Consider the following 55,617-nt stretch of genomic DNA (forward strand, 5'->3'; position numbering starts at 1 on the left):
GGTGTCGCGAAATGAGGGCAAAGCCCTCACAGCTACCCAGGACCGTCCCCCTCAACCAACCACCCTGCGCAACTGCCGCCGCACCCAAGGTTCAGCGCTGACCAAAACCACCCCGAGCAAAACCAGCACCGCCCCAAGCACAAAATTAACGCTCAGCGGCTCGCCCAACAGCACCACCCCAAAAGTGACCCCAAACAGCGGAGTTATAAAGGAAAACACCGCCAGATTCGAAGCCAGGTACTTACGCAACAACCAGAACCAAGTCAGGTAACTGACAAACGACACCACCACCCCTTGGAAAAGCACGCTGCCCATCGCCAAGGGGGTCAGCGTGACCATGCCAATCTGCCCGCTGAGCAGAGCAATCAGCAACAACCCGACAAAGCCGACCATCAACTGATAGAACAAGGTCAGGGTCGCCGGTGCCTCAGATAGCCGCGAGCCGCGCACCACCACCGTCGTAGCCCCCCAGGCCAGACCGGCGAGCACACCGAAGGCATCACCCAGCAGCGTTCGCCCATCAATCTGATCCAGCTGCACGCCTCCCGCAAACGCCAACGCGATACCCGCGAACGACAGCAGAATACCCAGCCACTGCAGCAACCTGAGGCGCTCGCTGGGCAGCATGAAGTGCAAACCCAAGGCGGTAAAAATCGGCGCGGTATAGAGGAACACCGACATATGCGCCGCCGAGGTCAGCTTGAGCCCCTCGGCAATGAACATGAATTCCAGGCCAAATAAAGCGCCCGCCAGCAATCCCGCCCGCCAGGTGCTACCCACCTGCCCCCAGCCGCCCCGCCAGCAGATCAGCAGGCCGACCAGCAGCGCAGCGATGCCAGAGCGAAACGCCGCCTGCATCACCGGCGCGATATCCGCAGCGGCCCATTTGATCATCACCTGCTGGCTGCCCCAGATCAGGCACAAACCGAGCATCAATTGCAGGGCAAAGGCATCAGGGTTCTTGCGGGCCGCGCTCATAGGCGGGCCTCGGTGTGATTCGCAGGCATGGGCAAGGCTCGGCAGATATGTTGATCAGATTGCGATTATCGGACGCCGAAGCCCGGCCCGGCCAGCCTAAATTGCACCGCCAGCGATTTGCGCCTTTGACGACACGTGATCGAAGGTCGGCTGATCCAGCGCATCGGCTTGCTCATCCAGCACCTGACGCGGATGCTCGAAGCCGGGGATGCTGCTGTCAATCATGCTCAGCAGGCGCGAACCACGCTCGGTGAGCACAAAGTTCTCGCCGTTACCGCCCTCTTCTTCCGGGCGACTTGCAATGTAGCCGCGATCGAGCAACAGCTTTTCGTATTCGCAGGCGCGGGTTTTCAGCTGGTCCAGGTCACCCACCGGCTGGCCTTTGGCAGCCAGCGCGGCGGCGTGCTGTTCGGCGTAAGGGCGAGGCGTGAAGCTTTGTTCAGCGCCGTTTTGCACTTCGTGCAACAGGCGTTCGATCAGATCCCAGTCGTAGTGGCTCATGGCGATGGCTCCCTGCTGTGGACGGAAAGAGGTACACAGGGTGGGACAGGCGGGAGTCGGTAGGCGTTCCAAAGCTGAGGACTACAGACAGGCTTGAATGAATTGTCTGACAACCCGGGGAGCTGATTCAGACACATCATGGCGAACAGCTTGCGTTCAAACATCGTAGTTTTTAAACTACGTTATCTCGATGAAAAAGATCGAGTCCCGTACATTCAAGAATTGGCTAACCAGCCTGCGTGATACAGCCGGCCGTGCACGCATTATTTCCAGGATCAATCGCCTGACTGAAGGGCTTTCAGGGGACGTGGCACCGGTTGGGGGAGGCATAAGCGAGCTTCGAATACATCACGGGCCGGGTTACCGGGTGTATTTTCATCAGGCCGGCAACCAGTGGCTGATCCTGCTTTGCGCTGGTGACAAAAGTAGCCAGAGCCGCGATATCAAGGCTGCCGAACAAATACTGAAGGCATGGAGAATGCAAAATGACTGAGGTCTTCACCGAATTCGACCCAGCTGAATATCTGACTACGCCTGAGGCAATCGCGGAATTCATGTCCGATGCGCTGGAAACCGGCGATGCGGGTTACGTCGCGAAAGCTGTCGGAGTAGTCGCCAGGGCGAAGGGCATGTCAGAGCTGGCGCGGGAAACTGGCCTGTCTCGCGAACAGCTGTATCGCTCTTTCAGTGCCAGCGGCAACCCGACTCTCAAAACCTTCCTGACCGTAATGCGGGCTTTGGGCATGGATATGACTGCTCGAGCTCATCCTGGTGTCTGACAGCGGCTTTGGAGCAAGGCTACAGCGAGCGCCGTATCGGCTTACCCGCAAAGGCCTGACCACATGAACTTTCCAGCCGCTGGCCCCTCAACCGGATAACGCCAACAAGGAGGTCAACCCGTGAAAATTCTAAGCAGCTGTGCCATCGCTGTCGGTCTGTGCATCGCCATGCCAAGCTGGGCCTGCACGCCCGAAGAAGCCACCGCCAAACGCGAAGAGCTGGCCAAGATGGTCAGCCAACTGACTGAGCAAAACCCGCAAAAGGCCAAGGAAATCAACGACGAGTTGCAGGGCATGGACCTGGCGACTGAAAGCAAGGATGTGCCGGACAAGTGCCAGCTGATCGAGCACCGTCTGCAGGAGCTGAAAACTGCGGAGAAGAAAGCGGAGTGATCAGTCGCAACGCCTGCGGCTAGAACAACTGCAGCCCGCCGCTTGAAGGGCGGGCGTAGATCAGGGGCCGCGAACGCGACCCCGGAGAGACTTACTCTGGCTTGGGCGCACGCTTTTTCAGCGGAGCCATGCCATCGACACTGGCCAATGGCGCGTTAGGACGCGGCTTGGCAGTTGGCTTGCGCTTGGCAGCAGCCTTCTTCTCGCCGGTCTTCTTGTCGACTTTCTTCTTCTTGACGCCGACGGCCTTGCCGGACGCCTTGACCTTCTTCGGCCCGTTGTAGGTGCCTTTGACTTCCTTGATCAGTCGGCGCTGGAACTGCTGCTTGAGGTAGCGCTCGATACTCGACATCAAGTTCCAGTCGTTGTGGGTGATCAGCGAGATCGCCAGACCTTCCCCACCCGCACGGCCTGTACGGCCGATACGGTGTACGTACTCGTCACCGCTGCGTGGCATGTCGAAGTTGATCACCAGGTCGAGGCCGTCGATGTCCAGGCCACGGGCCGCTACGTCGGTTGCTACCAGCACCTTGGAGCCGCCTTGCTTGAAGCGCTCGATGGCCAGTTTGCGATCTTTCTGGTCCTTGTCGCCGTGCAACACGAACGCTTTGATGTCCTTGGCCACCAGGTGACCATAGACGCGGTCGGCAGCTACGCGCGTGTTGGTGAAGATGATCGCCTTCTGGAAGGTTTCGTTGTCCAGCAGCCAGTGGATGATCTTCTCTTTGTGCTGGTCATGGTCAGCCATGATGATCTGCTGACGGGTGCCTTCAGCCAGCTGCGAGACGCTGTTGAGCATCAGGTGCTCTGGATCCTTGAGGATCTTGCCGATGATATCGCGCAGTGCGGCGCCGCCGGTGGTGGCAGAGAACAGCAGAGTCTGCTCGCGGTTCTCGCACTCTTTGCACAGGCGCTCCATGTCTTCGGCAAAACCCATGTCGAGCATACGGTCGGCTTCGTCCAGCACCAGTACCTGCACATGCGACAGGTCGAGGTTGCCGGCATTGAGCTGCTCAAGCAGGCGCCCTGGGGTGCCGATCAGCACGTCCGGCACCTTGCGCAGCATGGCCGCTTGTTCCTTGAAGTCTTCACCGCCGGTGACCAGCCCCGACTTGATGTAGGTGAACTGCGAGAACAGCTCGACCTGCTTCAGGGTCTGCTGAGCCAGCTCACGGGTCGGCAGCAGGATCAGCGCACGGATCTCTACCCGCGGGCCGCCCAGGTCAGCCAGGCGGTTAAGCATCGGCAGGACGAACGCGGCGGTCTTGCCGCTGCCGGTTTGTGCCGTTACCCGCAGGTCTCGCCCTTGCAACGCCAAGGGGATGGCCGCCGCCTGTACCGGAGTCGGCTCGACAAATTTCAGCTCGGCCACGGCTTTAAGGATGCGTTCATGCAGGGCGAATTGGGAAAACACGGGGGTAACCTCGGGCAAGTGCGTAAATTCAAGTTGCATAGGGTACCGTTTTCCGCCGCCAGAACCGAATTTCTTTTGGCAACTTTGCCCCGATCCGCGCTCTAATTAGCCCTCGTTCCGCAATACAGACCGCTTTTTTAGCCTATGGACATTCAACGACTCTGGTTCAACGCCCTTGATCTCTGGGGCACTCTTGACCAACACCCGACCCTGCACGCCGCCATTGGCCTGGGTGTGCTGCTGCTGGTATCGCTGATTCTCGGCCGCCTGGCGCGGTTTCTGGTGCTGCATGCCAGCCGCCTGCTGGCCCGCCAACAAGCCCTCAAGTGGTTCGACGACCTGCGCCATAACAAGGTATTTCATCGCCTCGCGCAAACCACGCCGTCGCTGATCATTCAGTTCGGCCTGAAGCTGGTGCCGGAGCTCGGCGCCACCGCCCAGCACTTCCTGGGCAACGTCGCGCTGGCCTTTACCCTGCTGTTCATGACCCTGGCGCTGGCATGCCTGCTCGATGCCCTGCTCGACATCTATGCGCGCACCGAACACGCCCGCACCCGCTCGATCAAAGGCTACGTGCAGCTGGCCAAGATGGTGCTGTGGGTATTCAGTATCATCGTCATCATCGCCACCCTCATCGACCGCTCGCCATTGCTGCTGCTGTCGGGTCTGGGCGCTATGTCGGCGGTGCTGCTGTTGGTCTATAAAGACACCCTGCTGTCGTTCGTCGCCAGCGTGCAGCTGACCAGCAACGACATGCTGCATGTCGGCGACTGGATCGAAATGCCCCAGGTTGGCGCCGACGGCGACGTGGTCGACATCACCCTGCACACGGTCAAGGTGCAGAACTTCGACAAGACCATCGTCTCCATCCCCACCTGGCGCCTGATGAGCGAGTCGTTCCGCAACTACCGCGGCATGCAGCAATCCGGCGGGCGCCGGATCAAACGCAGCGTGTTCATCGACGCCGCCGGCGTACGCTTCCTCACCCTCGAAGAAGAGCAGCGCCTGGCCGGCGTACGCCTGCTGGGCGACTACCTGGCAAGCAAGCGCAAAGAGCTGCAGGACTGGAACGAAGCCCAGGGCGTGGTCGCCGACCTCTCGGCCAACCGGCGCAAGCTGACCAACATCGGCACCTTCCGCGCGTTTGCCCTGGCCTACCTGAAAGCCCACCCCGACGTGCACCCGAACATGACCTGCATGGTCCGCCAGATGCAGCCCACCGCCGAAGGCGTGCCGCTGGAAATCTACTGCTTTACCCGCACCACCGCGTGGGCCGAGTACGAGCGGATTCAGGGGGATGTGTTCGACTATCTGCTGGCAGTGCTGCCGGAGTTTGGCCTGAGCGTTTATCAGCAGCCGAGTGGCAATGACATGCGGATTGGCCTGGCCGGGCGTGTGGCGCCTGAGCCGACGCCGCGGCGGTTGGAAGAGATGAGTGAGGCGTAAGGCGCGCTGGTTCGCACTACATCGCAGGTCTCACGCTCCGTTGACCTGCCTTTCACTTAGTTTTCACGAGCGGCTTGGCAATCTATAGCCATCCCTACGTGATAGACCTTGGCCCGCCTAGCAGCGGGCTTTCTTTTGCCTGCGATTTTTGGTCAGGGCGTTCGCATTGCCCCCTTGCTAATCTGGCGCAGAACGGCAGGCCCCCTGATAGATAGCGGCGAGAATTTACGCTGCCCGGTACTCAACGGTGAGGTGAGTAACCTCGTGTACTGGCTTGAGTGCGGCCCGCACGTCATCAGCGGAAAGCTCCGATGATCCATGGACACTCACGATGGCCGCTCGCGCTTCCGGCCCGACTCGCCATACGTGCAGGTCTGTGATCTGAAGCTTGCCGGACTGATCCAGCAATTCGCGTATTTCCTCGGCGACATGTTTATCGGTCTTGTCCAGCAGTACCGATGCAGTATCACGCATCAGCGACCACGCCCAACGCGCAATGACGACGGCACCAACGATACCCATCACTGGATCGAGCCATACCCATCCGAGATACTTGCCCGCCAACAACGCCACAATGGCCAAGACGGATGTCACCGCGTCTGCGAGCACATGCACATAGGCAGAGCGCAGGTTGTTGTCCTCGCCGTGCGAGTGCCCGTGGTGATCGTGAGAGTGACCGTGTCCGTGAGCATGTCCGCCGCCCGCGAGAAGCAGCGCACTGACGATGTTAACGATCAGACCAATCACCGCGATCAGTATCGCCATCCCGAACTGCACCTGCGTCGGTTCGAAAAAGCGGATCACCGATTCGACACCAATGCCCAACGAGATCAGGCCGAGGATCAACGCAGAAGCAAAGCCACCTAGATCGCCCACCTTGCCCGTTCCGAAGCTGTAAGCGGAGTTTTCCGCATGCTTGCGGGCAAAAGCATATGCTGCCGCTGCAATTCCCAATGCGCCTGCATGGGTTGCCATGTGGAAACCATCGGCCAGCAGGGCCATTGATCCAGTGATGTATCCGGCAGAAATCTCACCCACCATCATCACGATGGTCAGGGCCACAACCCACAAGGTTCGCTTGGCATTGTCATCGTGCCCTGCACCCAGGAAGCTGTGGCTGTGAATGTGATCCGTAGTGCTCATTTCTCTCTCACTTGGAGTATCGGCGAATAGCTTCCAGGAGTTCTTCTACCCCCTGCGCCCGTTCATGATCGGTCAGACCCGGTTTGGCAACGTGCTCGCGAGCATGGTCTTCAATGATCTCGTCGAGCAGCCCATTGATTGCCCCACGGGTCGCAGCCACCAAGTGCAAAGTCTTTGCACAATCGGCTTCGCCCTCCAAGGCACGTTCGATTGCCTGGACTTGGCCAGCAATGCGTTTCACACGCTTAAGCAACTCGTCCTTTCCCGCTTGCGTATGCGCCATAGCATACCCCCCTACCCTATACGTGTTGAAATGATGCGCCTGATTCCCTGGTTGAGCAAGTGGAGAACTGAGTCGGAGTGGGGTTTTCTCCCGACAAACTTTCCTTTGTTCCATGGCTGACGGCTGCTGGTAGCAATGATGTGCATGCCAGGTCCTCCACGTGCGGAAGGACAAGGATTGCTAATCCGAGCAGCGGTCACTAACCGACCCGTAGCTGACGTTTACGGGGCCTGTCTCAGCCGTGCCCCACAGCGCTCCCTGATAGCCCTTAAACATTTTCTCGGCATCAGGTGGTTCAAGCTTTTCCTGTCACAAGACCCAATTCATGGGCTTTTTAGGCTAGCGGACCTAGTCAAGAACATTATGTAGTACCTCATAGATGACACCTGAAGTAATGGCCACAAGCAGCAAATCAGTTCCAGCTTGCTGCCACTCATAACCATCGTAATGAGGAAGTCGTCCGATCAGTCGGCTATCCAGCTTCTTCGCGATCCCTGGCGGGAGAGGCTTGCCGCGCGCCAGATTCTTCTGGATACCTGGCGGTAAGGAAGAGCCTGGATTCCAGTAATTGCGATTGTCATTGAGGATGACTCGCACCCCTCCCAAATCGACGGAAGGCCCTTCGTGCCAGTCATTGCTGTTGCCCTGATGACCTTGGCTTGCGTGTTGTCCTCCCTTGTCGTGGCTTTTCCCTTTCCCGGGGTCTGCCAGCGAGATCGGGCTTACAACCAGAGCTAGGGAGAATACTGCGGCAATACTCAATTTCCTTCTCATGGCAAGCATTCCTTGGGACTTTATCCAACCACAGAGTAGCTAATCTATTGGCAGAGGCAATGCCAGTGCGGGTGCGAGCACTCCGTCGGGACTCAAGAATTTCAGCGTCTATATCGGCCTGATGGACACCTCTAGAGCTCTACCATACGCCCAAGCCGAGTAGACACGCTGGGCAGTCACTCAGGACTGCTCACGTAGCGCAACCACCCTGCAACTTGCGAGCCGCCACCTGCGCGATCTTTAGGATGAATCCGGCCTTCACTGACAATTACTTCGGGAAAATCAAATGGGCTCATACCTTCAATACAAGCCACATTCACCCCGTACTGATCAGGCGCAGAACGGCGCTGATGGAAGGTGTAAATACCACATTTGGAGCAGAAGTAGTGCTTGGCTTCACGCGTGTGAAACTGATAGAGGGTGAGCGCCTCTTGCCCTTGCGTGACGCTGATATCGTCCAGGTTGGCTGATACCGCAACGGCACCGCGCATACGGCAGAGCGAGCAGTTGCACCTGCGCGCGGTACGCACACCATCGGTCAAGCGCACGGAAAACTGCACGGTCCCGCAATGGCAGGCGGCCTGGTATACGGGACGATCATCATTACTTGCATCAGCCATAGCGATTCTCCAGGTGTATCCGAGAAAAAGAGGGGCGCAGATCTGACACCCCGTTGACCAACCTTTCACTTAGTTTTCACGAGCGCCAAGGCAGTCTATATCCATCCCTACGTGATAGACCTTGGCCCGCCTAGCAGCGGGCTTTCTTTTGCCTGCGATTATCGTCAGGCCAGGCGCCGTCAGCTCACCCACCTTAGTTCTCAGGGAGCCGCTGGTATGTCACGCCAAGCACAGGCAATCACCGCTCAGAGAATGAAGTGCTCTGCGCCAAGTACTTAAACTGATCTGACAGTAGCATTGCAAACTCACGTTGATGAGCCGCTGGGTATTGGCTTTGCTCGCCCAGAGTTGGGCTTCCAGGAAGAATCACAGGGCTGATGCCTGGCAGCTGAGCCGCCAGGCGTCATCCCAACCCGATCAAACCGCCGCGTGTGGCTGAGCGGTCCTGACCCGGCGGTACAACACCAACGTGGCGTACAACGCGCAGCCGGCAGCGAAAGTTACCCAGTACGCCGGTGCAGCCTTGTCACCGGTGAGGTGGATCAGCCAGGTCGACATGGCTGGGGTGAAGCCACCAAACAGCGCCGTGGCCAGGCTGTAAGCCAGCGAGAACCCGGCCACTTTCACCTCGACCGGCATGATCTCGGTCAGCGCCGGGATCATTGCGCCGTTGTAGAGCGCATAGAGGAACGAGAACCACAGCAGCACTTCAAGCATGTGCGAGAAGCTCGCTGCCTGAGCCAGGTACGACAGCGCCGGGTAAGCGGTGAAAAGCGTCAGCACGGTCATCGCTATCATCATCGGCTTGCGTCCGAAGCGATCGCTGAGCATGCCGCCGATGGGCAACCAGAAGAAGTTCGATACGCCGACCAGCAGCGTCACCAGCAAGGCGTCGGTGGTGGTCAGGTTGAGTACGGTCTTGCCGAAGGTCGGTGCATATACGGTGATCAGGTAGAAGGCGCTGGTGGTCATTGCCACCATCAGCATGCCGCCGATGACAACCCCCCAGTTACTGGCCAGTGTTGCCACCACCTGCTTCATGGTCGGACGATGGGTGCGATTGGCGAACTCTTCGGTTTCCTGCAGGCTGCGCCGCAGCAGGAAGATGAACGGGATGATCATGCAACCCACGGCAAATGGTACGCGCCAGCCCCATTCGCTGATCTGCTCAGGCGCCAACCACTGGTTCAAGCCGTAGCCCAGTGCTGCGGCAACGATGATCGCCACTTGCTGGCTGCCGGACTGCCAGCTGGTGTAGAAGCCCTTGCGCCCAGGCGTGGCCATTTCCGACAGGTATACCGACACCCCGCCCAATTCGGCGCCAGCCGAGAAGCCCTGCAGCAGCCGTCCGAGCAAGACCAGGGCCGGTGCCCACAGGCCAATGCTGGCGTATCCGGGCACCAGCACGATCAACAGCGTACCGCTGGCCATGATCGACAGGGTCACGATCAAACCTTTGCGCCGGCCCACGTCATCGATGTAGGCACCGAGCACAATCGCGCCCAGCGGGCGCATGAGGAAGCCTGCGCCGAACACCGCAAAGGTCATCATCAGGGAAGCGAATTCACTCGCCGCAGGAAAGAATGCGGTGGCAATCTGAGTGGCGTAGAAGCCGAACAGGAAGAAGTCGAACTGCTCGAGAAAATTACCCGAGGTGACGCGGAACACGGCTGCGGCGCGGGAACGGGCAGTGCCCGCAGCGGGGGATGAAGCATGCATGACGGATCTCCAGCGATATTCTTAAAATGCTTGTTACGCTCTAAACTAGAGTATGCGGGACACATTTTGAAACAGTTAGTGTTTAATTTTCATGGATTGATGCATATTTGTTATCAATCGCTAGATCATAGCCCAGTTGCGGGGCCCAAACTGCGTCCATCTAAACGCTACAGGCGGGATCGAATTCGGTGGGTGAAATCTGACGGCGTGTTGACTCTGCTTTCACCTAATTTTCACGGCAAGGGGCGCAATCTATAGCCATCCCTACGTGTGATCGAACTTGCCCGCCTAGCAGCGGGCTTTCTTTTGCCCGCGATTTATCACCCTGCAAGCCAGTGCCCGATGCCGCAGCTTCTGCCCTGCTGTACCGACATAGGCAATAGTCGTTCACGCCGCTTGCTCAGATCATGAAACATCCTTCACGGCCCGTTAACTGAGCCGGGGGCTGCGGCTCAGTAATCTGGATTCTTTTGATCCGGAGAACATTCCCATGCTTCGAACGATGTCCTGCGCGGCACTGTTGCTGGCCACCTTCGCGTGCTCGGCAGCTGAAGCCGTACCTGGCGACGCGAATACCCTGACCGTGCTCAGCTCGGGCGGCATCATGGGTGCGATTCGCGAAGTGGCGCCGGCTTACCAGAAAAAGTTCGGGGTCAAACTGAATGTTCTGGCGGCGCCGTCGATGGGCGACACCCCGCAGGCGATCCCCAACAGGCTGGCCAAGGGTGAGGATGCTGACGTGGTCCTGATGGTCGGCTCGGCGCTGGACACGCTGGTCGCTGACGGCCAAGCAGAAAAGGCCAGCCGCGTCGACCTGGGCAAGTCCTTCATCGCCATGGCCGTGCGCCAGGGCGAGCCGAAGCCGGACATCAGCACGATGCAGAACCTGCGCAAGGTGCTGGTGGAGAGCAAATCGGTGGCCTATTCGGACAGCGCCAGCGGGGTTTATCTGTCCAAGACGTTGTTCCCACGTATGCAGCTGGGGTCGGCGTTCGATGCCAAAGCCCACATGATCCCGGCCGAACCAGTGGGTGCAGTGGTCGCTCGCGGTCAGGCGCAGATCGGCTTTCAGCAGCTCAGCGAACTCAAGCCGGTACCGGGCATCAGCATCGTTGGCTTGATCCCGGCCGAGGCACAGAAGATGACCATGTACTCCGGCGCCATGGTCAGCAAGAGCCAGCATCAGGCCGCGGCCAAGGCACTGCTTGAATACCTGGCTTCGCCTCAGGCAGATGCGGCGATCAAGACCAGTGGCTTGTCACCGCTGCCGCACCACGCCAGCTGATTGCCGAGAAATTGAACGCAAGGTTTGCGCAGCAGCGCAAACCTTGTTCAGTCGGCAGCCAGCGCATCCAGCAGCTCCGCCCGGCACGCTTGCAGTATTTCGTCTGCCAGCGCTGAGTCATCCGGGCACGCCCGCGACAACATGACGGCACCCACGGCATGAGTGAACAAGCTCACGACCTTCGCGCGCGCCTGCTCGGGCGTCGCCCCTGTCCCCGCCCGGTACTTCTCTTCAAATGCTGCAAGGGTCTTTTCGATGCCGCTGGCGAAGGTCGCCTTGACCTCATCGGACTGGCGAGCAGCATCGCCACCCAAGGCTGCAACGGTGCAGCCTGTGTCTCTGCCATCTCGGTGGGCACGGGAGACGTAGCGATTGACGAACTCCTCCAGGCCAATAGTGCACGCACCGGCGGCAGACCTCTCCAGGCTGAGCGCTGCCGCTTCGGCCATCAGGTCGGCCTTTGAGCCAAAGTGCTTGTAGAACCCCCCTTGAGTGAACCCGGCAGTGGCCATCAGCTCGGCCACACCCACACCGTCGTAGCCGCGTTCACGAAACAGCTGCGAAGCCGTCTCGACGATATGCGCGCGATTGGCGAGTGATTGCGTCTTGGTGATTTTCATAGGGCGCCTCAGGGGACTTCTTGAAGATGGCTCAGCATACTCTGATGTCGACCATAATCAAAACCGTTGACACTTTTGATTATGATCGACATCATAAAAACGCTTCCCCATCAGACTGCCCAACAGCCACTCACCTTGAGTACCCGTCCCATGAACAATGCTGAAACCGTACTGATCACCGGCGCTTCTTCTGGCATCGGCGCAACCTACGCCGAGCGCTTCGCCCAGCGCGGCCATGATCTGGTGCTGGTAGCCCGTGACAAGACCCGCCTGGATGCACTCGCCGCAACGCTTGGCCAGCAATATGCCGTGGCCATCGATGTGATTCAGGCTGACTTGACGCAAAGCAGCGACCTGGCGACCGTCGAAGCCCGCTTGCGCGATGACAGCAGCATCACCCTGCTCGTCAACAACGCCGGCGCCGCGCAGTCCGGCAGCTTTATCGAGCAATCAACCGACAGCGTGGCCAACCTGGTCGCGCTGAACACCACCGCCCTGGTTCGACTGGCCAGCGCGATCGCGCCACGGCTGGCGCAGGCCGGCAGCGGCGCGATCATCAATATCGGTTCTGTGGTGGGCCTGGCGCCGGAATTCGGCATGAGCGTGTACGGCGCGACCAAAGCTTTCGTGTTGTTCCTGTCACAGGGTCTGGGCCTTGAGCTGGCGCCCAAGGGCGTGTATGTCCAGGCCGTGCTGCCTGCGGCAACCCGCACCGAGATCTGGGATCGTGCGGGTATCGATATCAATACCCTGACTGAAGTGATGGCCGTGGGCGAGCTGGTCGATGCTGCGCTGGTCGGTTTCGACCGCCGCGAGCCGGTGACCATCCCGCCCCTGCAGGACGCTGCACGTTGGGATGCGTTGCAGCTTGCCCGGCAAGGCTTGCTGGCAGAGATTCGCCAGTCCGTCGTAGCCGAGCGCTATCAAGCTCAGGCCTGAGCCGCCAGCAGGTGGGCAATCCCACGCTACGCAAGGGCACTGACCGCCCTTCCCCACGAGCGACAAATCATGAAAGCGTTTTCCATCGAGCGATATGGCAAGCACAGTGGCAAGATCACTGACGTGCCTGCTCCTGCAATGGGCACCAATGACGTGCTGGTGCAGATACACGCTGCCAGCGTCAACGTATTGGACCTGAAGCTGCGAGCAGGCGAATTCAAGCCGATCCTTCCCTACCGCTTGCCGCTGATACTGGGCAACGATCTGGCCGGTGTCGTCGTCAGCGTCGGCGCTGATGTAAGCCTGTTCAAACCGGGCGATGAGGTCTATGCCAGGCCACCCCAGGATCGCATCGGCACTTTTGCCGGGCTGATCGCGGTTGACCAGCAAGCACTGGCCCACAGGCCACGCAACATCACCATGGAGCAGGCCGCGTCACTGCCCTTGGTGGCACTGACGGCATGGCAGGTGCTGGTTGAAACGGCCCAGTTGCAACCAGGCCAGAAGGTATTGATCCACGCCGGTTCAGGCGGCGTGGGCAGCGTTGCGATCCAGCTGGCCAAGCACTTGGGCGCGTTCGTCGCGACGACCACCAGCACGGCGAATGTCGAATGGGTGGAGGCACTCGGTGCGGATGTCGTGGTTGATTACACCGCCCAGCAATTCGACGCCGTACTGCGCGACTACGACGTGGTACTGAACAGCCTCGGTGCGGATGTTTTGCAGCAATCGGTCAAGACGCTCAAACCCGGCGGTCAACTCATCTCGATCTCTGGCCCGCCAACGCCTGAGTTCGGCGAGACGCAGGGGCTACCCTGGGCGCTGCGCCAGGTTCTTCGTCTGTTGAGCCTGCGCATTCGCAGGGCCGCACAGGTAGCCGGGGTGAGGTACAAGTTCGTCTTCATGCGCTCCAGCGGCGCTCAGCTCAGCGAGATCACCACCTTGGTGGAGTCAGGTGCCATCAGGCCAATCATCGACAAGGTCTACCCATTTCAATCAACTGCCGACGCCCTGGCGTACGTCGAACAGGGACGCGCCAAGGGCAAGGTCGTGATCAGCCTGCGCTGAAGCGCAGAGCAACCGCAACTATCGCCTGACTCTGCCGAGCATTGGCGCAGCGTGATTGCTGCCCAGTCGGCTGAGCCAGACCGAGGCCAGAATGATCAAGCCACCTATCAGCAAGCGCCCAAGCGGCTCGTGCTGGTTCCAGATCAGCAGGTTGAGCAGCAAGCCCACCGGCACATGCAGGTTGTTCATCACCGCAAGCGTTGCGCCAGAAACCAGGCAGGCGCCCTTGTTCCACCAATACAGCCCCAGCGCAGTCGGCACCAGCCCCAGGAACAACAGCACCAGCCACTGCACATCGGTGCTTGGCAGGCGCTGGGCATTGCCGAACAGCAGAAACGCCGGCAGCACCACCAGCAGCGCGCCGAGGTAGAAGTAGCCGAAGCGTTTGTAGTGAGGTAAGTCGCTAGGGTTGCGGGCGATCAGGTGGCGATACAGCACCTGACCTGCGGCATAGGTGAAGTTGGCCAGTTGCAGCAGCAGGAAGCCGATGAAGAACTCGCCACTGATGCTGTCCATGCGGATCACCGCCGCGCCTGCCACTGCCACCAGTGCAGCCACCAGCGCCCAAGGGTTGAAGCGCCGGTTCAGGGCGTCTTCGATCAAGGTCACGTGCAACGGCGTGAGGATGGTGAACAGCAGCACCTCGGGCACAGTCAGCACGCGGAAGCTCAGGTACAGGCAGACGTAGGTGACGCCGTATTGCAAGGCACCGATCAGCAGCATCGAGCGCAAAAAGCGCGGTTCGACCTGGCGCCAGCGGGTCAGCGGCAGAAACACCAGCCCGGCCAACAGCACCCGCGCCAGTACGGCGAAGTAGCTGTCGACGTTGCCGGCCAGGTACTCGCCGATCAGGCTGAAGGAAAACGCCTGGATCAGCGCGACGATAATCAGGTAGCCCATGGTGCTCTCTCGCAAATCAAGGCGGCGACCTTAGCCGGTTGCGCCACCCTGGGCAACCACTCGGCAGCGGGCAACATCAAGCCTCCGTGGCTCACGCCAGCGCGGCCAGCCTGGCCTTGGCCTGGTTGACGCCCTTCTCGTGAAAATCACCACTCATGTTCAGCCCTTCGGCGTGGATGAACTCCACGTCGTGAATGCCGATGAAGGCCATGGCCTGACGCAGGTACGGTTCCTGATGATCGCTGCCGGCACCGGCATGAATGCCGCCACGGGCAGTCAGAACGATGGCGCGCTTGCCTTGCAGCAAGCCCTGCGGTCCGGTCGGGGTGTACTTGAAAGTGATACCTGCGCGCAGCACATGGTCCAGCCAGGCTTTGAGGGTGCTGGGAATGGTGAAGTTGTACATCGGCGCCGCCATCACCAGCACGTCGGCGGCGAGCAGTTCGTCAGTCAGCTGGTTGGAGCGCTCGAAAGCCTCCTGCTCAGGCATGGACCGTTGCTCCGCAGGCTTCATCCAGCCGCCGAGCAGGTCGGCGTCAAGGTGCGGCAGCGGGTTGGCGGCAACGTCGCGCACATTGATCTGGTCGCCAGGATGCGCCGCTTGCCACTGCTGGATGAAGTCGCGGGTCAGCTGGCGCGACACGGAATCTTGCTGGCGGGCGCTGCTTTCGATGATCAATACGTGGGACATGGTGCCTCCATTGGCATAAACGGGGTGCGATTCAATGGAGGCGAGATTAGAGGTTGACCTATCGATAAAAAAGCGTAAAAAGTGGAGTCAACCTATCGATTTATCCGTTTTATTGCGGCTGACAGCTCAGCGCGATGCGCAACTTGATGATCTGCCGGTTGAACTTGGCGGTCACGTCCACGCTTTTGTTTGCCGGCACCACTACGCGCCGTACGCGAGGCGCTTCCGGGCCGTTGCGAAAGCTGACCTTGCACGCCGCGGCCACTTCGCCGTAGTTGTTCACGGTAATGCTGCCGATGTCCTGATCAGTGTCATAGGCGGTGTAGTCGATCTTCACCCCGCTGATGTCCTTGGTCACATCGATCGGGTAAGCCATTGCGTTCAATGGCAGGCACAGCAAGACAGCCAGACAATATTTCTTCACAGGGCGCTCTCCTTGAAAGAGCGCAGCTTAGGACAACAGGAGCCGAAGATGAAAGCGCCGCGCGTAACCCTTGATCAGTGGCGAACCCTGCAGGCAGTGGTCGACCACGGTGGGTTTGCCCAGGCAGCCGACGCCTTGCACCGTTCGCAATCGTCGGTCAGCTATACCGTGGCGCGCATGCAGGAGCAACTCGGCGTGCCGCTGCTGCGCATCGACGGGCGCAAGGCCGTGCTGACCGAAGCCGGCAACGTGCTGCTGCGCCGCTCGCGGCACCTGGTCAAGCAGGCCAGTCAGCTGGAAGACCTGGCCCACCATATGGAACAAGGCTGGGAAGCCGAGGTGCGCCTGGTGGTCGATGCCGCGTACCCCAGCGCCCGCCTGGTGCGCGCACTGAGCGCGTTCATGCCGCAAAGCCGCGGCTGTCGCGTGCGCCTGCGCGAAGAGGTGTTGTCCGGGGTCGAAGAAGTGCTCCACGAAGGCATCGCCGACCTTGCCATCAGCAGTTTCAGCATTGGCGGTTACCTGGGCACCGAGCTGAGTTCGGTCGAGTTCATCGCCGTCGCCCACCCGGAACACAGCCTGCACCGGCTTGGCCGCGAGATCACCTTCCAGGATCTGGAGAGCCAGTTGCAGGTGGTGATCCGCGACTCCGGCCGCGCTCAACCGAAAGATGTCGGCTGGCTCGGCGCCGAGCAACGCTGGACAGTCGGTAGCCTGGGCACCGCCGCGACCTTTGTCGGCAGCGGTCTGGGCTTTGCCTGGCTGCCGCGGCACATGATCGAGCGCGAGCTGCGCGAGGGGCTGCTCAAGCCATTGCAGCTGGATCAAGGTGGCAGTCGCCACCCACTGTTCTACCTTTACTCGAGCAAAGAGAAAGCCCTCGGCCCGGCCACGCAGATCCTCATCGATCTGCTGCGCAGCTTCGACACCGCGCCGCTGGACGTGCCTTTCGCCGCCCCTCCACAAGCCTGAGAAGCCCGCGCCCATGGCCAATTTCGAACATGAAGGCTGCACCCTGCACTACCAGCAATACGGTCAGGGCGAACCGCTGGTGCTGCTGCATGGCCTCGGTTCGAGCAGCCTCGACTGGGAGCTGCAGGTGCCGCTGCTGAGTCATCACTACCGGGTGATCCTGCTCGACAGCCGCGGCCATGGCCGCTCGGACAAACCCGTCGACGGCTACCAGATTGCAACCTTCAGCGAAGACCTGCTGGCCCTGCTCGAACACCTGCAGACCGGCCCGGTGCACCTGGTTGGCTTGTCGATGGGGGGCATGATCGGCTTTCAGTTCGCCGTCGATCACCCGCGCTGGTTGCGCAGCCTGTGCATCGTCAACAGCGCCCCCGAGGTCAAACGGCGCACTCGCAGCGATTGGGTCTGGTGGGCCAAGCGCTGGGCTCTGGCCCGCGCCTTGAGTGTCGAGACGGTGGGCAAAGGCCTGGCTGCGCGCCTGTTCCCCAAACCCGAGCAGGCTGACCTGCGGGAGAAGATGATCCAGCGCTGGGCGCGCAACGACAAGCGCGCCTACCTGAGGAGCTTCGACGCCATCGTCGACTGGGGCGTGGCGGAACGCATCGACCAGATCCAGTGTCCCACCCTGGTGATCGCCGCCGACCACGATTACACCCCGGTACAACTAAAACAGCGTTACGTCGAGCGGATCCCGCACGCCAGGCTGGCGGTAATCGAAGATTCGCGGCACGCTACGCCGCTTGATCAAGCCGAGGTCTTCAACCAGACCCTGCTGCAGTTCCTCACTAGCGTTTCCACCTCTCAAGGATCTTTGAGCCCATGCTGAAAAAAATTCTGCTCGCTGCCTGTTCGGTTGCTTTTGCCACTAGCGTCCTGGCCTCGGACAAGACCCCGCACGTGCTGCTCGACACCAGCTTCGGCCCGGTCGAAATCGAGTTGAACGCCGAAAAAGCACCGATCAGCACCAAGAACTTCCTGCAGTACGTGGACAGCGGCTTCTATAACAACACCATCTTCCACCGGGTCATTCCGGGCTTCATGGTGCAGGGCGGTGGCTTCACCGAGCAGATGGTGCAGAAAGACACCAAAGACCCGATCAAGAACGAAGCCAGCAATGGCCTGCGCAACACCCGCGGCACTTTGTCGATGGCGCGCACGTCCAACCCGAACTCGGCCACCAGCCAGTTCTTCATCAACGTCAATGACAACGCCTTCCTCGACCCGGGCCGTGACGCTGGCTATGCAGTGTTCGGCAAGGTCACCAAGGGTATGGAAGTGGTCGATCAGATCGTCAATTCGCAGACCACCGTGAAAAAAGGCATGCGTGATGTCCCGGCTGACCCGGTGTTCATCAAATCCGCCAAACGCATCGACTGACCGAAGGTTTCACAGGGATGTGATACTGCCTGCGGTCGGGTAGAACAGGAGTTGCAATGCCCATGCTGTACCGCCGTTTCGAAAAGCTCATCGATATCTTCCGTGACGCCCCGAGCGAGGCCCCACCAAGTACGGTGTGGGCCTTTTACCTGTATTACCTGCGTCAGGTCTGGCCGAGCTTCGTTGCCCTGCTGATCGTCGGCCTGGTTGCAGCGCTGATCGAAGTGGCGATGTTCGGCTACCTGAGCCGGATCATCGACCTCGCCCAGGGCACCCCGGACCCGAACTTCTTCAGCCTGCACGGCGCCGAGCTGCTGTGGATGCTGGTGGTGGTGCTGCTGATCAGGCCGCTGTTTTTCGGCCTGCATGACCTGCTGGTACACCAGACCATCAGTCCGGGCATGACCAGCATGATTCGCTGGCAAAACCACAACTACGTGCTCAAGCAGAGCATGAACTTCTTCCAGAACGACTTCGCCGGGCGCATCGCCCAGCGCATCATGCAGACCGGCAACTCGCTGCGCGACTCGGCGGTGCAGGCGGTGGATGCGCTCTGGCACGTACTGATCTACGCGATCAGTGCGCTGGTGCTGTTCGCCGAAGCCGACTGGCGCCTGATGGTGCCGCTGCTGGTGTGGATCGCCTGCTACATCGGCGCACTTTGCTACTTCGTGCCGCGGGTCAAGGCGCGGGCGGTGGTGTCTTCGGATGCCCGCTCCAAGCTGATGGGTCGGATCGTCGACGGCTACACCAACATCACTACCCTCAAGCTGTTTGCCCATACCGACTACGAACAGCAGTACGCCCGTGAAGCGATCAGCGAGCAGACCGAGAAAACCCAGCTGGCCTCGCGCGTGATCACCAGCATGGATGTGGTCATCACCACGCTCAACGGTTTGCTGGTAGTCACCACCACTGGCCTGGCGCTGTGGCTGTGGAGCAACTCGCTGATTACCGTGGGTGCCATTGCCCTCGCGACCGGCCTGGCGATCCGCATCGTCAACATGTCGGGCTGGATCATGTGGGTGGTCAACGGCATCTTCGAGAATATCGGCATGGTCCAGGACGGCCTGCAGACCATTGCCCAACCGGTCACAGTCACCGACCAGCCGCAGGCACCAGCGCTTAAAGTGACGCGCGGCGCGGTGCGCTTCGACAACGTCGGCTTCAACTATGGCAAGGGTCGCAGGGTCATCGATGGCCTGAACCTGGATATTCGTCCGGGTGAGAAGATCGGTCTGATTGGCCCGTCCGGCGCCGGCAAGTCGACTCTGGTCAACCTGCTGCTGCGTCTGTACGACGTTGAAAGCGGGCGCATCCTGATCGATGGGCAGAACATCGCCGAGGTCAACCAGGCCAGCTTGCGCGCACAGATCGGCATGATCACCCAGGACACCTCCTTGCTGCACCGCTCGATCCGCGACAACCTGCTGTATGGCAGGCCTGACGCGACCGACGAGGAAGTCTGGGCTGCCGTGCGCGGGGCCAGGGCCGATGACTTCATCGGCCAGTTATCCGACTCGCAGGGCCGCACTGGCTTCGATGCGCATGTGGGCGAGCGCGGGGTCAAGCTCTCGGGTGGCCAGCGCCAGCGCATCGCGATTGCCCGGGTACTGCTGAAGAACGCGCCGATCCTGATCATGGACGAAGCCACCTCGGCGCTCGACTCAGAGGTGGAAGCGGCTATTCAGGAGAGCCTGGAGACGCTGATGCAAGGCAAGACGGTGATCGCCATTGCCCACCGACTGTCGACCATCGCACGCATGGATCGACTGGTCGTGCTTGACCAAGGCCATGTGGTCGAGACCGGCACCCACGCCGAACTGCTCGCCCATCAGGGCTTGTATGCACGCTTGTGGCACCACCAGACGGGCGGCTTCGTCGGGGTCGACTGACAGCATTGTCGCGCCGGGCCTGCACAGGCTCGGCGCACACCTTGCTGCCCCTTACTCCTGACGATAAGGCAGCAGGCTCCGCGCCTCTTCAGCGTAGGCTCTGACCCCCTCCCCCTCCTGCTGCAGAAACTCCGCAACCGCCTCCCGCAAGCCTGGATGCAGCAGGTAATGCCACGAGCGAGTGATGACTGGCTCGAAGCCGCGAATCAGCTTGTGCTCGCCCTGCGCGCCAGCATCAAAACGTTGCAGCCCTTCAGCGATAGCGAAGTCCATGCCCTGGTAAAAACAGGTCTCGAAGTGCAGCCGGTCGAACTCATCCAGGCAGCCCCAGTAGCGCCCGAACAGGCTGTCGCCGCCGGCCAGGCTCAAGGCCATGGCCACATCGCGGCCGGCCTGACGCGCAATTACCACGCGGATGGCCTCGGGCATGCGCTCGGCCAGCAGGCTGAAGAACTCACGGGTCAGATACGGCGCCCGCCCGCGGATGGTGTAGGTGTTGGCGTAGCACAGGTAGACAAAGTCCCACTGCAGCTCACTAAGCTGATCACCGCGGTACCACTGGAAGTCGATACCGTGGCCAACCACCTGCTCACGCTCTTTGCGCATCTGCTTGCGTTTGCGTGAGCTGAGGGTGTCGAGAAAGTCCTGGAAATCCCGATAGCCGCGGTTGCGCCAGTGAAACTGACAACCGAGGCGCTCCAGCCATCCCGGCAAGCCGGCGATGGTCTGATCCAGCGCGGTGTCGGTGAAGTTGATGTGTGCGCCGGACAAGCCGCCCTTGTTCAGGTACTCAGGCAACGCCTGCAACAACAGCAAGCCGTCGGCTGCGTCCTGCATCAGCAAGCGTGGGCCACTGACCGGGCTGAACGGCACCGCGCCGAGCAGCTTGGGATAGTAGGCGATACCGGCCCGGGCACAGGCATCCGCCCAGCCGTGATCGAACACATACTCGCCAAACGAATGCCACTTGCGATACGCCGGCAACAGCGCGCGCACCTCGCCGTCGCGCTCCAGCACCAGGTGCTCGGCGGCCCAGCCGGTGGCCCGTACCACACTGCCGCTGTCTTCCATGGCACTGAGAAACGCATGCCGCAAAAACGGCTGGCCGGCGGGCACCAGTGCATCCCAGCTAGCGGCTGGCAGGTCGCGGATGTGGGCAAGGCTGTACAAGCTGATCACGATATAAGCGCTCGTCGAGGTGGCCGCCAGTATCCGGCAAGGATGGCGCCACTGACAAATCCAGGCGGACTGTTTAACCGCAGTGCCACTAAATAGACATTATTCTGTCATTGCCCCCCGCAATACTTGCGCCTGTTTTCGAAACCGCGGCGACCTGTCTATTCAGGCGCTTTGCGCAGAATTGCCAACTCGGGGGTGGGCGTCCAAGCCTCCCCATATTGCTCAACACGGGAGAACTTTATGCGTCTTGTTTCTACACTAACTGGAGTGAGCCTGACCGGTCTGATGCTGGCTCTGAGTACTCCAGCCAGTGCTGCAGTCGACGCCAAGCTGCTCGAGATGCTGCGCGCCAATGGTTCGATCAACCAGGCACAGTACAACGAGCTGCAGGCCGACCTGTCTCAGGAAACCAAGGAAAAAGCCACGCAGAAAGCCCAGGCCGAACGCATGAGCTCCTTCGAACAGAAAGTCGCCTGGGCGGCCAAGACCCAGATCAAAGGCGATGTGCGCCTGCGTTACGAAGACGTCAATGTCGACGACCCGAACGCCTCCAGCGGCAACCAGGACCGTCAGCGCGTGCGTGCTCGCGTCGGCTTCTACAGCGAGATCAACCCACAGGTCGATGCAGGCGTGCGTATTGCCACCGGTAGCAGCGCCGACCGCCGTTCGACCAACCAGAGCCTGGACAACTACTTCGACAAGAAGTCGCTGTGGGTCGACCTGGCTTACCTCGACTGGCACCCGACTGCCCTGCCCGGCCTGCATTTGATCGGCGGCAAGATGGCTCAGCCGTGGGTGAGCATGGGCGACATCATCTGGGACAGCGACATCAACCCGGAAGGCGTGGCGGCTACCTACAAGACCGACCTGGGCGGCGCCGAGGTGTTTGCCAGCGCCGGTCAGTACACTCTCAAGGACAACGTCGACGGCGACGGCGTGCAGTACAAGCATGACGCGCAGGTCTACCACGGCCAGCTGGGTGCACGCTTCGCTCCGGCAGACACGCTCAAGGTCACCGTTGGCGCCAGCATCTACGGTTACGACAATGACAAGGAAGCGACCATCCTGCGCTCGTTCGGCAACACCACCAACGAGTTCAACCTCGTTGAAGGCTTTGGCCAGATCGACCTGACCGGCCTGGCGCTGCCGCTCTCGGCCTATGGTCAGTACGTGAAGAACACCGACAGCACCGATGGCGAAGATCAGGCCTGGTTGGCGGGTCTGAAGACCAAGCTGGGCGCCTGGAGCCTGGATTACAACTACCGCGACGTGCAACGCAACGCTGTGGTCAGCCTGTTTACCGACTCTGACTTCGGCAACGGCTACACCGGTTCGCGTGGGCACAAGCTCAAGGTCGGTTACGAAATCGACAAGAACTTCTCGGTGGGCGCTGCTTACCTGATGGCCAAGACCGACCTGTCGCAACTGCCGAACAGCAATGCCGATGTCGACACACTGCAGGTGGATCTGGAAGCCAAGTTCTAACCGAGTAATCTGGGGCTGCTGCGCAGCCCTTCGCGGGCAAGCCCGCTCCCACAGGGATCTGCAGCGCCGCCGAAACCTGTGGGAGCGGGTTCACCCGCGAAGGGCTGCAAAGCAGCCTCGCTGTTAGATCACAGCTTGCGCAAGATCACGCTGCCAATCGAATACCCCGCCCCAAACGAACTCAGCACACCCAACGCGCCCTTGGGCAGATCATCCTGATACAAATGCAGGGCAATCACCGAGCCCGCCGAGCTGGTATTGGCATACCGATCAAGAATCACCGGCGCATCCTCTTCAGCCACCTCATGGCCGACCAGCTTCTTCACGATCAGATGGTTCATGCTCAGGTTGGCCTGATGCAGCCAGAACCTGCGCACGTCACTGGCCTGCAGATCGTTCTCGGCCAAATGCTGAGCAATCAGCTCGGCCACCATCGGGCACACTTCGCGGAACACCTTGCGGCCTTCCTGCACGAATAGCTTGTCGGCAGCACCTTCGCCGTCTTCGGCAGTGCGGTTGAGGAAGCCAAAGTTGTTGCGGATGTTGTTGGAGAACTGGGTCAGCAACTTGCTGCTGACAATCTCGAACTGGTGCGCCGAGGTCGCCAGGTCGGCACGCTCGATCAGCACTGCCGTGGCGCCGTCACCAAAGATGAAATGGCTGTCGCGATCACGGAAGTTCAGGTGCGCGGTGCACACCTCCGGGTTGACCATCAGCACCGCCCGCGCCTGCCCCAGCTGCACGCTGTTGGCGGCGGTCTGGATGCCGAAAGTCGCCGAGGAGCAGGCCACGTTCATGTCGAAGGCAAAGCCCTGGATGCCCAACGCAGCTTGCACTTCGATGGCGATGGCCGGGTATGGCCGCTGCAGGTTGGAGCAGGCGACGATCACGCCATCGACATCGGCCGCAGTGCGGCCAGCGCGTTGCAATGCCATCAGCGCCGCGCTCACGGCCATCTCGCAGAGGATCGACTGTTCTTCGTTGCTGCGCTCAGGCAGCAGCGGCTTCATCCGCTGCGGGTCGAGGATGCCGGCCTTGTCCATGACGAAGCGGCTCTTGATGCCCGAAGCCTTTTCGATAAAGGCCGCATTGGATTCGGCCTGAGCCTCGACCTCGCCACGCTCGATGGCGTCGGCGTTGTCGGCATTGAACTGCTGCACCCAGGTGTTGAACGACTCCACCAGTTCTTCATTGGAAATGCTCTGGGCCGGAGTAAACAGGCCGGTGCCGCTGATCACGACGTTATGCACGATCGTTCCTCTGGTCGAAGGCCATCACGCTGGGGCGTTGGCCGAAATAGGGTTTGGCTAATGGCACCTTGGTACCAAGTTGAACCTGTAATTGTCTGCCTTGAAACGGCCGAAGGCTGTGCCTTCGAACGTTGCGCCTGGCCACACCTGCATCGGCGCATTGCTGCCGATGCAGGCCTGGCCAGGTCTCGCTGAAACCTGCAGCGAGTTTGCCACAACTTCAGCAATTTAGCCTTCTACCTGGCTCCACTGCTTGCTCAGGCGCTTGTCCGAAACCGCAACCTTGGTCCCCAACTGCTGGGCGAACAACGACACCCGGTACTCTTCCAGCAACCAGCGATACAGCACCAGCTGCTCATCGCGCTTGCCTTCCTGAGCGTGCTTGTCGGCACGGGTTTTGTACTGCGCCCAGAGATTGGCCAGCTCGCCACTCCAGACCCGGTCCTTCTGCACCTGACTGCCCAGCTTTTCCAGGCGCAGCTCGATCGCCTTCAGGTAACGCGGCAGCTCTTTGAGCCACTGCGCAGGTGTCTCTCGAATAAACCCTGGATAGACCAGGTTGGCCAGCTGCTGCTTGATGTCGTTGAGCGAAACCGCCTGACTCAGGTCGATCTTGCCCTTGAAGCGCTTTTGCAGGCCATGCCACAGCTTGAGGATCTCCAGGCTCAGGCGCGCCAGCCGCTCGGCATGCTCCGCCCAGCTGCCGCGCTTGCGCTCGGCCAGCGACGCCAGTCCGGCGCCATCGCGCGGCAACTGCGCCTCGCCGTCGAGGATGCAGCTGTCGAGGCTGGCCAGGAGAATATCCTCGACCAGGGCCTCGACCCGGCCCATGTCGCGGTACAGCAAGCCCAGCTCGGTCAGCCCCGGCAGCTTGCTGCGGAGGAACTTGGCCGGCTCTGCCAACTGCTGCAGGAGCAACCGCTGCAACGCCCGGCGGTGCTGGAACTCGGCCTCAGCATGGGTCGAAAAACGCCCTTCGCGCACCGCGCCTTTGTCCTCGACCAGCGCCGGATACACCGTCATCGACAACCCGGCGATCTTCTGCTGGGCGGTCTCGGCTACCGGGGTAAAGGCCTTGGCCTGCACTGGCTGGTCGGATTTTTCGGTGCGCGGCATGGCCAACGCCGCCTGGCTGGCGGCAACAAAGCGTGCAGTCAGCTCGGCCAGATCACGGCCCTCGCCGAGGAACTTGCCCTCGCCGTCGACCACTTCGATGTTCATCCGCAGATGGCTCTCGACCAGCTCGACGGCTTCGGCCCAGGCTTCGTCCGAGACGCGCGCACCGGTCATGCGCAGCAACTCCTGGCCAAGGGCCTGAGGCAGGCTGCCCTGGCCAAAGGTCATGCGCGAAAGCGCCGCCTTGACGAAGTCCGGCACCGGCACGAAGTTCTTGCGCAGCGCCTTGGGCAGGCTGCGCACCAAAGCAATGCACTTGGCTTCGAGCAGGCCCGGCACCAGCCACTCCAGACGCTCGCCCGGCAGGCTCGGCAGCAGCGGCGCCGGCACCCGCACGGTGACGCCGTCGCGTGGATGATTGGGCTCGAAGTGATAGCTCAGCGACAGGCTCAGATCACCGATTTTCAAGGTGTCCGGATACTGCGCGGCAGTGACTTCGCTGGCCTCGCGGGCGAGCACGTCCTCTTCGCGCATGATCAGCAGGTTGGCGTCCTTCTGGCTGGTCATGCGGTACCAGGCATCGAAGGTCGCGGTCTGGTGAATCTCTGCCGGCAGGCGTGCTTCGTAGAAACCGTAGAGGGTTTCTTCGTCGGCCAGAATATCCCGGCGGCGGGCCTTGGCCTCGAGTTCGTCGAGCTGCTCGAGCAGGCGCTTGTTGGCCGTCAGGCATTTGGCCCGCGACTGAATTTCGCCGCCAACCAGCCCTTCGCGGATAAACAGCTCACGCGAAACCACCGGATCGATCGGGCCGTAATGCACCGGGCGGCGACCGACCAGGATCAGCCCATAGAGGGTGATCTGCTCGAAGGCGACCACCTGGCCACGCTTCTTCTCCCAGTGCGGCTCGAAGTGGTTCTTCTTGATCAGGTGGCCGGCCAACGGCTCAATCCAGTCCGGTTCGATCTTGGCGACCATGCGCGCATACAGCTTGGTGGTTTCGACCAGCTCGGCGGCCATCACCCACTGCGGGCGCTTACGACCGATGCCGGACGATGGATGAATCCAGAAGCGCCGCTGCCGCGCACCGAGGTAATCACCTTCTTCGGTCTTCTGCCCGATCTGGCTGAGCAGGCCGCTGAGGATAGCCTTGTGCATGCGCTGATAATCGACCGGCTCTTTGTTCACGGTCAGTTGCAGGTCACGGCAGATCAACGCCAGCTGGCGATGGGCATCACGCCACTCGCGCAGGCGCAGGTAGTTGAGGAAGTTCTTGCGGCACCAGTTGCGCAGCGGGTTGGCGGTCAGCGCCAGGCGCTGCTCTTCGAAACCGCGCCACAGATTGACCAGCCCGGCGAAGTCGGAGTCGACGTCCTTCCATTGCGCATGAGCCTGATCGGCCGCCTGCTGACGCTCCGGTGGACGCTCGCGCGGGTCCTGCACCGACAGCGCACTGGTGACGATCAGTACTTCCTGCAGGCTGCCCAGGCGCGCGCCTTCAAGCAACATGCGCCCCAGCCGTGGGTCGATCGGCAGGCGTGCCAATTGCCGCCCGAGCGGGGTCAGCTGGTTCTCGCGGTTGACCGCCGACAGCTCTTGCAAGAGGTTGAAACCGTCGCTGATGGCCTTGCCATCAGGTGGCTCGATGAACGGGAAGGCATCGATATCGCCCAGGCGCAGATGCAGCATCTGCAGGATCACCGCGGCGAGGTTGGTACGCAGGATCTCCGGGTCGGTAAACGCCGGCCGGCCATTGAAGTCATCTTCGCTGTACAAGCGAATGCAGATGCCCGGCTCGACCCGGCCACAGCGGCCCTTGCGCTGGTTGGCACTGGCCTGCGACACCGCCTCGATCGGCAGGCGCTGGACCTTTGCCCGGTAGCTGTAGCGGCTGATGCGCGCGGTACCGCTGTCGATCACGTAGCGGATGCCCGGCACGGTCAGCGAGGTCTCGGCGACGTTGGTCGCCAGCACCACGCGACGGCCCGGATGCGACTGGAAGATTTTCTGCTGCTCAGCCGGCGACAGCCGCGCATACAGCGGCAGGATTTCGGTGTGGCGCAATTGGGCCTTGCGCAGCATTTCGGCGGCGTCGCGGATCTCCCGCTCGCCCGGCAGAAACACCAGCACGTCGCCCGGCCCCTTGCCGGCACTGCGCTCGTGCGCAGCGATCTCGTCGAGGGTCGCCAGAATCGCCTGATCGACGCTGAGGTCTTCTTCGACCTGGTTGCCTTCCTCGTCATGCTCGCTGGTCAGCGGCCGGTACCAGGTGTCGACCGGATAGGTACGGCCAGACACCTCGATGATCGGCGCATCGTCGAAATGCTTGGAGAAGCGCTCCAGGTCGATGGTCGCTGAGGTGATGATCAGCTTCAGCTCGGGCCGACGGTGCAGCAAGGTCTTCAGGTAGCCGAGCAGGAAGTCGATGTTCAGGCTGCGTTCGTGGGCTTCGTCGACGATGATCGTGTCGTAGCGCTCAAGAAAGCGGTCATGCTGGGTTTCAGCCAGCAAGATGCCGTCGGTCATCAGCTTGACCAAGGTGTTGGCATCGCTCTGATCTTCAAAGCGCACCTGATAGCCGACCAATGCTCCCAGCGGCGTGCCGAGCTCTTCGGCAACCCGCGCGGCCACGCTGCGTGCAGCGATCCGCCGCGGCTGAGTGTGGGCGATCTGGCCGTGGCTGCCGCGACCCAGTTCCAGGCAGATTTTCGGCAGCTGGGTGGTTTTGCCAGAGCCGGTTTCGCCGGCGATGATCAGCACCTGGTGTTCGCTCAGGGCTTTTTTGATCTCGTCACGCTTGGCCGCAATCGGCAGGCTGTCGTCGTAGCGGATACTCGGCACACTCGCCTGGCGCGCGCTGACTTTGTCGAACGAGGCTTGCACCTTGTCTGCCCACAAGGCCAGCTTGGCCTCGTCCGGGCGCTTGCGCAGCTCGTGCAGTTGCCGGCGCAGACGATGACGGTCGGCGATCATGGCGTGGTCGAGATTGTTCAGCAGCTGGTCGATGGCGTTATCAGTCATGGGGCTTTTTAATGATGCAGGTGAGCCTGCTGGTACATGATTGGCATTCGAAGAGGGGCGATTGTCGCAGATTTGCCGAATCTTTGCTTTCAGCGCCGGGCGCGGGTCGCGTGAACCTCAGCGAGCATGGCTGGCGCGAATGTTTAGCGAGCAGCTAACTTAAGGTAGCCATTCGCTGATTTAATCAACCTTACTGCCCATGGGAGTATCGACCCATGAGCGTCCCCACCCGCACCGCACGCCCGCCGTCCCACCCTTCGCTGCCGAAGGCCCGGGCCTGTGTCGGCGAAAATCCGCTGGTGCACATCATCCTTGCCTTCTGGGCCCTGTGGCACTGCCGCCACGCTCGCCCGCCCGATCTTTCGCCCGCGTTGCACTGACCAGACCCGGCGTCTCTGCGCCGGTTTACCCAGTCCGGCCTGGCGCCCATTGCGCGCAGGTCCGTGCGCCTCAGCAATGAGCCGCGAGCGAATCCACCATGCACTTTGCTCCCCTTGAGCAGGCCGAACAGTTTCTGGCCAATAACCCTGATATCGACCTGATCGAGCTGTTCATCCTCGATGCCAACGGTGTGCCCCGCGGCAAGCTGCTGCACCGTGACGAACTGCTGGCGGTTTACCAAAGCGGCAGGCCGCTGCCGAGCACCATTCTTGGCTTGACCATCAATGGCGACGACGTGGAAAACTCCGGCCTGGTGTGGGACGTCGGCGATATCGACTGCCGCGCTTATCCCCTGCAGGGCAGTCTGGTGCGCCTGCCGTGGCGGCGGGTGCCAACCGCGGCGGTGCAAGTCAGCATGCACCCGCGTGAAGGCCTGCCAGCCAGTGTTGCCGACCCCCGTCACGTCCTGCTGCGCACCATCGAAGCGCTCAAGGCCGACGGCTACCACCCGGTGATGGCCTGCGAACTGGAGTTCTACCTGCTCGACCAGCAGCGCGATGCCCACGGCCGGCCGCAGCCCGCGCGGGACAATGACGGCGGCCGCCCGCGTGCCACCCAAGTGTATGGCCTGCGCGAACTGGAGCAGATCGAGCCGTTTCTGGCTGACCTGTACGCCGCCTGCAAAGCCCAGGGTATCCCTGCGCGCACGGCGATTTCCGAGTACGCCGCAGGCCAGGTCGAGATCACTCTGGAACACGGCGACGCCCTGGCGGCGATGGATCAGGCCGTGCGCTACAAGCGCCTGGTCAAGGGCATTGCCCATGCCCACGGGATGCAGGCGTGCTTCATGGCCAAGCCGTTCGCCGAACTGGCCGGCACCGGCATGCACATGCACCTGAGCCTGGCCGACGCCGAGGGTCGCAACCTGTTTGCCAGTGAAGATCCGGCCGGCACGCCGCTGCTGCGCCAGGCAGTCGCCGGCATGCTCCGCCATCTGCATGAATCCCTGTTGCTGTTCTGCCCCAACGCCAACTCGTTCCGCCGCTTCCAGGCCAACAGCTACGCGCCGCTGGCGCCGACCTGGGGCGTCGACAACCGCACCGTGAGCCTGCGCGTGCCGGGTGGCCCGGCCAACAGCCGGCACATCGAACACCGCATCTGCGGCGCCGACGCCAACCCGTACCTGGCGGCTGCGGCGATTCTCGCCGCCACCCATCAGGGCCTGCGCGAACAGCTCGACCCCGGCGCGCCGGTGACAGGCAACGGTTATGCCCAGGCCACCGAACACCTGCCCACCGACTGGCTGACCGTGCTCGATGCACTGGAGCATTCGGCCTGGGCCAAAGAGGCTCTCGGCGAGGATTTTCTCGGGGTGTACCTCAAGGTCAAGCGCGCCGAGTACCGCCAGTTCATGGCCGAAGTCGGCGAGCAGGACTGGCGCTGGTACCTGCATCAGGCCTGAGCCCTACCCTTTTCATCTCAAGGAATTCGCATGAACGCAGCACTGAACAAGGGTTCGGCCCAGCGCGCGCCGTCCTACTACAGCGCCACTGTCAACGACCATAGCCAGTACCCAACCCTGCAGGGTACGCACCAGGTCGATGTGGCGATCATCGGCGGCGGTTTCACCGGCGTAGCCACGGCGGTCGAGCTGGCCGAACGTGGGCTCAAGGTGGCCATTGTCGAAACCAATCGCATCGGCTGGGGCGCCAGCGGGCGCAACGGCGGCCAGGTGACGGGCAGCCTGTCCGGCGACGAGGCGATGCGCCAGCAGATGAGCGCGCGCCTCGGCAGCGAGGTCGATGACTTCATCTGGCAACTGCGCTGGCGCGGCCACGAGATCATCGAGCAACGGGTGCAACGCTACGGCATCGAGTGCGACCTCAAGCGCGGCCACCTGCACACCGCGATGAAGCCATCGCACATGGCCGAGCTGCAGAGCTTTCACGCTGAGGCCCAACGCCGTGGCATGGGTGATCAGCTCGAGTTGCTCGATCGCAACGGGGTTGCCCGCCACCTGCAGAGCCCGCTGTACCTGGGCGGCCTGAAGAACATGCGCAACCTGCACCTGCACCCGCTCAACCTGTGTCTGGGCGAAGCGCGCGCGGCACACGCGATGGGCGCCTTGATTTTCGAGAATTCCGAGGTACTCGACATCGTTCACGGCCCTCGCCCGGCGGTAGTCACCGCCCAGGGCCGGATCGAGGCGCGTCAAGTGATGCTCGCCGGCGATGTCTATCACAAGCTGGAAAAGCGCCAGCTAAAGGGCAAGATCTTCCCGGCGATGGGCGGCATCGTCACCACCGCGCCACTGGGCGAACTGGCCGAGCAGATCAACCCGGAGGATCTGGCGGTGTACGACTGCCGCTTCGTCCTCGACTACTACCGCCTGACCGCCGACAAGCGCTTGCTGTTCGGCGGTGGCGCCAACTACTCCGGCAAGGATTCACGAGATATCGCCGGCGAGCTGCGGCCGTGCATCGAGCGCACCTTCCCCGCTCTCAAAGGCGTGCCGATCGAGTTCCAGTGGAGCTGCGCGATGGGCATCGTGGTCAACCGCATTCCGCAGTTGGGCAAGCTCTCGGAGAACGTCTGGTACTGCCAGGGTTATTCCGGGCACGGCGTTGCCACCAGCCACATCATGGGTGAAATCATGGCTGAGGCGGTGACCGGAACGTTGGAGAAGTTCGATACCTTTGCCGGCTGCAAGCACGTCAAGGTGCCAATGGGCGACCTGCTCGGCAATCCGCTGCTGGCGGCGGGGATGTGGTACTACCAGATGCTGGAAAAACTGCGCTGACAGCTGCAGTGGCAACTGCGCGGGCATGGGCTGCCGCGCAGTCGCCGCCTGCTCAGGCAGTCTTTTTCAGGCCTTGCTTCTTCAGCTCTTCGTCACGCAGCTCGCGGCGCAGGATCTTGCCGACGTTGGTGGTTGGCAAGGCATCGCGGAACTCGATATAACGCGGCACCTTGTAGCCGGTGACGTTGGCGCGCATATGCTCCATGACCTGCTCCTTGGTCAGGGTCATGCCCGGCTTGACCACGAGGAACACCTTGATCAGCTCGCCCGACTTCTCGTCCGGCACACCGATCGCAGCGCACTGCAGCACACCCGGCAAGCCGGCGAGCACGTCTTCGAGTTCATTAGGGTAGACGTTGAAGCCGGACACCAGAATCATGTCCTTCTTGCGGTCGACGATACGCATGTAGCCATCGGTCTGGATCAAGGCGATGTCGCCGGTCTTCAACCAGCCATCGGCATCGAGAATCTCGGCGGTAGCATCTTCGCGCAGCCAGTAGCCTTTCATCACCTGCGGGCCTTTGACGCACAGCTCGCCGACCTCGCCCAGGGCAAGCTCCTGGCCGCTGTCATCGATGATCTTGCACAGCGTCGACGGCACCGGGATGCCGATGGTGCCGACCTTGTTGGCCTCAGCCGGATTGACCGCAGCAACCGGGCTGGTCTCGGTCATGCCGTAGCCTTCGCAGATGGCGCAGCCGGTTACGGCTTTCCAGCGCTCGGCAACGCTCAACTGCAAGGCCATGCCACCGGACAGGGTGATCTTCAGTGCCGAGAAGTCCAGAGCGCGGAAGCCTTCGTTGTTGCACAGGGCAACGAACAGCGTGTTGAGGCCGACAAAGCCGCTGAACTTCCACTTGCCGAGTTCCTTGACCATCGCTGGCAGGTCGCGCGGGTTGCTGATCAGCACGTTGTGGTTGCCGATCAGCATCATTGCCATGCAATGGAAGGTAAAGGCATAGATGTGGTACAGCGGCAGCGGCGTGATCAGGATCTCGCAGCCTTCATGCAGGTTGGCGCCCATCAACGCACGGCACTGGAGCATGTTGGCGACCAGGTTGCGGTGGGTGAGCATGGCCCCCTTGGCCACCCCGGTGGTGCCGCCGGTGTACTGCAGCACGGCAACATCATCGGCCTGCGGGTTGGCTTCGTTTACCGGCTGGCCGGCCCCCTTGGCCAAGGCATCGTTGAAACGTACGGCCTTGGGCAGGTGATAGGCCGGAACCATCTTCTTCACGTATTTGATGACGCTGTTGATCAGCAGCCGTTTCAGCGGCGGCAGCAGGTCAGCCACTTCGGTAACGATGACGTGTTTGACCTGGGTCTTGGGCACCACCTTTTCAGCCAGGTGGGCCATGTTGGCCAGGCACACCAGCGCCTTGGCGCCAGAGTCGTTGAACTGGTGTTCCATTTCCCGCGTGGTGTACAGCGGGTTGGTGTTGACCACGATCAGGCCAGCGCGCATGGCGCCGAATACCGCCACCGGGTACTGCAGCACGTTCGGCAGCTGCACGGCGATGCGGTCGCCCGGCTTGAGGTCAGTGTGCTGCTGCAGCCACGCGGCAAACGCGCCGGACAGCCTGTACAGCTCGCCATAGGTCAGGGTCTTGCCCAGGTTGCTGAAGGCCGGCTTGTCGGCAAAACGCTGGCAGGATTGCTTGAGCACCGCCTGGATATTGGGGAATTCATCAGGATTGATTTGCGCCGCTACCCCGGCTGGGTACTTATCCTTCCAAAAATTTTCGATCATGGAAGCCAACTCCTTGAGCAACAGCGAATTCTTTATACGCGTTTATGCGTTTATTATTGATAGAAGGCGCCGGTTCATTGCAAACCGTATCCTCTGAAAGCGGGCCGAGAGTATCAGCTTTGCCAAGGGTCGCCTAGAGGCCAAAACAGGCCAAACGGTCACAAATATGACTCAATGAATTATATAAGTCATATTTAGAGTAATTAGCCAAAATGTCGCAAACCGGTTGCTGCGGGCTGATCTACTGGCTATGCATATAAAGAGAGGCAAGCGCGTCGCCGCTGCTTGCCTCTGCAGTGCCTAGACCAGACGGGTCAGGCGATGTCGCGCAGCTCGCGCCGCAGGATCTTGCCGACCGGCGTCATTGGCAGCGAATCGCGCAGGACGATGTGCTTGGGCACTTTGTAACCGGTGAAGTTGGCCTTGCAGTAGGCCTTCAGCTCTTCAACGCTGACGCCCCCTTCCCGGGCCACCACAAACAGCTTCACCGCCTCGCCGGAACGCTCGTCCGGTACCCCGATTGCAGCGCAGTTGGCGACCTGCGGGTGGGCCATGACCACATCCTCGATCTCGTTCGGGTACACGTTGAAGCCCGAGACGATGATCATGTCTTTCTTGCGGTCGACAATCCGCGTGTAGCCATCGGGATCGATGACGGCGATGTCACCCGTCTTGAACCAGCCTTCACTGTCGAGCGCCTGCGCCGTTGCCTCGGGCTGCTGCCAGTAGCCTTTCATCACTTGCGGGCCCTGGATACACAGCTCGCCGCGCTCGCCCAAGGGCAATTCGTTGCCATCGTCATCGATGACCTTGAACGCCGTGGCCACTACCGGGATGCCTACTGTGCCCAGCCGCGCCAGCTGCCCATAAGGGTTGGTACTGGCCACAGGCGAGGTTTCGGTCAGGCCGTAGCCTTCGACGATGCGGCACTTGGTCAGGCTCTCCCAACGCTCCGCGGTGGCCTTGACCAAAGCGGTACCACCGGAGTTGGTGACCTTCAACGCCGAGAAATCCAGCGACTTGAAACCGGGGTGCTCCATCAGCGCGACGAACAGCGTATTCAGGCCAATCAAGCCCGAGAAACGCCACTTGCCCAGCTCCTTGATAAAGCCTGGGATATCACGTGGGTTGGTAATCAGCACGTTGTGGTTGCCGGTGACCATCATGCACATGCAGTTCGCCGTAAAAGCATAGATGTGGTACAGCGGCAGCGGCGCGATCATCACCTCCTGGCCGTCCTTGATCATCTTCTGGCCGTCGGCGCCGTGCTGGGAGAAGCACGCCAGTACCTGCAGCATGTTGGCGACCAGATTGGCATGGGTCAGCATGGCGCCCTTGGCCAAGCCGGTGGTGCCGCCGGTGTACTGCAGCACGGCGACATCATCGAGGCTGCGCGGCACCGGTGTGTGGCTTAACGCCCTGCCCTCGCGCAGCACCTGCTTGAACGACTTTGCCTGCGGCAGATCGAAGGCCGGGACCATCTTCTTGACCTTGTCGACCAGGGTATTGACCAGCCAGCCTTTGGCGGTAGGCAGCAGATCCCCCATCTTCGCTTCGATCAGGTATTCAAGGCCGGTATCGGGCAGCACCTCCTGCACCCTTCTGCCAAACATGTTCAGGTACACCAGCGCACGCGCGCCCGAATCCTTGAACTGGTGGCGCATTTCCCGTTCGGTGTACAGCGGGTTGGTGTTGACCACGATCAGCCCGGCCCGCAGCGCACCGAACACCGCAATCGGGTACTGCAGCACGTTGGGCATCTGCACGGCAATACGATCGCCGGGTGCCAGGTCGGTATTGGCCTGCAGCCATGCGGCGAAGGCCGCCGAGTGGCGTTCGAGCTCGCCATAACTCAAGGTCACGCCGAGGTTGCTGAAGGCCGGGCGGTCGGCGAAGCGCTTGCAGGAGCGCTCGAACACATCGACCACGCTGCGGTAGGCATTGATATCGATGGAGGAAGGCACGCCCGCCGGGCGTTTGTCATTCCAGAAGTCGGCATGCATTTATTATTGTTCCTCTTGGCCTGGAGCGTCCTTGACCTGCTGCACGGGGCGACAGGCGTTGAGCCGACGTTAGCAGGTAAGTGGAAGGTGGCAAACACGCCAAGGGCCGCCATTAACATTGTGAATCTTATTTGTGCCTGCCCTGCAATTTCAGTGGTAGTGCGTACACTGTCGGGGAACATGCACAGAAAAGGACGCGGTCATGCCTTACGATGCGCTCTGGGTTGCCGCCAGTGAGCACAGCAACCTGTACCTGCACCAATGGCTGCCGGCCACACCGGTCAAGGCCGTGGTGCTGCTGGCGCATGGCATGGCCGAGCATGGCGGGCGCTATCAGCGCTTGGGCCAGGCGCTGAGCGCCGCCGGCTTTGCCCTGCTCGCGCCTGATCAGCGTGGCCATGGCCGGACCGCCGAGAACGGTCGTCTGGGCCTGTTTGCCCGCAAGGATGGCTGGAATGCCGTGGTCAACGATCTCGGCCTACTCAGCCAGCACATCGGCCAGCGCTTTCCTGGCACGCCACTGTTCTTGTTCGGCCACAGCATGGGCAGTTACATCGTCCAGGCTTACCTGCTGCACCACAGCGCCAGCGTGCACGGAGCTATTCTCAGCGGCTCCAACCTGCAGCCGCCCAGGCTGTATCGCGCCGCGGCCCTGATCGTCCGCGCCGAAGCCTGGCGCCAGGGCGCCGAGGCCAGCAGTGCGCTGATCGACAAGCTTTCGTTCGGCAGCTTCAACAATGCCTTCAAGCCCACCCGGACGCCATTCGACTGGCTAAGCCGCGACGCAGCCGAAGTAGACAAGTACATCGCCGACCCGCTGTGCGGGTTTCGCTGCAGCAATCAGTTGTGGCTCGATCTGCTCCGGGGCCTGGCGCAAATCAGCCGGCCGAGCAACCTTGCCCAGGTCGATCCGAACCTGCCGATACTGATAATTGGCGGTGAATGTGATCCGGTGAGTGCCGGCAAGCGTCTCAGTGATCTGGCCGTCGCTTTGAGCGCGACCGGCAACCGGCATGTGCAGTTGCGCCTGTACCCGCAGGCGCGCCACGAACTGCTCAATGAAACCAATCGCGACGAGGTTACCGCCGACATTCTCGGCTGGCTCGAGCAGGCGCTGGCCCTTGGCCGCCCCGCTCGCAGTGAATGATAGCCAGGCCCCGTCCGCCAATAAGGAAGCCCTGATGACCCAGGTCACCAACACCCCCTACGAAGCCCTCGAAGTGGGTCAGAAAAATGAAGAGTTCGTAAAGCGCGTTGAAGAGCGCGACATCCAGCTCTTCGCCGCCATGTCCGGTGACCACAACCCCGTCCACCTCGATGCCGAGTACGCTGCCAAGACCATCTTCCGCGAGCGGATTGCCCACGGCATGTTCACCGGCGCCCTGATCAGCGCGGCAGTGGCCTGCAACCTGCCCGGCCCAGGCACGGTGTATCTGGGCCAGCAGATGAGTTTCCAGAAGCCGGTAAAAATCGGCGACACACTGACCGTGCGCCTGGAAATCCTCGAAAAGCTGCCCAAGTTCAAGGTGCGTATCGCCACAAATGTCTACAACCAGAACAATGAGCTGGTGATTGCCGGCGAAGCCGAGATTCTCGCGCCGCGCAAGCAGCAGACCGTGCAGCTGGTGACGCCGCCGACCTTCGAGCCGAGCGTTGCCGAAGCCTGACTTCTAGCGGCCCTGCAAGTCGCGCAGGCGCTGCTCGATGTAGCGCCGCTCCGGCCCTTGTTGAGTCAGTATCAGGGCTCGCTGCCACGCTGCGCGAGCCTGCTCGGTCTGGCCCAGTTGGCCGTGCAGTTCTGCGCAGGCGGCGTGCGCCAGGTGATAGTCGAGCAGTTCGCCGCGCTGCAACAGCGCTTCGATCAGCACCAAGCCCGCCTGCGGGCCATCGCGTCTGGCAAGGGCTGCGGCGCGATTGAGTTCGATCACCGGTGATGGCCAGTGGCGCTGCAATACATCGTACAAACCAATGATCTGCGCCCAGTCGGTATCCTCCGGGCGTAGCGCTTCTGCATGCAGCGCCGCGATCGCCGCTTGCAGGCTGTAGATACCGGCCGGGCCAGCGCGCAGCGCCTGTTCGGCCAACTGGCAGCCTTCGGCGATCTGCTGGTGATTCCACAGGCGGCGATCCTGTTGATCGAGCAGTACCAGGTTACCGTCAAGGTCACTGCGCGCTGCTTGCCGGGAAGCTTGCAGCAGCATCAGTGCCAACAGGCCTGTTACCTGCGGGGCCGGCAGCAGTTGCAGCAGCAGTCGACCAAGCCGAATCGCCTCATCACACAGCTCACGGCGCACCACCGCTTCACCCGAGCTTGCTGAATAGCCTTCGTTGAAGACCAGGTAAATCACCCGCAGGACACTATCCAGACGCTCTGCCAGCTCGGCCTGCTCGGGGACCTGATAGGCGATACCGGCATCGCGGATCTTCGCCTTGGCGCGGACGATGCGCTGGGCAATGGTTGCTGGACGCTGGACAAAGGCATTGGCAATCTGCTCGGTGCTGAGGCCACAGACTTCACGCAGGGTCAGCGGCACCTGGACATCCGCAGCCAGCGCGGGGTGGCAGCAGGTGAAGATCAGGCGCAAGCGGTCATCGCCGAGTGGCGCTTCATCACCGGGGTCGTCATCGCTGGGCACAAGCATGATCAGATCCGCCTGGGCATGATCGAAACGGGCATGTCTGCGCAACAGATCGATGGCCTTGAAGCGCCCGGTCGACACCAGCCAGGCCCGTGGATTGCTGGGAATGCCATCACGCTGCCAGCGCTCGACCGCGATGAAAAACGCCTCGTGCATGGCCTCCTCGGCCAGGTCGAAATCCCCCAGCAGGCGAATCAACGTGGCCAGAATGCGCCGCGAGTCTCGTCGGTAGAGCTCATCTACTACCTCACGCAGCTGCTCGCCGAGCATCAGTCAGGCATCTGCTGAGTGACTACCTCCACCAGGCGGTCCAGGCTTTGTCCCCAACCCTGGTGAAAGCCCATTTCTTCATGGGCGCGGCAATCCTCGGCATTCCAGTGCAGCGCGCGGGCGGTATAGCGGGTCTTGCCGTGTTCATCATCGAAGGTCACCACTGCGGTCATGAAGGCCTTGGCGGCGGGGACCCAGCCCGGCCGAAACGCATCGGTGAAGACCAGCCGACGTGGCGCCACGATTTCCAGGAAGACACCCTGGTTATTGTATTCGGTGCCGTCCGCAGTGCGCATCAAGGTCCGGAACAGGCCGCCAACCCACAGCTGCATTTCGCATTCCGGGGTGGTCATGCCGTGCGGCCCCCACCATTTCATCAGCCATTGCGGTTCGCTCCAGGCGCGGAATACCTTCGCCGGTGGAGCGTCGATCAGGCGAGTGATGGACAGTTCATGTTCGGCCACTGCAGAGCCTGCGTGTGCGTGCGTCATTGTTGTTGTGCTCCACGTTCAGGGTTGTAGTTCGCGCACCGGGCGGACCTCGACGCTGCCGACTCGGGCGGCGGGGATGCCTTTGGCGATGTTCAACGCTTCATTGAGGTCGCGCGCTTCGACCAGATAGAAACCGGCGAGCTGTTCCTTGGTTTCGGCGAATGGCCCGTCGGTCAGGCTCATCTGGCCATTGCGCACGCGCACCGTGGTCGCGGCCTGGACAGACTGCAGCGCCTGCGCGGCGAGCACGCGGCCGCTGCCCTCCAGTGCCTGCGCATAAGCCTGGCATTCGGCATCGGCGGGGCTGTCGGGCAAGCTGTGCAGCAGCCCCTCGTCACAATAGACCAGGCACAGGTATTTCATGATTGCCTCCAACGTCAGTGGACAGTGCATTTGGCGATAACAGCAGGCGTACTCAGCTCAAGGTTGCAGGTTGAACAGCGCCTTCTGGGTTTGCATGTCGAACGGCGCCGACCAGTGCTCGTGGATGACCTGCCACTGCGCGCCACTGCGACGATAGCCGACCGTAACGCGCATGAAGCCGCATTGGCTGTCGTCATCTGCGGGCCCGCAGCGATTGAGCCAGTGGGCCAGGGCGAGGTTGTCATCGACATGCAGGGTCAGTTGATGGATCTCGAACACCATCTCGCCCGAGCACATGCCCATGCACATTTCCCAGTGCGCACGGTAGGCGGCCTTGCCCTTGAAGTGCAGGGCCTGAATGGCGTCAAAGGCGACGACGTCTTCGGCGTAGGGAGCAACGATTGCATCGATGTCACGCTCGCGCACGGCCTGCATCCAGCTGTCGATCTGTTGACGCAGTTGCGATTCGGTTGAGGTAGTCATATTGGGCTCTCGGCCAGGGCAGCGCAGGATCATCCAGCGCCTTCATGACTAATCGAATGGCGAGAGACGAAATCGACAGGCACTGAAAAATATTTTTTTGAGCCTGGTCGACGGGTACCATTGGCCACTGCACTCCTGCTGCCGCCTATGGGTATTGCCATGCCTTTGACCAGCGAAACCCTGCCTGCCAGCCCGCATTTCGAGCTGAACTGGGTGCGCGCGCAAGGCGGTGCCAGCTTCCCGCGGCATACCCATGACGAGTACGTGATCGGCGCCAATCTGAGTGGCCAGGAGCGGATTTGGCTCGATGGCCGCGAGCTGGAGGTGGCGCCAGGCCAGATCACCTTGTACAACCCGCTGGCCGTGCAGGGTTCGCAATTTGCCGCGACAGGTGTGGAATACATCAGCCTGCACCTGGCGCCAGCGGCGATCACGCAACTGATCAGCGCCGACAATTTGCGCTCGACCGCTACTGCGCCACGTTTGCAGCAAGGCGTGCTGCAGCGGCCGCAGCTGTTTACTGCGTTGCTGGAGCTGGCCCGGGCCAGTGACGAGCAACGCGAACAGGCCGAGCTGTTGTTGCTCGTGCAATTGCTGGAGCAACCCGCCAGCGCCGCCCATGAGCAGTCAGCGGCCGTCGCTACCAGCCAGGCATTCATGCGTGAGCATCTGCAGCAACGGCTGCCTCTCGAGCAGCTGGCGCAGGTCGCCGGCTTGAGCAAATATCACTTCGTACGCTGCTTCAAAAAGGCCACCGGCCTGGGCCCGTTGCAGTACCACATGCAACTGCGCCTGATCGAAGCGCGGCGCCGGTTACGGCTTGGCCAACACGCAAAGGACGTGGCGCTGGACCTGGGTTTCTACGACCAGAGCCACTTCATCACAGCGTTTCGCCGGGTACATGGCGTGACGCCGCAACATTACGCGGCGGCAAGAATGAATTCGCGGTAGCCCGAAACGATCACGTACACCGCGAAGTAGCAGAAAATCGCTGCCGACAGCAGGTAAGACCAGGTCAGCAAGCGGTCACCGAGCAAGCGCCCGCCGTGGTTGGAAATACCGCACAAGCTCACGCACCAGAGCAGGCCGGCCGCGAAGAAACCGCCGAGAAACACAACCGCGTCGAGCAAGCTGCCAGAGCCTGAGCGGGAGATCAGCACACCGCCGACCGCAGCGAACCAGAGAATCGCGCTTGGCGATGACATCGCCAGAAACACCCCTCGCGCAAACTCGCGCCAGCCCGACTCGACCACCACCTCGGCGCGCGCATCCAGATGCCCACCGCGCCAGGCGGCCAGCAGCATCTTCAGCGCAAACCAGATCAACAACGCCGAACCACCAAGCCACAGCACCCAGCGCACACTCTCGAACTGCAGCAGCACGGTCATCCCCGCCAACGCAGCGATGGCGTAGATCAGGTCACCTACGCAGGTGCCCAGGCCTAACCAGAATCCCTGAAGAAAACCACGCTGCATGGCCAGGGTGATCATGGCGATATTAGCGATGCCGATGTCCAGACACAGCGACAGGCTCAGTAGAAATCCGTTGGAAAAAGGCATGGGTAATGGCTACGCGACAGATCAGATGGCGCTGATTAAGCCACAGGCCAACGGCGCCGGTATTGGAAGAAATTGCCTGCTCCCCGGCTGCGCCGATCTTCACTTACCCGTCTCAACGTACGCCAGCGCTGTCTGGGTATTCAGCCGCTCAAGACCTGCGCATAACGCTGACGATCGATATTCGCGCCACTGAGCACCACCGCCACGCGCTTGCCCTGCTGGCGCTCACGTTCTTGCAGCAGCGCAGCCAAACCTGCAGCGCCTGCACCTTCAGAAGTGTTGTGAGTGGTTTCGTGGTAAATGCGCATGGCCTCGGCGATCTCGTCATCGGTCACCCGCACGATCCGCGCGGCATGCTGATGGATCAGGGCAAAGGCATCCGGGTGCGGCATCCGACAGGCCATGCCATCGGCAAAGGTGTTGGCCGTGGCGGTGGTGACGATGCGGCCCTGTTCGAAGCTCTGCGCGTAGGCGTCGGCGGCAGTCGAGACCACGCCGACGATTTCGGTCTTGAGCCCAAGGAGGTTGCGCGCCTGAATCAACCCGCAGATACCCGAGCCCATGCCGATCGGCACGTACACGCAGTCCAGCGTGGCGACCGCATCGAACAGCTCCAGGGCATAGGTCGCCACGCCGCGCACCAGCTCCGGGTGAAACGACGGCACCATCTCGTAGCCCAGCTCGTTGGCCAACCGCGCGGCTTCTTCGCGGGCCAGATCGAAGTCGGCACCATGCTCGATCAGCTCGGCGCCCAAGGCCCGCATGGCCGCGTTTTTCTCCCGCGAGTTGCCTTGCGGCACGACGATCACCAGCGGGATACCCGCCTGGCGCGCTGCCAACGCCATGCTCTGGCCGTGGTTGCCGCGGGTGGCCGTGACCAGCCCTTTCGGCGGCTGCCCGTGCGCCAGTAACGAACGCACGTAGACCAGGCCACCGCGCACCTTGAACGCGCCGGTCGGGGCGTGATTTTCGTGTTTGACCCACACTTCGCAGCCGGCCCGCTCGGCCAGCAGCGGCCAGACATGCTGCGGCGTTGCGGGCAGGTGTTGGTGGACGAAATCAGCAGCTTCGCGCAGTGCGGCCAGGTCGAACATGACGATCTTCCTTCATCGTGTGAGTTGTCTTGATCCTAGGCGCGGGGCATTGTATGGGTAAATCGATATATTGCATGGGTGGCAATTTCATGTGGATCCCGACGCTGACTGCCAGCGATCAGCCGCGTTATCTGGCGCTGGTCGATGCCATTGCCGACGCCATCGAGCGCGGTGTGCTCAAGGTTGGCCAGCGCCTGCCGCCGCAGCGGCGCCTGGCCTGGGCGCTCGGGCTCAACCCAAGCACCACCCAGCAAGCCTACCGCGAAGCCGCTGCCCGTCATCTGGTCGCTGGCGCGGTGGGGCGTGGTACCTATGTGCTGGCGGGCAGCAAGGAAGCCACCCTGTTCCGCCTCAAGCGCCACGATGCAGAACAAGCGGTGATCGACCTGTCGACCAACGTGCCAGTGGTCGATCCCGACAACCGAGATCTGCAGGCCAGCCTGCACAGGCTGCTCGAACTCGAGCAGTCTGGCTTGCTCGAGCATTACCTGGGGCCTGAGCAACTGCTGGCGGGGCGCGTACACGGGGCACGCTGGCTGGCCGAACGCGGCTTGACTCTCGCGACCGACGAGCTGCTGCTGTGTGCCGGCGCGCAATACGCGCTGAACTGCGTGTTGCAGTCAGTGTGCGAGGACGGTGAAGCGGTGATGGTCGAGGCGCTGACGGCGCCTGGGATCAAGGCGGCGTGCCGGCAATTGCGTTTGCCAGTCCACGGCGTGGCGCTGGATGAGCACGGCCTGCGTCCGGATGAGCTGGACCGCGTCACGCGTGCCAGCGGCGCCCGCGTGCTGGTGATCACCCCGACCCTGCACAACCCGACCTCAACCTGCATGGACGCGCCGCGCCGCCAGGCCATCGCCGAGGTGGTCAAACGTCATCAGCTGTTGGTGATCGAAGATGATGTGTACGGCGCACTGAGCGAGCAGCCACCGCTGTACCCCCTGCTTGAGGGTCGCGGGATTCTGGTGACCAGCCTGTCGAAAACGGTTGCCGCTGGCTTGCGCGTGGGTTGGATCGTGGCCCAGCCGTCCCTGCTCGCGCAGATCGAGCCGCACAGCCAGGCGAGTCACTGGTCGGTCTCGCCGCTGGATCTACATATCGCCTGCCAGTGGATCGCCGACGGTACTGCCGCCCGCCGCCTGGCCTGGAACCGCCAGGAGACTGCCGAGCGCTGGCGACTGGCCCGCAGTGTATTGGGCGCGGCGTTGCTCGACGACCGGCAGGCCTCACCGCACGTATGGTTAGCGGCACCGGCCGGCGCCGAGGCGCTGGCCGCTGATTGCCGCAGGCGCGGGGTCGAGGTCGTTCCCGGCAACGTTTTCGCGATTGGTGTGGATGAGGTCAAGGCCGTGCGGATCAGCCTGTCGGCAGCCACCAGCCGAGCACAGCTCAAACAAGGCCTGGAGGCCGTCCGTCAGGCACTGGCCGAGGCCTGATCAGCCCTGGCTGCAACCCTCACCCATCGCCCGGTACTGCAGGGTATGGACCTGGCCCTGATGATCCTCGTAAGTCATGGTGGCAGGCACCACATCGCAGACATTGGGCAGGGTCGACAGGCTGATCACGCGCTTGATGTCGAGGTTGGTGCCGTATTCATATTGCACCGCCACAGGTGGACTGGACACCGGTTGAGCCTCTTTTGCGAAGGCGAACGAGGACACACCGACGAGTGCAAGAATCAGTAGAGCTTTCATGAGAGTTGGCCTTTGAGGCGATCAAGCTGAGCGATTGACTTCAGTCCGCCGTCATTGGCGCGCAGAAGTTGTCATCGAGTGCACCGATGGCACGAACTACCGGTCCCGCTTTGTCGTACTGCTGAGGGGGATGAGACAATTTTACGCCTGTTACGCAATACTTGAACCCCACGGTAGGACATACAGCCTTGCGCAATGTGCAACAGTCTGCGACAACCCCCGGCGCCCGCTACCGCTGAACTGGAACACACGATGACTGCCCTGACCTACGCGTCCCTCTGCGGACTGGAGCAACGCCTGCTTGATCACTTCTATCGCCAGCAAGGCTCGCGCATGCGCTCGGCAGCCGGCGGCGCGCTGTGGGTAGCGCGTGCGGGCGCAATCGTTGCGGGGATGAGCTTGAGCCCGGTAGCCCACGGCCATTGGCTGACCGGGCTGCTGGTCGACCCACAGTGGCGTGGGCGTGGCATTGCTGGGCAGTTGATCGAGGCCTCGCTGGCAACTGCAGCGGGCCCCGTGTGGCTGTTCTGCCACCCGGAGCTACTGCCGTTCTATCAGCGATTGGGCTTTGGCCCCGCGCATGATCTGCCCGAGGCGCTGAGCATGCGTCTGGCGCGCTATCAGCGCAGCAAAAACCTGGTCGCGCTCGGTCGTGATCAGTCGTCGCCGATGTCCAGCCCAGGGAACAACACCTCGGTGTAGCCAAACCGGGAGAAGTCCTGGATCCGCGATGGATACAGGCGACCGATCAGATGATCACACTCATGCTGCACGACCCGCGCATGGAAGCCTTCAGCGACGCGCTCGATCAAGTTGCCCTCAGGGTCGATGCCGCTGTAGCTGATGCGCGTGAACCGCGGCACCACACCGCGCAAGCCCGGCACCGACAGACAGCCCTCCCAGCCCTCCTCGGTCTCACTCGACAGCGGTGTAATGACAGGGTTGAGCAGAATGGTCTGCGGCACTGCCTCGGCGTCCGGGTAGCGCTCGCTGTGCTCGAAGCCGAAGATCACCAGTTGCAGGTCGACCCCGATCTGCGGCGCGGCCAGGCCAACGCCACCGACGTGGTGCATGGTCTCGAACATATCGGTGATCAACTGCTGTAGTTCGGCGCTGCCAAGCAGGTGTTCGGGAACAGGCGGGGCGATGCGCAGCAGGCGCTCATCGCCCATTTTCAGGATGTCACGGATCATCAGCGGTTCGGCTCTGGGCTCGGGGATTCGGTCGCTACCGGACGTTCATGACCCAGCACGGACACAGTCTCCTTCGGCTTGTCGCCGTCAAAGTCCTTCTCGCCTGGGTCTTTACCCTCGGCGGACATGTGCTCGATCACCGCGTTCATCTCGGCGCCGAGCAAGAGTACGGCGGCTGAAATGTAGAAGTACAGCAGCAGCACGATAATTGCCCCGATGCTGCCGTACATGGCGTTGTAGTCGGCGAAGGTCTTGACGTAGTAACCAAAGCCCAGCGAGGCGATGATCCACACCACCACCGCCAGCACCGAGCCTGGGGTAATGAACTTGAATTTCTGTTTCACGTCCGGCATGACGTAGTAGATCAACGCCACCGCGACCATCATCAGCACGACGATTGCCGGCCAGCGCACGATCGTCCACAGAGTAACGATGAACTCCTGCATGCCCACCTGCGCCGCAATCCACTCCATTACCTGTGGGCCCAATACCATCAACGCCGCCGCTGCCAGGAGCATGCCGGCGATGCCGATGGTGTAGAAGATCGACAGCGGGATGCGCTTCCACACCGGGCGCCCTTCCGGAACGTCGTAAGCGGCGTTCATCGCACTCATCATCAAGCGCACACCGGCCGAGGCGGTCCACAGGGCAATCACGATACCCACCGAGAGCAGGCCACCCTTGGACTGCTGCAATTGGTCGATCACCGGATTGACCTGTTCCAGTGCCTGCGGCGGCAGCACCAGCTCGGACTGCAAGCGCAGCCAGGAGAAGAAGTCAGGCAGGTGCAGGAAACCGATCAGGGCAATCAGGAACAGCAGGAACGGGAACAGCGAAAACAGCATCTGGTAGGCCAGAGCCGACGCGTAGGTGGACATCTCGTCATCGAGAAACTCACTGACGGTGCGCACCAGCACACGGTGCAGGGGGAGGCCCTGCAGGGCGTTAAAAATCATAGCGTCTCCTTTCGCCGCTCGATCATCTTGGCTGCCGGCCGACGATGCGACAGGCCTTATGGTATGCATGCAGTCTAATAGACCACGCCAGGAGCGTTGCTGCTCAATGCCTCATTAAAGAAAACGGCCACCCTTGGGCAGCCGTTTTCCTACGTAATCAGCGCTTATGGCTTTTTAACAGCGTCTTTGACATCGCCGACTTTCTGCTGTGCTTCGCCTTTGACTTCCTGCGCCTTGCCTTCTGCACGCAGCTTGTCGTTGTCGGTGACCTTGCCGACACCTTGCTTGATGTTACCTACCGCTTCGTTGGCCAAGCCTTTCGCTTTGTCTTTGGTGCCACTCATGGGGAAGTTCCTTTTAGGCAAAGACGCGAGATAACCGCGTCGACATACGAATCGACCGGTGGCTTTTGCCAAGAGTTTCATTTTTTCTCGATCATTGCCTTGCGCGCAAAACCATCAGGCGCTGAAACATCGGCAAACAGCCGCCCCCTTGCAGGCAGCCGGGTAAAGCGACATCAGGGTGTGCAAGCCTTGCTCGCCCGCGCGCCACCCCGCACAATGTCAGGTCATCTCAAGCGTCAACCCGCAGGAACCTGCATGAAACTCGACAAACCCGCCGCCATCGCCCGGCGCAACCAAGCGCTGGCCCGGCCGGTGCTGACCAGCGACAACTGCCTGTTCGCCATCCTCGACCCCAAGCGCAACCTGTGGTGGTTCGACATCCCGATGCGGCTGCTGGTCAAAGGCCAGCCCGACTGGGTCAACCTGCTGCTGCACAGCCCGGAGTCAGACGAGCTGCAGCACCTGAAAGTGCCGATCAACTACCTGCGTGCGCACCAGGAGCAACTGGAGGTGCGCAACGCCGGCAAGCGCCGTTCGACCATCAGTCTGGCCCTCAGCGCTGACCGCGATTCGCTGCTGCGCGACACCCGGCCGGGCGGCGAGCAGCTGGACTTCCGCACCTTCGTGCAGGACTGATCAGACCCGCTCGATGCGATCGTCAAGGATGACGATACGGCCGGCCTTGAACAACGCGCCAATGGCTTTTTTGAAGTTGCCCTTGCTGACGTTGAACAGGCCGCTGATCACCTGCGGATCACTCTTGTCACACACTGCCAGAGTACCGCCAGCAGCTTCCAGCTTGGCCATGATCTGCTCTTGCAGGCCATCGGCCAGGGCCTGACCAACCGGCTGCAGGCTCAGGGCGATCTTGCCGTCCTGGCGCACTTCCTTGATGAAGCCCTTCTCGTGCATGCCCGAACGCAGGAACTTGAATATCTCGTTCTTGTGAATCAATCCCCAATGGCGGTTGTTGATGATCGCCTTGAAGCCGAGATCGGTTTCATCGGCCACCAGCAGCTCAACTGGCTGGCCTGCGGTGTACGCGGCCGGGGTCAGGTCGAGGTAGCGGTCCAGCCGCGCGGTGGCGGTGATACGGCGGGTGCGTTTGTCCAGGTAGACATGGACAACACAGTAATCGCCAATCTTCAGCGAGCGTTTCTCTTCCGAGTAGGGCATCAGCAAGTCTTTGCTCAGGCCCCAGTCGAGGAAGATACCAGCCCCATTGATATCTTTTACCTTCAGGCTGGCGAACTCGCCGACCTGCACCTTGGGCTTCTCGGTGGTGGCGATCAGCTGGTCTTCGCTGTCCAGGTAGATGAACACGTTGAGCCAGTCATCGAGCTCGGTGGGCGTATCCTTGGGGATGTAACGCCGCGGCAGGAGGATTTCGCCGTCGGCGCCGCCATCCAGGTACAGGCCGAATTCGACGTGCTTGACGATTTGCAAACTGTTGTAACGCCCAAGTAGAGCCATTTCCGATGTTCCTCAAGACAAGGCGGCTATTCTACACCTGAACCCGCCGCCTCGCCCGACCGCTGGTTCGACTGAACTGCAAACCCGCCGCTGCGTCTATTGCTGGCACGCTCTTGCAAGGATTCGCTCATGCCTGTCTGCCTGACCAACGCCCTGCGCTTCAGCTTTGTCGTCCTGCTCTGCGCCGCCACCCTGCTCGGCTGCAGCCGCATCGACCTTGCCTATCGCAACCTCGACACGCTGGTGCCGTGGTCGCTGGGCGATTATCTGGACATGAACCGCGAGCAGAAAAACTGGCTCGACCAGCGTCTCCAGGCGCACCTGGCCTGGCACTGCACCACACAGCTGCCCGGCTACCTCGACTGGCTCGACCGCATGCGTGCGATGGTCGCCGAGGATCAAGTCACCGATCAGGCCTTGCAGCAGCGCACAGCAGAGGCCCGCGAGGCGATTGCCCGGGTCACCGAAGCAATCACCCCGTCCGCCGTCGAACTGCTGCGCGGCATGGATGATCAGCAGGTCGAAGAGATGCGCCAGGCATTCGCGGATGACATCCGCGAGCGCCAGCGCACCTACGTCGACACGCCTCTGGCCAAGCAGATCAGCAAACGCGCCGAACGTATGGAGAAACGCATCAAGCCCTGGCTCGGCGAACTCAACGCCGCCCAGCGCCTGCGCGTGCAAACCTGGTCGCAAGCCTTGGGCGACCAGAACCGTCAGTGGATCGCCAACCGCGCGCACTGGCAGCAACAGTTGCTGCTGGCCATGCAGCAACGTGTGACGCCCAGCTTCGAACCGCGCGTCGCACAGCTGCTGCAGCACAAAGAAAGCCTGTGGACGCAGGACTATCGCAAAGCGTTCAACAACACCGAACTCCAGGCGCGCGGCCTGCTGGTCGACCTGATCAAGGACAGCACACCCGCCCAGCGTCAGTTTCTGCAAGAGCGCCTGAGCAAGGTGCGCACCAGCTTCAGTGAACTGAAATGCCTCAAGGGCTGACGGTCATTCGCGCGGCTGACGTCGGTAAGGGAACACATCGATGACCTTGCCGCCGGCAATGGCCGCCTGCAGCCCTTTCCAGTAATCGGCGTCGTATAACTCCCCATGCAGCTTGCTGAACAGGCGGCGCTGGCCGATATCGGCGAACAGAAACGGTGGGAATTCTTCCGGGAACACATCATGGATGCCAATCGAATACCACGGCTCACCTGACATCTCGTCTTCGGGATAGCGCGGCGGCGGGATATGGCGAAAGTTGACCTCATCGAGAAAGCAGATTTCGTCGTAATCGTAAAACACCACCCGCCCATGGCGGGTTACGCCGAAATTCTTCAGCAGCATGTCACCGGGGAAGATATTGGCCGCCGCCAGCTGCTTGATCGCCAGGCCGTAATCTTCCAGCGCCTCCAGCACCTGGGCGTCGCTGGCCTGTTCCAGATACAGATTCAGCGGCGTCATCCGCCGTTCGGTCCAGCAGTGGCGGATCAGCACCGTATCGCCCTCCAGCACCACGGTGGACGGGGCCACTTCCAGCAACTCGGCCAGGCACGCGGCCTCGAACTTTTCCCGCGGGAAGCGAAAGTCAGCGAACTCCTGGGTGTCGGCCATGCGCCCGACCCGATCGACGCTTTTTACCAGGCGGTATTTGTCGATCACCGTAGCACGGTCGACTGTTTTTGACGGTGCGAAACGGTCCTTGATGATCTTGAACACCGTGGTGAAGCCCGGCAGGGTAAACACGCTCATGACCATGCCGCGCACACCCGGCGCCATGACGAAGCGGTCGTCGCTGCTGGCCAGGTGATTGATCAGCGCCCGATAGAACTCCGACTTGCCATGCTTGTAGAAGCCAATCGAGGTATACAGCTCGGCCACATGTTTGCCGGGCAGGATACGTTTGAGAAAGCTGACGAACTCCGCCGGCGCCGGCACATCGACCATGAAATAGGAGCGGGTGAAAGAGAAAATGATCGACACCTCGGCTTCGTCGGTGATCACGGCGTCCGCCTCGAGGCCATGACCTTCGCGGTGCAGCAGTGGAATTACCAGCGGCCACTGCTCATCCCGTGTATACAAACGGCCTACCAGATACGCACCTTTGTTGCGATACAGCACGGGCGCAAACAGCTCCAGTGCCAGGCTCGGGTCCTTGCACACCCAGTCGGGCAAGCTGCTGCGCAGTTGCTGTTCGAGGCGGCTGACGTCGCTGGGCAAGTCCGCATAGTCGACACTGAACGGGTAATCGGCAAACACCCGGTGCAACAACCCGCTCAAGCTACCGTTGGCCTGATAAATGCGCGTCTGCGCAGCGCGCTGATGGTCGCGCAGGGCCGGCCGGGTGGTGTGGATGAACATGCAGCTGTCGCTGATCAGGTCATGGCTGAACAGGCTGCAGAACAGCGAGTTGTACCAGGTCTCGGCCAGCTCATCGTCCAGCCGCGGGTCAATCAGCCCAATGTAGGCGCTCTTGACCAACGGCCATTGTGCGACATCGAGCAATAGCGCCTCGGCAAATTCCTTGCGCAGCCAGCCGTTGACCTCGACGACCTTCTCCTCATACAAGCTGATCCGCGCAGCTGCCGCCCGCTGGCTGTCGTGCCAGTCAGCGCGCTCGAATCGCTCGCGCGCACCCAGGGTTATCTGCCGGAAGTGCTCGCGGTAGTTATCGAAGCCATCGAGCACCCTGCGGGCGATTTCGCTGGCGGGCCAGTGCTGGGACATACCGATGCCTCTGCAGGATTCAAGCGCTCAGCTTAGTAGCGGCGCAAGAAAGGACAAGAACCTGCCCAGCGCACTCACGTACACTCCCACCCTGCCCTGATTCTAGAGACCCCCGTGAGCCCCATCGCCCTCGCCCGCCTGCTGACCCTTGCCGCTGTCTGGGGGGCCAGTTTCCTGTTCATGCGCATCATCGCCCCGGAGCTCGGCACCGTGCCGACGGCATTTTTCCGGGTTTCGATCGCGTGCCTGGGCTTGATCGCGATCCTGGCCGTGGGGCGGGTGCCATGGCAGTTCAACGGCAAGCTCGGTGCCTGCCTGCTGCTGGGCATGATCAACTCGGGCATCCCGGCGACGTTCTACTCGGTGGCCGCGCAGGTGCTGCCTGCGGGTTACTCGGCGATCTTCAACGCCACCACGCCGCTGATGGGCGTGCTGATCGGCGCGCTGTTCTTCCACGAGCCGATGACAGTCAGCAAGCTGGCGGGAATTTTTCTTGGCCTGCTCGGCGTCGGCATCCTCAGTGGCGCCGGCCCGGTGGCACTGGACCTGGCCCTGGTGCAAGGCGCGCTGGCGTGCCTGGCCGCGACCACCTGCTACGGCTTTGCCGGCTATCTCGCACGGCGCTGGATCAGCGGCCTGGACAGCCGCCTGTCGGCCCTGGGCAGCATGCTCGGCGCAACCATGCTGTTGAGCCCACTGTTCGCCTGGAGCGCCCTCAGCCAGCCACCTGCCAGTTGGGGCGGCTGGCAGGTGTGGCTGTCGTTGCTCGGACTGGGCCTGCTGTGCACGGCTTTTGCCTACATCCTGTACTTCCGCCTGCTGGCCGAAATCGGCCCGGTCAAGGCCAGTACCGTGACCTTCCTGATCCCGGTCTTCGGCGTGCTGTGGGGCGCCTGGTTGCTGGATGAGTCGCTGTCGATGGGCCACCTGTACGGCGGGCTGCTGATCGGCGTCGCGCTGTGGCTGGTACTCAGGCCTGCACCGCGCGCGCTGACGCAGGCGCGCTCATGAGCACGGAGCACTCGCCGGTGTTCAAAAAGGTCCTGTTCCGCCTGGAGCAGGATGCGCAAGGCTACCCTCCGGCTTCGGTGGAAGGCCTGTGGGCGCAGCAGACAGAGGCTGGCTACCTGATCGACAGCATCCCGTTCTACGCCTACGGCATCGCCCCCGGCGACCTGATCAGCGTCAGCGAAGCCGATGGCCAGGCGTGGTTTGCGGCGTTGAGCAACAGTGGCGGCGCCAGCGTGTTTCGCGTGCTGGTCAAGTTATCTGGGGCGTTGGAGCCGGTGCGCGCAGCGCTGAGCGAGTTCGGTTGCCCCAGCGAAGTGGAGCAGGCGGTGAAGATGCTGGCGGTGCAGGTGCCGCCGACGCAGTCGCTCGACACCTTGCTCTATTACTTGCTGACCCAGCGCGAAGCTGGGACGCTGGAGTTCGAGGAAGGCGTGTTACGCCACGCCATCCCCGCAGAGTTTCGTTGAGTCAGAACAACCAGCGATACAGCAGGTAAGCCACCAGTACGGCCAGGATCGGCCGCAGAATGCGGTAGGCCTTGGGGTTGGAGCGCTTGAACTGTTTGACCCGGGTGCTGATCTTGTTGCTGAAACGTTTGCTCCAGGCATAGGCCTGGTTGATTCCGCCGACGCGCTCGTCATCGGTGTTCTGCGGTGCAGTAGCACGGCCGAGGAAGGCACTGACCTTACGGTTGATACGGGTCATCAGCGGGCTGGTCAGCGGCCGCTCGATGTCACAGAACAGGATCACCCGAGTGACGTCGGTCTCGTTCTTGACCCAGTGCACGAAGGTCTCGTCGAACATCACGTCTTCCCCGTCACGCCAGGCATACGGCTCGCCGTCGACGTAGATGCGGCAGTTGTCGGAGTTGGGTGTGGACAGCCCGAGGTGATAGCGCAACGAACCGGCGAACGGATCGCGGTGTGGGTTCAGGTGGCTACCACCTGGCAGCAGGGCAAACATCGCGCCCTTGACGCTGGGGATGCTGCTGACCAGCTCGACGGTCTTCGGGCACAGCGCCTCGGCCGACGGCAGTGGTTTGTCGTACCACTTCAGGTAAAAGCGCTTCCAGCCCTTCTTGAAGAACGAGCCAAAGCCTGCGTCGTTGTCTTTTTCGGCGGCGCGGATGTAGCCCTCGTCGAACAGGCGCATGGCCTCTTCACGAATCACCGGCCAGTTGTCCTTGAGCACATCCAGCTCAGGGAAGCGCTGGCGATCCAGGTAGGGCTTGGACGGCACGCCGGAGAACAGATACATCAGGCTGTTGTAGGGGGCGAACAGCGCCGAATGGTTGACGAACTGACGCAGCACGGGCAAGCGCGCCTTGCCGCGCAAATGGACGTACAGCACGCTGCCGAAGAACACCAGCAGGACACCCGCCTTGGCGACAAAGGAAAAGCTCATGCAACACTCCTTGGAGTAGGAAATCAGGCCATCACTTGCAGATAGCCGAACATCATAAACCCATCCGCCCGCAGTAAAAACAGCTTGCGCCGGATAGCAATGTTGAAGATTTTGTAATAAAGGCTTTCTGGGGGTATTGCGCGGGGTCAGCGAAACGCGCGTAAGGCGAGAGATAGCCGGGGCCGCTGCGCGGCCCTTTCGCGACACAAGGCCGCTCCTACCCAGATCGCATATCAGCTGCTTGCGCGGTCCCTGTGGAGCGGCCTTGTGTCGCGATAGGGGCGCAAAACGCCCCCAGCAATCGTGCAGAAGCCAGAATAGGCTCAGGTTCTACTGCTGATTTTCCTGCTCAGTGAACAGGTCAGAGAAGAGCATGCTCGACAGATAGCGCTCGCCCGAGTCGGGCAGGATCACCACGATGGTCTTGCCGGTCATCTCCGGCTTCTCGGCCAGGCGCACGGCAGCAGCCATCGCTGCACCACAGGAGATACCACAAAGAATGCCCTCTTCCTGCATCAGGCGCAGGGCCATGGCCTTGGCTTCGTCATCGCTGACCGTCTCGACCTGGTCGACAATCGACAGATCAAGGTTTTTTGGGATGAACCCGGCGCCAATGCCCTGGATCTTGTGCGGGCTGGGCTTGAGCTCCTGGCCGGCCAGCGCTTGGGTGATCAGGGGCGAGGCCACCGGCTCGACCGCTACTGACAGGATCGGCTTGCCCTGGGTGTGCTTGATATAGCGGGAAATACCAGTGATGGTGCCGCCCGTGCCGACGCCTGCAACCAGCACGTCAACCGCGCCGTCGGTGTCGTTCCAGATTTCCGGGCCGGTGGTTTTTTCATGGATAGCCGGGTTGGCCGGGTTGTCGAACTGGCCAGGCTGGAAATACATCTGCGGGTCCGAAGCAACGATTTCGTTGGCCTTGTCGATGGCGCCTTTCATGCCCAGCGCAGGCTCGGTCAGCACCAGCTCGGCGCCCAGCGCCTTGAGCACCTTGCGCCGCTCCAGGCTCATTGAAGCGGGCATGGTCAGCAGCAGCTTGTAGCCACGGGCGGCGGCAACGAAGGCCAGGCCGATACCGGTGTTGCCCGAAGTCGGCTCGACCAGGGTCATGCCCGGCTTGAGTTTGCCACTGCCTTCGGCGTCCCAGACCATGTTCGCGCCGATCCGGCATTTGACCGAGTAGCCGGGGTTACGCCCCTCGATCTTGGCCAGGATGGTCACCCCGCGCGGGGCGATGCGGTTGATCTGCACCAGCGGCGTGTTGCCGATGGAATGGGCGTTGTCTGCGTAGATACGGCTCATTGGCAGGGTCCTTAACCGAGCGGGGAAAGCCTCAAGGGTAAGCCTGCCCGCAAGCAGCGTAAAGCCCGGTCGAACTCCCCGGCGATGCCTGCGGTCAACCGCTCAACCTGCTTTGGAGAGCCCTCATGACAGCCCGCTATCGCCGGCCACTGGTCGCCCTGGTCAGCCTGCTTGTGATACTGCTTGCCGTGCACCTGGCCCTGCCCTACCTGATCCGCGACTATTTGAACGAAAAACTGGCCGACATGGGTGACTACCGCGGCCAGATCAGCGACGTCGACCTGGCGTGGTGGCGCGGCGCCTACCAGATCAACGGCCTGAAGATCGTCAAGACCACCGGCAAGGTGCCAGTGCCTTTCGTTGATGCGCCGAAAATCGACTTTTCGGTGAGCTGGCATTCCTTGTGGTACGACCACGCAGTGGTGGCCGAGGTGACCTTCCTGCGCCCGGAGCTTAACTTCGTCGACGGTGGCAACAAGCAGAACTCGCAGACCGGTCAAGGCACCGACTGGCGCCAACAGCTGGAAAAACTGCTGCCAATCACCCTCAATGAAGTGCGCATCGATGACGGTACGCTGACCTTCCGCAACTTCAACTCCAAGCCGCCGGTAACGCTCAAGGCCACGCAGTTGCAGGCGAGCATCCGCAACCTGACCAATGTGCGTGATGCCGAGGGCCGCCGCGACGCCAGCTTCGAAGGCACCGCGCGCCTGCTCGGCGATGCCAGGGTCGAGAGCAAGGCGACCTTTGACCCGTTCAGCGACTTCGATGATTTCGAGTTCCGCCTGCGCGCCACCGGCATTGAACTGCGCAAGATGAATGACTTTGCCAGTGCCTATGGCAAGTTCGACTTCAATGCCGGCAACGGCGACGTGGTGATCGAGGCTCAGGCCGAAAAAGGCCGACTCAAGGGCTACATCAAACCGCTGCTGCGCAATGTGGAAGTATTCAACTGGCAGCAAGACGTCGAGAACAAAGACAAAAGCTTTTTCCGTTCCATCTGGGAAGCGGTGGTCGGCGCTACCGAAACCGTGCTGAAGAACCAGCCGGAAAACCAGTTCGCCACCCGCGTCGAGCTCAGCGGCAGTGTGCATCAGCAGAACATCAACGGCTTCGAGGCGTTTCTGCAGATCCTGCGCAATGGCTTCATCCAGGCGTTCAGTGCGCGCTATGAAAGGCCCGCGCCTGACACTGAATGAAAGGCGGCGCGACGCACCATTCAGAGACTGAATACCCGGTCTGCGTTTGCAGCTGCCCAGGTGCGGCGTATAGTCCAGTACACATTTAGATAGCCTTGCCTGGGCCGGCCCAGACACTTGCAGAGGATTGGTTGATGAAGTTCGAAGGCACCCGCGACTACGTCGCCACCGATGATCTGAAACTGGCGGTCAATGCGGCAGTTACCCTCGAACGC

Annotated in this window: 56 protein-coding genes (1 of these 56 only partly in view); 25 read left to right on the forward strand and 31 right to left on the reverse strand. The window is 61.6% G+C overall.

Annotated features, from left to right (window positions below; genetic code table 11):
• Positions 1–51 precede the first annotated feature (51 nt).
• Both FW789_RS07410 and FW789_RS07415 read right to left on the reverse strand, forming a co-directional pair.
• Positions 52–978 carry a DMT family transporter gene (locus tag FW789_RS07410; RefSeq protein ID WP_186697859.1) on the reverse strand — a complete coding sequence of 309 codons (927 nt, stop codon included), beginning with the start codon at positions 976–978 and terminating at the stop codon, positions 52–54.
• Positions 979–1,074: 96 nt separating this feature from the next.
• The gene (locus tag FW789_RS07415; protein ID WP_103436572.1) at positions 1,075–1,479 is read right to left on the reverse strand and encodes a transcriptional regulator; all 405 of its coding nucleotides are present in this window, start codon (positions 1,477–1,479) and stop codon (positions 1,075–1,077) included.
• Between the two features lie 190 nt (positions 1,480–1,669).
• Between FW789_RS07415 and FW789_RS07420 the strand changes: the two genes are divergently transcribed.
• The 3 genes from FW789_RS07420 (at position 1,670) to FW789_RS07430 (ending at position 2,651) form a co-directional block, all read left to right on the forward strand.
• Positions 1,670–1,972: a type II toxin-antitoxin system RelE/ParE family toxin gene (locus tag FW789_RS07420; protein WP_103436571.1), complete on the forward strand. Its 303-nt coding sequence runs from the start codon at positions 1,670–1,672 to the stop codon at positions 1,970–1,972.
• On the forward strand, positions 1,965–2,258 hold the full coding sequence (locus FW789_RS07425; RefSeq protein ID WP_103436570.1) for an addiction module antidote protein: 294 nt from the start codon (positions 1,965–1,967) through the stop codon (positions 2,256–2,258). The genes FW789_RS07420 and FW789_RS07425 overlap by 8 nt, the downstream gene beginning before the upstream one ends.
• Before the next feature lie 168 nt (positions 2,259–2,426).
• Positions 2,427–2,651, forward strand: coding sequence for a hypothetical protein (locus FW789_RS07430; RefSeq protein ID WP_446431401.1), 225 nt, complete (start codon positions 2,427–2,429; stop codon positions 2,649–2,651).
• A gap of 91 nt (positions 2,652–2,742) precedes the next feature.
• Here the strand turns inward: FW789_RS07430 and FW789_RS07435 are convergent, their stop codons facing one another.
• Positions 2,743–4,104: a DEAD/DEAH box helicase gene (locus FW789_RS07435; protein ID WP_101317619.1), complete on the reverse strand. Its 1,362-nt coding sequence runs from the start codon at positions 4,102–4,104 to the stop codon at positions 2,743–2,745.
• Positions 4,105–4,209: 105 nt separating this feature from the next.
• Between FW789_RS07435 and FW789_RS07440 the strand changes: the two genes are divergently transcribed.
• Positions 4,210–5,511 carry a mechanosensitive ion channel family protein gene (locus tag FW789_RS07440; RefSeq protein ID WP_411562025.1) on the forward strand — a complete coding sequence of 434 codons (1,302 nt, stop codon included), beginning with the start codon at positions 4,210–4,212 and terminating at the stop codon, positions 5,509–5,511.
• A gap of 225 nt (positions 5,512–5,736) precedes the next feature.
• Here the strand turns inward: FW789_RS07440 and dmeF are convergent, their stop codons facing one another.
• The 5 genes from dmeF to tcuC all read right to left on the reverse strand — a co-directional run bounded on the left by dmeF (position 5,737) and on the right by tcuC (position 10,050).
• Positions 5,737–6,654: a CDF family Co(II)/Ni(II) efflux transporter DmeF gene (gene dmeF, locus FW789_RS07445; RefSeq protein ID WP_411562026.1), complete on the reverse strand. Its 918-nt coding sequence runs from the start codon at positions 6,652–6,654 to the stop codon at positions 5,737–5,739.
• A gap of 7 nt (positions 6,655–6,661) precedes the next feature.
• The gene (locus tag FW789_RS07450) at positions 6,662–6,937 is read right to left on the reverse strand and encodes a metal/formaldehyde-sensitive transcriptional repressor (protein WP_186697848.1); all 276 of its coding nucleotides are present in this window, start codon (positions 6,935–6,937) and stop codon (positions 6,662–6,664) included.
• Between the two features lie 348 nt (positions 6,938–7,285).
• Positions 7,286–7,720 carry an anti-virulence regulator CigR family protein gene (locus FW789_RS07455; RefSeq protein ID WP_446431245.1) on the reverse strand — a complete coding sequence of 145 codons (435 nt, stop codon included), beginning with the start codon at positions 7,718–7,720 and terminating at the stop codon, positions 7,286–7,288.
• 167 nt (positions 7,721–7,887) lie between these two features.
• Positions 7,888–8,331 (reverse strand): GFA family protein, encoded by a 444-nt coding sequence (locus FW789_RS07460; RefSeq protein ID WP_411562028.1) that lies wholly within the window; start codon positions 8,329–8,331, stop codon positions 7,888–7,890.
• Positions 8,332–8,748: 417 nt separating this feature from the next.
• On the reverse strand, positions 8,749–10,050 hold the full coding sequence (gene tcuC, locus FW789_RS07465; protein ID WP_446431246.1) for a tricarballylate/proton symporter TcuC: 1,302 nt from the start codon (positions 10,048–10,050) through the stop codon (positions 8,749–8,751).
• A gap of 490 nt (positions 10,051–10,540) precedes the next feature.
• On the opposite strand from tcuC, the gene FW789_RS07470 reads away from it, so the two are divergent.
• A complete protein-coding gene (locus FW789_RS07470) occupies positions 10,541–11,335 on the forward strand; it encodes a substrate-binding domain-containing protein (protein WP_446431247.1) in 795 nt (264 codons plus the stop codon).
• Positions 11,336–11,382: 47 nt separating this feature from the next.
• Here FW789_RS07470 and FW789_RS07475 read toward each other — a convergent pair whose 3' ends face one another.
• Positions 11,383–11,955 carry a TetR/AcrR family transcriptional regulator gene (locus FW789_RS07475; protein WP_103436518.1) on the reverse strand — a complete coding sequence of 191 codons (573 nt, stop codon included), beginning with the start codon at positions 11,953–11,955 and terminating at the stop codon, positions 11,383–11,385.
• Positions 11,956–12,105: 150 nt separating this feature from the next.
• Between FW789_RS07475 and FW789_RS07480 the strand changes: the two genes are divergently transcribed.
• A complete protein-coding gene (locus tag FW789_RS07480; protein ID WP_446431248.1) occupies positions 12,106–12,894 on the forward strand; it encodes an SDR family NAD(P)-dependent oxidoreductase in 789 nt (262 codons plus the stop codon).
• 69 nt (positions 12,895–12,963) lie between these two features.
• Positions 12,964–13,962 (forward strand): NADP-dependent oxidoreductase, encoded by a 999-nt coding sequence (locus tag FW789_RS07485; protein ID WP_446431249.1) that lies wholly within the window; start codon positions 12,964–12,966, stop codon positions 13,960–13,962.
• Positions 13,963–13,980: 18 nt separating this feature from the next.
• Here the strand turns inward: FW789_RS07485 and FW789_RS07490 are convergent, their stop codons facing one another.
• The 3 genes from FW789_RS07490 to FW789_RS07500 form a co-directional block, all read right to left on the reverse strand.
• On the reverse strand, positions 13,981–14,862 hold the full coding sequence (locus FW789_RS07490; RefSeq protein WP_411562031.1) for a carboxylate/amino acid/amine transporter: 882 nt from the start codon (positions 14,860–14,862) through the stop codon (positions 13,981–13,983).
• A 91-nt stretch (positions 14,863–14,953) separates the two neighbouring features.
• Positions 14,954–15,553 carry an FMN-dependent NADH-azoreductase gene (locus FW789_RS07495; RefSeq protein ID WP_103436514.1) on the reverse strand — a complete coding sequence of 200 codons (600 nt, stop codon included), beginning with the start codon at positions 15,551–15,553 and terminating at the stop codon, positions 14,954–14,956.
• A gap of 109 nt (positions 15,554–15,662) precedes the next feature.
• The gene (locus tag FW789_RS07500; protein ID WP_446431250.1) at positions 15,663–15,977 is read right to left on the reverse strand and encodes a 3-phosphoglycerate kinase; all 315 of its coding nucleotides are present in this window, start codon (positions 15,975–15,977) and stop codon (positions 15,663–15,665) included.
• 48 nt (positions 15,978–16,025) lie between these two features.
• Here FW789_RS07500 and FW789_RS07505 point away from each other — a divergent pair, with 48 nt between their 5' ends.
• The 4 genes from FW789_RS07505 to FW789_RS07520 all read left to right on the forward strand — a co-directional run bounded on the left by FW789_RS07505 (position 16,026) and on the right by FW789_RS07520 (position 20,221).
• Entirely contained in the window at positions 16,026–16,949 is a 924-nt protein-coding gene (locus tag FW789_RS07505; RefSeq protein ID WP_103436513.1) for a LysR family transcriptional regulator, read from the forward strand.
• A 13-nt stretch (positions 16,950–16,962) separates the two neighbouring features.
• Entirely contained in the window at positions 16,963–17,775 is an 813-nt protein-coding gene (locus tag FW789_RS07510; protein WP_446431251.1) for an alpha/beta fold hydrolase, read from the forward strand.
• A complete protein-coding gene (locus FW789_RS07515; protein ID WP_101317577.1) occupies positions 17,769–18,326 on the forward strand; it encodes a peptidylprolyl isomerase in 558 nt (185 codons plus the stop codon). Before FW789_RS07510 ends, FW789_RS07515 begins: the two co-directional genes overlap by 7 nt.
• Positions 18,327–18,388: 62 nt before the next feature.
• A complete protein-coding gene (locus FW789_RS07520) occupies positions 18,389–20,221 on the forward strand; it encodes an ABC transporter ATP-binding protein (protein ID WP_103438721.1) in 1,833 nt (610 codons plus the stop codon).
• A 51-nt stretch (positions 20,222–20,272) separates the two neighbouring features.
• Here FW789_RS07520 and FW789_RS07525 read toward each other — a convergent pair whose 3' ends face one another.
• Positions 20,273–21,400 carry a GNAT family N-acetyltransferase gene (locus tag FW789_RS07525; RefSeq protein WP_207072592.1) on the reverse strand — a complete coding sequence of 376 codons (1,128 nt, stop codon included), beginning with the start codon at positions 21,398–21,400 and terminating at the stop codon, positions 20,273–20,275.
• A 240-nt stretch (positions 21,401–21,640) separates the two neighbouring features.
• On the opposite strand from FW789_RS07525, the gene FW789_RS07530 reads away from it, so the two are divergent.
• Positions 21,641–22,885: a putative porin gene (locus FW789_RS07530; RefSeq protein WP_446431252.1), complete on the forward strand. Its 1,245-nt coding sequence runs from the start codon at positions 21,641–21,643 to the stop codon at positions 22,883–22,885.
• Positions 22,886–23,013: 128 nt separating this feature from the next.
• Here FW789_RS07530 and FW789_RS07535 read toward each other — a convergent pair whose 3' ends face one another.
• Positions 23,014–24,135: a beta-ketoacyl-ACP synthase III gene (locus FW789_RS07535; RefSeq protein WP_101317571.1), complete on the reverse strand. Its 1,122-nt coding sequence runs from the start codon at positions 24,133–24,135 to the stop codon at positions 23,014–23,016.
• A 228-nt stretch (positions 24,136–24,363) separates the two neighbouring features.
• Positions 24,364–28,269 carry an ATP-dependent RNA helicase HrpA gene (gene hrpA / locus FW789_RS07540; RefSeq protein ID WP_186697831.1) on the reverse strand — a complete coding sequence of 1,302 codons (3,906 nt, stop codon included), beginning with the start codon at positions 28,267–28,269 and terminating at the stop codon, positions 24,364–24,366.
• Positions 28,270–28,747: 478 nt separating this feature from the next.
• Here hrpA and FW789_RS07545 point away from each other — a divergent pair, with 478 nt between their 5' ends.
• Both FW789_RS07545 and FW789_RS07550 read left to right on the forward strand, forming a co-directional pair.
• Positions 28,748–30,112 carry a glutamine synthetase family protein gene (locus FW789_RS07545; RefSeq protein ID WP_340611300.1) on the forward strand — a complete coding sequence of 455 codons (1,365 nt, stop codon included), beginning with the start codon at positions 28,748–28,750 and terminating at the stop codon, positions 30,110–30,112.
• Positions 30,113–30,142: 30 nt separating this feature from the next.
• The gene (locus FW789_RS07550) at positions 30,143–31,450 is read left to right on the forward strand and encodes an NAD(P)/FAD-dependent oxidoreductase (protein WP_411562035.1); all 1,308 of its coding nucleotides are present in this window, start codon (positions 30,143–30,145) and stop codon (positions 31,448–31,450) included.
• Between the two features lie 52 nt (positions 31,451–31,502).
• Here the strand turns inward: FW789_RS07550 and fadD1 are convergent, their stop codons facing one another.
• On the reverse strand, positions 31,503–33,200 hold the full coding sequence (gene fadD1, locus FW789_RS07555; RefSeq protein ID WP_446431253.1) for a long-chain-fatty-acid--CoA ligase FadD1: 1,698 nt from the start codon (positions 33,198–33,200) through the stop codon (positions 31,503–31,505).
• 314 nt (positions 33,201–33,514) lie between these two features.
• Positions 33,515–35,203, reverse strand: a complete 1,689-nt coding sequence (gene fadD2 / locus FW789_RS07560) for a long-chain-fatty-acid--CoA ligase FadD2 (RefSeq protein WP_186697826.1) — start codon at positions 35,201–35,203, stop codon at positions 33,515–33,517.
• A 202-nt stretch (positions 35,204–35,405) separates the two neighbouring features.
• Here fadD2 and FW789_RS07565 point away from each other — a divergent pair, with 202 nt between their 5' ends.
• Positions 35,406–36,350, forward strand: a complete 945-nt coding sequence (locus FW789_RS07565) for an alpha/beta hydrolase (protein WP_446431254.1) — start codon at positions 35,406–35,408, stop codon at positions 36,348–36,350.
• Positions 36,351–36,384: 34 nt separating this feature from the next.
• A complete protein-coding gene (locus FW789_RS07570; protein WP_103436503.1) occupies positions 36,385–36,870 on the forward strand; it encodes a MaoC family dehydratase in 486 nt (161 codons plus the stop codon).
• 3 nt (positions 36,871–36,873) lie between these two features.
• On the opposite strand, the gene FW789_RS07575 is transcribed toward FW789_RS07570, so the two are convergent.
• From FW789_RS07575 to FW789_RS07590, 4 genes are read right to left on the reverse strand one after another with little or no spacing between them, the layout of a single operon-like run.
• Positions 36,874–38,112 (reverse strand): RNA polymerase sigma factor, encoded by a 1,239-nt coding sequence (locus FW789_RS07575; RefSeq protein WP_446431255.1) that lies wholly within the window; start codon positions 38,110–38,112, stop codon positions 36,874–36,876.
• Entirely contained in the window at positions 38,112–38,603 is a 492-nt protein-coding gene (locus FW789_RS07580) for an SRPBCC domain-containing protein (protein WP_207072585.1), read from the reverse strand. The genes FW789_RS07575 and FW789_RS07580 overlap by 1 nt, the downstream gene beginning before the upstream one ends.
• A gap of 18 nt (positions 38,604–38,621) precedes the next feature.
• Entirely contained in the window at positions 38,622–38,966 is a 345-nt protein-coding gene (locus FW789_RS07585; RefSeq protein ID WP_340611289.1) for a YciI family protein, read from the reverse strand.
• A 57-nt stretch (positions 38,967–39,023) separates the two neighbouring features.
• On the reverse strand, positions 39,024–39,449 hold the full coding sequence (locus FW789_RS07590) for a YybH family protein (RefSeq protein ID WP_181088226.1): 426 nt from the start codon (positions 39,447–39,449) through the stop codon (positions 39,024–39,026).
• A 159-nt stretch (positions 39,450–39,608) separates the two neighbouring features.
• On the opposite strand from FW789_RS07590, the gene FW789_RS07595 reads away from it, so the two are divergent.
• On the forward strand, positions 39,609–40,400 hold the full coding sequence (locus FW789_RS07595) for a helix-turn-helix domain-containing protein (RefSeq protein ID WP_446431256.1): 792 nt from the start codon (positions 39,609–39,611) through the stop codon (positions 40,398–40,400).
• Here FW789_RS07595 and FW789_RS07600 read toward each other — a convergent pair.
• The gene (locus tag FW789_RS07600; protein WP_446431257.1) at positions 40,370–41,008 is read right to left on the reverse strand and encodes a LysE family translocator; all 639 of its coding nucleotides are present in this window, start codon (positions 41,006–41,008) and stop codon (positions 40,370–40,372) included. The two genes, FW789_RS07595 and FW789_RS07600, sit on opposite strands and share 31 nt — an antisense overlap.
• A 140-nt stretch (positions 41,009–41,148) precedes the next feature.
• Positions 41,149–42,102: a threonine dehydratase gene (locus tag FW789_RS07605; protein ID WP_207072583.1), complete on the reverse strand. Its 954-nt coding sequence runs from the start codon at positions 42,100–42,102 to the stop codon at positions 41,149–41,151.
• 74 nt (positions 42,103–42,176) lie between these two features.
• Here FW789_RS07605 and FW789_RS07610 point away from each other — a divergent pair, with 74 nt between their 5' ends.
• Positions 42,177–43,538 (forward strand): aminotransferase-like domain-containing protein, encoded by a 1,362-nt coding sequence (locus tag FW789_RS07610; protein WP_446431258.1) that lies wholly within the window; start codon positions 42,177–42,179, stop codon positions 43,536–43,538.
• On the opposite strand, the gene FW789_RS07615 is transcribed toward FW789_RS07610, so the two are convergent.
• On the reverse strand, positions 43,539–43,796 hold the full coding sequence (locus tag FW789_RS07615; protein WP_103436496.1) for a DUF2790 domain-containing protein: 258 nt from the start codon (positions 43,794–43,796) through the stop codon (positions 43,539–43,541). It abuts the gene before it with no gap.
• Positions 43,797–44,048: 252 nt separating this feature from the next.
• On the opposite strand from FW789_RS07615, the gene FW789_RS07620 reads away from it, so the two are divergent.
• Positions 44,049–44,498 carry a GNAT family N-acetyltransferase gene (locus tag FW789_RS07620; protein ID WP_347402103.1) on the forward strand — a complete coding sequence of 150 codons (450 nt, stop codon included), beginning with the start codon at positions 44,049–44,051 and terminating at the stop codon, positions 44,496–44,498.
• On the opposite strand, the gene def is transcribed toward FW789_RS07620, so the two are convergent.
• The 3 genes from def to FW789_RS07635 all read right to left on the reverse strand — a co-directional run bounded on the left by def (position 44,453) and on the right by FW789_RS07635 (position 46,289).
• Positions 44,453–44,989: a peptide deformylase gene (gene def / locus FW789_RS07625; protein ID WP_101317540.1), complete on the reverse strand. Its 537-nt coding sequence runs from the start codon at positions 44,987–44,989 to the stop codon at positions 44,453–44,455. The two genes, FW789_RS07620 and def, sit on opposite strands and share 46 nt — an antisense overlap.
• The gene (locus tag FW789_RS07630) at positions 44,989–45,945 is read right to left on the reverse strand and encodes a YihY/virulence factor BrkB family protein (protein WP_103436495.1); all 957 of its coding nucleotides are present in this window, start codon (positions 45,943–45,945) and stop codon (positions 44,989–44,991) included. Before FW789_RS07630 ends, def begins: the two co-directional genes overlap by 1 nt.
• Before the next feature lie 164 nt (positions 45,946–46,109).
• Complete coding sequence (locus FW789_RS07635; RefSeq protein WP_101317536.1) at positions 46,110–46,289, reverse strand: CsbD family protein; 180 nt, start codon at positions 46,287–46,289, stop codon at positions 46,110–46,112.
• A gap of 255 nt (positions 46,290–46,544) precedes the next feature.
• Here FW789_RS07635 and FW789_RS07640 point away from each other — a divergent pair, with 255 nt between their 5' ends.
• Positions 46,545–46,925: a hypothetical protein gene (locus tag FW789_RS07640; protein ID WP_150571494.1), complete on the forward strand. Its 381-nt coding sequence runs from the start codon at positions 46,545–46,547 to the stop codon at positions 46,923–46,925.
• Here the strand turns inward: FW789_RS07640 and FW789_RS07645 are convergent, their stop codons facing one another.
• Positions 46,926–47,762 carry a CvfB family protein gene (locus FW789_RS07645; RefSeq protein WP_103436493.1) on the reverse strand — a complete coding sequence of 279 codons (837 nt, stop codon included), beginning with the start codon at positions 47,760–47,762 and terminating at the stop codon, positions 46,926–46,928. It abuts the gene before it with no gap.
• Between the two features lie 129 nt (positions 47,763–47,891).
• Between FW789_RS07645 and FW789_RS07650 the strand changes: the two genes are divergently transcribed.
• A complete protein-coding gene (locus FW789_RS07650) occupies positions 47,892–48,761 on the forward strand; it encodes a DUF6279 family lipoprotein (protein WP_103436492.1) in 870 nt (289 codons plus the stop codon).
• 3 nt (positions 48,762–48,764) lie between these two features.
• Here the strand turns inward: FW789_RS07650 and aceK are convergent, their stop codons facing one another.
• Positions 48,765–50,483: a bifunctional isocitrate dehydrogenase kinase/phosphatase gene (gene aceK / locus FW789_RS07655; RefSeq protein WP_103436491.1), complete on the reverse strand. Its 1,719-nt coding sequence runs from the start codon at positions 50,481–50,483 to the stop codon at positions 48,765–48,767.
• A gap of 114 nt (positions 50,484–50,597) precedes the next feature.
• Between aceK and FW789_RS07660 the strand changes: the two genes are divergently transcribed.
• Both FW789_RS07660 and FW789_RS07665 read left to right on the forward strand, forming a co-directional pair.
• Positions 50,598–51,494, forward strand: a complete 897-nt coding sequence (locus FW789_RS07660; protein WP_446431259.1) for a DMT family transporter — start codon at positions 50,598–50,600, stop codon at positions 51,492–51,494.
• Entirely contained in the window at positions 51,491–51,961 is a 471-nt protein-coding gene (locus FW789_RS07665; protein ID WP_103436489.1) for a DUF4265 domain-containing protein, read from the forward strand. Before FW789_RS07660 ends, FW789_RS07665 begins: the two co-directional genes overlap by 4 nt.
• Position 51,962: 1 nt before the next feature.
• Here FW789_RS07665 and FW789_RS07670 read toward each other — a convergent pair whose 3' ends face one another.
• Positions 51,963–52,898: an aspartyl/asparaginyl beta-hydroxylase domain-containing protein gene (locus tag FW789_RS07670; protein WP_103436488.1), complete on the reverse strand. Its 936-nt coding sequence runs from the start codon at positions 52,896–52,898 to the stop codon at positions 51,963–51,965.
• Positions 52,899–53,228: 330 nt separating this feature from the next.
• Positions 53,229–54,203, reverse strand: a complete 975-nt coding sequence (gene cysK, locus FW789_RS07675; RefSeq protein WP_103436487.1) for a cysteine synthase A — start codon at positions 54,201–54,203, stop codon at positions 53,229–53,231.
• Positions 54,204–54,328: 125 nt separating this feature from the next.
• Here cysK and FW789_RS07680 point away from each other — a divergent pair, with 125 nt between their 5' ends.
• Together FW789_RS07680 and FW789_RS07685 are read left to right on the forward strand one after the other, a co-directional pair.
• Positions 54,329–55,402 (forward strand): DUF748 domain-containing protein, encoded by a 1,074-nt coding sequence (locus FW789_RS07680; RefSeq protein ID WP_103436486.1) that lies wholly within the window; start codon positions 54,329–54,331, stop codon positions 55,400–55,402.
• A 134-nt stretch (positions 55,403–55,536) separates the two neighbouring features.
• Positions 55,537–55,617 carry the start of an AAA family ATPase gene (locus tag FW789_RS07685; RefSeq protein ID WP_101317515.1) on the forward strand. It continues 765 nt past the right edge of the window, so the window shows 81 of its 846 coding nt (coding positions 1–81); it begins with the start codon at positions 55,537–55,539; its stop codon lies off the right edge, out of view.

Source organism: Pseudomonas sp. 1121_17, assembly GCF_052850745.1.

Bases quoted from the DNA above. Each gene is read 5' to 3' on its own strand.
- FW789_RS07410 (WP_186697859.1), bottom strand. From the start codon at position 978: ATGAGCGCGGCCCGCAAGAACCCTGATGCCTTTGCCCTGCAATTGATG.
- FW789_RS07415 (WP_103436572.1), bottom strand. From the start codon at position 1,479: ATGAGCCACTACGACTGGGATCTGATCGAACGCCTGTTGCACGAAGTG.
- FW789_RS07420 (WP_103436571.1), top strand. From the start codon at position 1,670: ATGAAAAAGATCGAGTCCCGTACATTCAAGAATTGGCTAACCAGCCTG.
- FW789_RS07425 (WP_103436570.1), top strand. From the start codon at position 1,965: ATGACTGAGGTCTTCACCGAATTCGACCCAGCTGAATATCTGACTACG.
- FW789_RS07430 (WP_446431401.1), top strand. From the start codon at position 2,427: ATGCCAAGCTGGGCCTGCACGCCCGAAGAAGCCACCGCCAAACGCGAA.
- FW789_RS07435 (WP_101317619.1), bottom strand. From the start codon at position 4,104: ATGCAACTTGAATTTACGCACTTGCCCGAGGTTACCCCCGTGTTTTCC.
- FW789_RS07440 (WP_411562025.1), top strand. From the start codon at position 4,210: ATGGACATTCAACGACTCTGGTTCAACGCCCTTGATCTCTGGGGCACT.
- dmeF (WP_411562026.1), bottom strand. From the start codon at position 6,654: ATGAGCACTACGGATCACATTCACAGCCACAGCTTCCTGGGTGCAGGG.
- FW789_RS07450 (WP_186697848.1), bottom strand. From the start codon at position 6,937: ATGGCGCATACGCAAGCGGGAAAGGACGAGTTGCTTAAGCGTGTGAAA.
- FW789_RS07455 (WP_446431245.1), bottom strand. From the start codon at position 7,720: ATGCTTGCCATGAGAAGGAAATTGAGTATTGCCGCAGTATTCTCCCTA.
- FW789_RS07460 (WP_411562028.1), bottom strand. From the start codon at position 8,331: ATGGCTGATGCAAGTAATGATGATCGTCCCGTATACCAGGCCGCCTGC.
- tcuC (WP_446431246.1), bottom strand. From the start codon at position 10,050: ATGCATGCTTCATCCCCCGCTGCGGGCACTGCCCGTTCCCGCGCCGCA.
- FW789_RS07470 (WP_446431247.1), top strand. From the start codon at position 10,541: ATGCTTCGAACGATGTCCTGCGCGGCACTGTTGCTGGCCACCTTCGCG.
- FW789_RS07475 (WP_103436518.1), bottom strand. From the start codon at position 11,955: ATGAAAATCACCAAGACGCAATCACTCGCCAATCGCGCGCATATCGTC.
- FW789_RS07480 (WP_446431248.1), top strand. From the start codon at position 12,106: ATGAACAATGCTGAAACCGTACTGATCACCGGCGCTTCTTCTGGCATC.
- FW789_RS07485 (WP_446431249.1), top strand. From the start codon at position 12,964: ATGAAAGCGTTTTCCATCGAGCGATATGGCAAGCACAGTGGCAAGATC.
- FW789_RS07490 (WP_411562031.1), bottom strand. From the start codon at position 14,862: ATGGGCTACCTGATTATCGTCGCGCTGATCCAGGCGTTTTCCTTCAGC.
- FW789_RS07495 (WP_103436514.1), bottom strand. From the start codon at position 15,553: ATGTCCCACGTATTGATCATCGAAAGCAGCGCCCGCCAGCAAGATTCC.
- FW789_RS07505 (WP_103436513.1), top strand. From the start codon at position 16,026: ATGAAAGCGCCGCGCGTAACCCTTGATCAGTGGCGAACCCTGCAGGCA.
- FW789_RS07510 (WP_446431251.1), top strand. From the start codon at position 16,963: ATGGCCAATTTCGAACATGAAGGCTGCACCCTGCACTACCAGCAATAC.
- FW789_RS07515 (WP_101317577.1), top strand. From the start codon at position 17,769: ATGCTGAAAAAAATTCTGCTCGCTGCCTGTTCGGTTGCTTTTGCCACT.
- FW789_RS07520 (WP_103438721.1), top strand. From the start codon at position 18,389: ATGCTGTACCGCCGTTTCGAAAAGCTCATCGATATCTTCCGTGACGCC.
- FW789_RS07530 (WP_446431252.1), top strand. From the start codon at position 21,641: ATGCGTCTTGTTTCTACACTAACTGGAGTGAGCCTGACCGGTCTGATG.
- hrpA (WP_186697831.1), bottom strand. From the start codon at position 28,269: ATGACTGATAACGCCATCGACCAGCTGCTGAACAATCTCGACCACGCC.
- FW789_RS07545 (WP_340611300.1), top strand. From the start codon at position 28,748: ATGCACTTTGCTCCCCTTGAGCAGGCCGAACAGTTTCTGGCCAATAAC.
- FW789_RS07550 (WP_411562035.1), top strand. From the start codon at position 30,143: ATGAACGCAGCACTGAACAAGGGTTCGGCCCAGCGCGCGCCGTCCTAC.
- fadD1 (WP_446431253.1), bottom strand. From the start codon at position 33,200: ATGATCGAAAATTTTTGGAAGGATAAGTACCCAGCCGGGGTAGCGGCG.
- fadD2 (WP_186697826.1), bottom strand. From the start codon at position 35,203: ATGCATGCCGACTTCTGGAATGACAAACGCCCGGCGGGCGTGCCTTCC.
- FW789_RS07565 (WP_446431254.1), top strand. From the start codon at position 35,406: ATGCCTTACGATGCGCTCTGGGTTGCCGCCAGTGAGCACAGCAACCTG.
- FW789_RS07570 (WP_103436503.1), top strand. From the start codon at position 36,385: ATGACCCAGGTCACCAACACCCCCTACGAAGCCCTCGAAGTGGGTCAG.
- FW789_RS07575 (WP_446431255.1), bottom strand. From the start codon at position 38,112: ATGCTCGGCGAGCAGCTGCGTGAGGTAGTAGATGAGCTCTACCGACGA.
- FW789_RS07580 (WP_207072585.1), bottom strand. From the start codon at position 38,603: ATGACGCACGCACACGCAGGCTCTGCAGTGGCCGAACATGAACTGTCC.
- FW789_RS07585 (WP_340611289.1), bottom strand. From the start codon at position 38,966: ATGAAATACCTGTGCCTGGTCTATTGTGACGAGGGGCTGCTGCACAGC.
- FW789_RS07590 (WP_181088226.1), bottom strand. From the start codon at position 39,449: ATGACTACCTCAACCGAATCGCAACTGCGTCAACAGATCGACAGCTGG.
- FW789_RS07595 (WP_446431256.1), top strand. From the start codon at position 39,609: ATGCCTTTGACCAGCGAAACCCTGCCTGCCAGCCCGCATTTCGAGCTG.
- FW789_RS07600 (WP_446431257.1), bottom strand. From the start codon at position 41,008: ATGCCTTTTTCCAACGGATTTCTACTGAGCCTGTCGCTGTGTCTGGAC.
- FW789_RS07605 (WP_207072583.1), bottom strand. From the start codon at position 42,102: ATGTTCGACCTGGCCGCACTGCGCGAAGCTGCTGATTTCGTCCACCAA.
- FW789_RS07610 (WP_446431258.1), top strand. From the start codon at position 42,177: ATGGGTGGCAATTTCATGTGGATCCCGACGCTGACTGCCAGCGATCAG.
- FW789_RS07615 (WP_103436496.1), bottom strand. From the start codon at position 43,796: ATGAAAGCTCTACTGATTCTTGCACTCGTCGGTGTGTCCTCGTTCGCC.
- FW789_RS07620 (WP_347402103.1), top strand. From the start codon at position 44,049: ATGACTGCCCTGACCTACGCGTCCCTCTGCGGACTGGAGCAACGCCTG.
- def (WP_101317540.1), bottom strand. From the start codon at position 44,989: ATGATCCGTGACATCCTGAAAATGGGCGATGAGCGCCTGCTGCGCATC.
- FW789_RS07630 (WP_103436495.1), bottom strand. From the start codon at position 45,945: ATGATTTTTAACGCCCTGCAGGGCCTCCCCCTGCACCGTGTGCTGGTG.
- FW789_RS07635 (WP_101317536.1), bottom strand. From the start codon at position 46,289: ATGAGTGGCACCAAAGACAAAGCGAAAGGCTTGGCCAACGAAGCGGTA.
- FW789_RS07640 (WP_150571494.1), top strand. From the start codon at position 46,545: ATGAAACTCGACAAACCCGCCGCCATCGCCCGGCGCAACCAAGCGCTG.
- FW789_RS07645 (WP_103436493.1), bottom strand. From the start codon at position 47,762: ATGGCTCTACTTGGGCGTTACAACAGTTTGCAAATCGTCAAGCACGTC.
- FW789_RS07650 (WP_103436492.1), top strand. From the start codon at position 47,892: ATGCCTGTCTGCCTGACCAACGCCCTGCGCTTCAGCTTTGTCGTCCTG.
- aceK (WP_103436491.1), bottom strand. From the start codon at position 50,483: ATGTCCCAGCACTGGCCCGCCAGCGAAATCGCCCGCAGGGTGCTCGAT.
- FW789_RS07665 (WP_103436489.1), top strand. From the start codon at position 51,491: ATGAGCACGGAGCACTCGCCGGTGTTCAAAAAGGTCCTGTTCCGCCTG.
- FW789_RS07670 (WP_103436488.1), bottom strand. From the start codon at position 52,898: ATGAGCTTTTCCTTTGTCGCCAAGGCGGGTGTCCTGCTGGTGTTCTTC.
- cysK (WP_103436487.1), bottom strand. From the start codon at position 54,203: ATGAGCCGTATCTACGCAGACAACGCCCATTCCATCGGCAACACGCCG.
- FW789_RS07680 (WP_103436486.1), top strand. From the start codon at position 54,329: ATGACAGCCCGCTATCGCCGGCCACTGGTCGCCCTGGTCAGCCTGCTT.